Annotated in this window: 53 protein-coding genes (1 of these 53 cut by a window edge); 20 read left to right on the top strand and 33 right to left on the bottom strand. The window is 62.2% G+C overall.

What is annotated here, in order from left to right; translation table 11 throughout:
• Positions 1-179 precede the first annotated feature (179 nt).
• The 12 genes from OIS53_RS01450 to OIS53_RS01505 all read right to left on the bottom strand — a co-directional run bounded on the left by OIS53_RS01450 (position 180) and on the right by OIS53_RS01505 (position 12,354).
• Entirely contained in the window at positions 180-788 is a 609-nt protein-coding gene (locus OIS53_RS01450) for a hypothetical protein (RefSeq protein WP_264680610.1), read from the bottom strand.
• Between the two features lie 78 nt (positions 789-866).
• Positions 867-1,229 carry a hypothetical protein gene (locus tag OIS53_RS01455; protein WP_264680611.1) on the bottom strand — a complete coding sequence of 121 codons (363 nt, stop codon included), beginning with the start codon at positions 1,227-1,229 and terminating at the stop codon, positions 867-869.
• A gap of 56 nt (positions 1,230-1,285) precedes the next feature.
• Positions 1,286-2,617: a PAS domain-containing protein gene (locus OIS53_RS01460; RefSeq protein ID WP_264680612.1), complete on the bottom strand. Its 1,332-nt coding sequence runs from the start codon at positions 2,615-2,617 to the stop codon at positions 1,286-1,288.
• A 137-nt stretch (positions 2,618-2,754) separates the two neighbouring features.
• On the bottom strand, positions 2,755-3,204 hold the full coding sequence (locus OIS53_RS01465; RefSeq protein WP_264680613.1) for a GNAT family N-acetyltransferase: 450 nt from the start codon (positions 3,202-3,204) through the stop codon (positions 2,755-2,757).
• Positions 3,205-3,331: 127 nt separating this feature from the next.
• Positions 3,332-3,988: a DinB family protein gene (locus OIS53_RS01470; protein WP_264680614.1), complete on the bottom strand. Its 657-nt coding sequence runs from the start codon at positions 3,986-3,988 to the stop codon at positions 3,332-3,334.
• Positions 3,989-4,295: 307 nt separating this feature from the next.
• On the bottom strand, positions 4,296-5,495 hold the full coding sequence (locus tag OIS53_RS01475; RefSeq protein WP_264680615.1) for a Gfo/Idh/MocA family protein: 1,200 nt from the start codon (positions 5,493-5,495) through the stop codon (positions 4,296-4,298).
• A gap of 121 nt (positions 5,496-5,616) precedes the next feature.
• On the bottom strand, positions 5,617-7,239 hold the full coding sequence (locus OIS53_RS01480; protein ID WP_264680616.1) for a PQQ-dependent sugar dehydrogenase: 1,623 nt from the start codon (positions 7,237-7,239) through the stop codon (positions 5,617-5,619).
• 331 nt (positions 7,240-7,570) lie between these two features.
• Positions 7,571-8,356 carry a LytR/AlgR family response regulator transcription factor gene (locus OIS53_RS01485; protein ID WP_264680617.1) on the bottom strand — a complete coding sequence of 262 codons (786 nt, stop codon included), beginning with the start codon at positions 8,354-8,356 and terminating at the stop codon, positions 7,571-7,573.
• Between the two features lie 262 nt (positions 8,357-8,618).
• Positions 8,619-9,677: a sensor histidine kinase gene (locus OIS53_RS01490; protein ID WP_264680618.1), complete on the bottom strand. Its 1,059-nt coding sequence runs from the start codon at positions 9,675-9,677 to the stop codon at positions 8,619-8,621.
• Positions 9,678-9,691: 14 nt separating this feature from the next.
• A complete protein-coding gene (locus OIS53_RS01495; RefSeq protein ID WP_264680619.1) occupies positions 9,692-10,645 on the bottom strand; it encodes an alpha/beta fold hydrolase in 954 nt (317 codons plus the stop codon).
• A 228-nt stretch (positions 10,646-10,873) separates the two neighbouring features.
• Positions 10,874-11,734 (bottom strand): hypothetical protein, encoded by an 861-nt coding sequence (locus tag OIS53_RS01500; protein WP_264680620.1) that lies wholly within the window; start codon positions 11,732-11,734, stop codon positions 10,874-10,876.
• A gap of 185 nt (positions 11,735-11,919) precedes the next feature.
• Positions 11,920-12,354, bottom strand: coding sequence for an ABA4-like family protein (locus tag OIS53_RS01505; protein ID WP_264680621.1), 435 nt, complete (start codon positions 12,352-12,354; stop codon positions 11,920-11,922).
• A gap of 172 nt (positions 12,355-12,526) precedes the next feature.
• On the opposite strand from OIS53_RS01505, the gene OIS53_RS01510 reads away from it, so the two are divergent.
• Positions 12,527-13,273 (top strand): hypothetical protein, encoded by a 747-nt coding sequence (locus OIS53_RS01510; RefSeq protein ID WP_264680622.1) that lies wholly within the window; start codon positions 12,527-12,529, stop codon positions 13,271-13,273.
• A gap of 270 nt (positions 13,274-13,543) precedes the next feature.
• Here OIS53_RS01510 and OIS53_RS01515 read toward each other — a convergent pair whose 3' ends face one another.
• Positions 13,544-13,981: a hypothetical protein gene (locus tag OIS53_RS01515; protein WP_264680623.1), complete on the bottom strand. Its 438-nt coding sequence runs from the start codon at positions 13,979-13,981 to the stop codon at positions 13,544-13,546.
• 118 nt (positions 13,982-14,099) lie between these two features.
• Complete coding sequence (locus OIS53_RS01520; protein ID WP_264680624.1) at positions 14,100-16,298, bottom strand: dipeptidyl peptidase 3; 2,199 nt, start codon at positions 16,296-16,298, stop codon at positions 14,100-14,102.
• Between the two features lie 255 nt (positions 16,299-16,553).
• Between OIS53_RS01520 and OIS53_RS01525 the strand changes: the two genes are divergently transcribed.
• Positions 16,554-17,090, top strand: a complete 537-nt coding sequence (locus OIS53_RS01525; protein WP_319805490.1) for an REP-associated tyrosine transposase — start codon at positions 16,554-16,556, stop codon at positions 17,088-17,090.
• A gap of 140 nt (positions 17,091-17,230) precedes the next feature.
• Here OIS53_RS01525 and OIS53_RS01530 read toward each other — a convergent pair whose 3' ends face one another.
• From OIS53_RS01530 to OIS53_RS01575, 10 genes are all read right to left on the bottom strand, one after another.
• Positions 17,231-18,349 carry an AMP-binding protein gene (locus tag OIS53_RS01530; RefSeq protein WP_264680625.1) on the bottom strand — a complete coding sequence of 373 codons (1,119 nt, stop codon included), beginning with the start codon at positions 18,347-18,349 and terminating at the stop codon, positions 17,231-17,233.
• Between the two features lie 296 nt (positions 18,350-18,645).
• Positions 18,646-20,073, bottom strand: a complete 1,428-nt coding sequence (locus OIS53_RS01535) for an outer membrane protein assembly factor (protein ID WP_264680626.1) — start codon at positions 20,071-20,073, stop codon at positions 18,646-18,648.
• Positions 20,074-20,451: 378 nt separating this feature from the next.
• Positions 20,452-21,798 (bottom strand): alpha-amylase family glycosyl hydrolase, encoded by a 1,347-nt coding sequence (locus OIS53_RS01540; protein WP_264680627.1) that lies wholly within the window; start codon positions 21,796-21,798, stop codon positions 20,452-20,454.
• Positions 21,799-21,948: 150 nt separating this feature from the next.
• Positions 21,949-22,302 (bottom strand): DUF6370 family protein, encoded by a 354-nt coding sequence (locus OIS53_RS01545; RefSeq protein ID WP_264680628.1) that lies wholly within the window; start codon positions 22,300-22,302, stop codon positions 21,949-21,951.
• Between the two features lie 101 nt (positions 22,303-22,403).
• Positions 22,404-22,874 (bottom strand): DUF3368 domain-containing protein, encoded by a 471-nt coding sequence (locus tag OIS53_RS01550; RefSeq protein WP_264680629.1) that lies wholly within the window; start codon positions 22,872-22,874, stop codon positions 22,404-22,406.
• Complete coding sequence (locus OIS53_RS01555) at positions 22,810-23,082, bottom strand: UPF0175 family protein (protein ID WP_264680630.1); 273 nt, start codon at positions 23,080-23,082, stop codon at positions 22,810-22,812. Before OIS53_RS01555 ends, OIS53_RS01550 begins: the two co-directional genes overlap by 65 nt.
• Positions 23,083-23,132: 50 nt before the next feature.
• Complete coding sequence (gene menB, locus OIS53_RS01560; protein ID WP_264680631.1) at positions 23,133-23,957, bottom strand: 1,4-dihydroxy-2-naphthoyl-CoA synthase; 825 nt, start codon at positions 23,955-23,957, stop codon at positions 23,133-23,135.
• Between the two features lie 120 nt (positions 23,958-24,077).
• Positions 24,078-26,066: a 2-succinyl-5-enolpyruvyl-6-hydroxy-3-cyclohexene-1-carboxylic-acid synthase gene (menD, locus tag OIS53_RS01565; protein WP_264680632.1), complete on the bottom strand. Its 1,989-nt coding sequence runs from the start codon at positions 26,064-26,066 to the stop codon at positions 24,078-24,080.
• Between the two features lie 174 nt (positions 26,067-26,240).
• Positions 26,241-27,509: a chorismate-binding protein gene (locus OIS53_RS01570; protein ID WP_264680633.1), complete on the bottom strand. Its 1,269-nt coding sequence runs from the start codon at positions 27,507-27,509 to the stop codon at positions 26,241-26,243.
• Positions 27,506-27,940 (bottom strand): hotdog fold thioesterase, encoded by a 435-nt coding sequence (locus OIS53_RS01575; RefSeq protein ID WP_264680634.1) that lies wholly within the window; start codon positions 27,938-27,940, stop codon positions 27,506-27,508. The genes OIS53_RS01570 and OIS53_RS01575 overlap by 4 nt, the downstream gene beginning before the upstream one ends.
• 187 nt (positions 27,941-28,127) lie before the next feature.
• Between OIS53_RS01575 and OIS53_RS01580 the strand changes: the two genes are divergently transcribed.
• From OIS53_RS01580 to OIS53_RS01610, 7 genes are all read left to right on the top strand, one after another.
• A complete protein-coding gene (locus tag OIS53_RS01580; protein ID WP_264680635.1) occupies positions 28,128-28,751 on the top strand; it encodes a histidine phosphatase family protein in 624 nt (207 codons plus the stop codon).
• 246 nt (positions 28,752-28,997) lie between these two features.
• Positions 28,998-30,758 carry a pyruvate dehydrogenase complex dihydrolipoamide acetyltransferase gene (locus tag OIS53_RS01585; protein WP_264680636.1) on the top strand — a complete coding sequence of 587 codons (1,761 nt, stop codon included), beginning with the start codon at positions 28,998-29,000 and terminating at the stop codon, positions 30,756-30,758.
• Between the two features lie 429 nt (positions 30,759-31,187).
• Positions 31,188-33,734 carry a TonB-dependent receptor gene (locus OIS53_RS01590; protein ID WP_264680637.1) on the top strand — a complete coding sequence of 849 codons (2,547 nt, stop codon included), beginning with the start codon at positions 31,188-31,190 and terminating at the stop codon, positions 33,732-33,734.
• A gap of 202 nt (positions 33,735-33,936) precedes the next feature.
• Positions 33,937-34,473, top strand: coding sequence for an ATP-dependent protease subunit HslV (gene hslV, locus OIS53_RS01595; RefSeq protein WP_264680638.1), 537 nt, complete (start codon positions 33,937-33,939; stop codon positions 34,471-34,473).
• Between the two features lie 143 nt (positions 34,474-34,616).
• Positions 34,617-35,588 (top strand): deoxyhypusine synthase family protein, encoded by a 972-nt coding sequence (locus OIS53_RS01600; protein ID WP_264680639.1) that lies wholly within the window; start codon positions 34,617-34,619, stop codon positions 35,586-35,588.
• Positions 35,589-35,710: 122 nt separating this feature from the next.
• The gene (locus OIS53_RS01605; RefSeq protein WP_264680640.1) at positions 35,711-35,953 is read left to right on the top strand and encodes a UPF0175 family protein; all 243 of its coding nucleotides are present in this window, start codon (positions 35,711-35,713) and stop codon (positions 35,951-35,953) included.
• Positions 35,931-36,401 (top strand): DUF3368 domain-containing protein, encoded by a 471-nt coding sequence (locus tag OIS53_RS01610; protein WP_264680641.1) that lies wholly within the window; start codon positions 35,931-35,933, stop codon positions 36,399-36,401. Before OIS53_RS01605 ends, OIS53_RS01610 begins: the two co-directional genes overlap by 23 nt.
• A gap of 189 nt (positions 36,402-36,590) precedes the next feature.
• Here the strand turns inward: OIS53_RS01610 and OIS53_RS01615 are convergent, their stop codons facing one another.
• Positions 36,591-37,454 (bottom strand): DUF3667 domain-containing protein, encoded by an 864-nt coding sequence (locus OIS53_RS01615; protein WP_264680642.1) that lies wholly within the window; start codon positions 37,452-37,454, stop codon positions 36,591-36,593.
• Between the two features lie 111 nt (positions 37,455-37,565).
• Positions 37,566-38,312 (bottom strand): SDR family NAD(P)-dependent oxidoreductase, encoded by a 747-nt coding sequence (locus OIS53_RS01620; RefSeq protein ID WP_264680643.1) that lies wholly within the window; start codon positions 38,310-38,312, stop codon positions 37,566-37,568.
• 126 nt (positions 38,313-38,438) lie between these two features.
• On the opposite strand from OIS53_RS01620, the gene OIS53_RS01625 reads away from it, so the two are divergent.
• From OIS53_RS01625 to OIS53_RS01635, 3 genes are all read left to right on the top strand, one after another.
• Positions 38,439-39,185 carry an OBAP family protein gene (locus OIS53_RS01625; protein WP_264680644.1) on the top strand — a complete coding sequence of 249 codons (747 nt, stop codon included), beginning with the start codon at positions 38,439-38,441 and terminating at the stop codon, positions 39,183-39,185.
• 112 nt (positions 39,186-39,297) lie between these two features.
• On the top strand, positions 39,298-39,723 hold the full coding sequence (locus tag OIS53_RS01630; protein ID WP_264680645.1) for a helix-turn-helix transcriptional regulator: 426 nt from the start codon (positions 39,298-39,300) through the stop codon (positions 39,721-39,723).
• Between the two features lie 75 nt (positions 39,724-39,798).
• On the top strand, positions 39,799-40,560 hold the full coding sequence (locus OIS53_RS01635) for an SDR family NAD(P)-dependent oxidoreductase (RefSeq protein WP_264680646.1): 762 nt from the start codon (positions 39,799-39,801) through the stop codon (positions 40,558-40,560).
• 186 nt (positions 40,561-40,746) lie between these two features.
• Here the strand turns inward: OIS53_RS01635 and OIS53_RS01640 are convergent, their stop codons facing one another.
• From OIS53_RS01640 to OIS53_RS01655, 4 genes are all read right to left on the bottom strand, one after another.
• Positions 40,747-41,196 (bottom strand): hypothetical protein, encoded by a 450-nt coding sequence (locus OIS53_RS01640; protein ID WP_264680647.1) that lies wholly within the window; start codon positions 41,194-41,196, stop codon positions 40,747-40,749.
• A 138-nt stretch (positions 41,197-41,334) separates the two neighbouring features.
• Positions 41,335-41,799, bottom strand: a complete 465-nt coding sequence (locus OIS53_RS01645) for a hypothetical protein (protein WP_264680648.1) — start codon at positions 41,797-41,799, stop codon at positions 41,335-41,337.
• Between the two features lie 271 nt (positions 41,800-42,070).
• Entirely contained in the window at positions 42,071-42,676 is a 606-nt protein-coding gene (locus OIS53_RS01650; RefSeq protein WP_264680649.1) for a 2'-5' RNA ligase family protein, read from the bottom strand.
• Positions 42,677-42,720: 44 nt separating this feature from the next.
• A complete protein-coding gene (locus tag OIS53_RS01655; RefSeq protein ID WP_264680650.1) occupies positions 42,721-43,140 on the bottom strand; it encodes a hypothetical protein in 420 nt (139 codons plus the stop codon).
• Between the two features lie 200 nt (positions 43,141-43,340).
• Between OIS53_RS01655 and OIS53_RS01660 the strand changes: the two genes are divergently transcribed.
• The 3 genes from OIS53_RS01660 (at position 43,341) to OIS53_RS01670 (ending at position 47,813) form a co-directional block, all read left to right on the top strand.
• Positions 43,341-44,966 carry an amidase gene (locus OIS53_RS01660; protein WP_264680651.1) on the top strand — a complete coding sequence of 542 codons (1,626 nt, stop codon included), beginning with the start codon at positions 43,341-43,343 and terminating at the stop codon, positions 44,964-44,966.
• Between the two features lie 54 nt (positions 44,967-45,020).
• Positions 45,021-45,620: a Uma2 family endonuclease gene (locus OIS53_RS01665; RefSeq protein ID WP_264680652.1), complete on the top strand. Its 600-nt coding sequence runs from the start codon at positions 45,021-45,023 to the stop codon at positions 45,618-45,620.
• Positions 45,621-45,899: 279 nt separating this feature from the next.
• The gene (locus OIS53_RS01670) at positions 45,900-47,813 is read left to right on the top strand and encodes an ABC-F family ATP-binding cassette domain-containing protein (protein WP_264680653.1); all 1,914 of its coding nucleotides are present in this window, start codon (positions 45,900-45,902) and stop codon (positions 47,811-47,813) included.
• Positions 47,814-47,962: 149 nt separating this feature from the next.
• Here OIS53_RS01670 and OIS53_RS01675 read toward each other — a convergent pair whose 3' ends face one another.
• On the bottom strand, positions 47,963-48,562 hold the full coding sequence (locus OIS53_RS01675; RefSeq protein ID WP_264680654.1) for a hypothetical protein: 600 nt from the start codon (positions 48,560-48,562) through the stop codon (positions 47,963-47,965).
• A gap of 440 nt (positions 48,563-49,002) precedes the next feature.
• Between OIS53_RS01675 and OIS53_RS01680 the strand changes: the two genes are divergently transcribed.
• From OIS53_RS01680 to OIS53_RS01695, 4 genes are all read left to right on the top strand, one after another.
• The gene (locus tag OIS53_RS01680; RefSeq protein ID WP_264680655.1) at positions 49,003-50,358 is read left to right on the top strand and encodes a type IX secretion system plug protein; all 1,356 of its coding nucleotides are present in this window, start codon (positions 49,003-49,005) and stop codon (positions 50,356-50,358) included.
• A 75-nt stretch (positions 50,359-50,433) separates the two neighbouring features.
• Positions 50,434-50,820 (top strand): hypothetical protein, encoded by a 387-nt coding sequence (locus OIS53_RS01685; protein ID WP_264680656.1) that lies wholly within the window; start codon positions 50,434-50,436, stop codon positions 50,818-50,820.
• Between the two features lie 294 nt (positions 50,821-51,114).
• Positions 51,115-52,545 carry a M48 family metalloprotease gene (locus OIS53_RS01690; RefSeq protein ID WP_264680657.1) on the top strand — a complete coding sequence of 477 codons (1,431 nt, stop codon included), beginning with the start codon at positions 51,115-51,117 and terminating at the stop codon, positions 52,543-52,545.
• Between the two features lie 27 nt (positions 52,546-52,572).
• A complete protein-coding gene (locus OIS53_RS01695; protein ID WP_264680658.1) occupies positions 52,573-53,046 on the top strand; it encodes a Uma2 family endonuclease in 474 nt (157 codons plus the stop codon).
• Positions 53,047-53,151: 105 nt separating this feature from the next.
• On the opposite strand, the gene ychF is transcribed toward OIS53_RS01695, so the two are convergent.
• On the bottom strand, positions 53,152-54,252 hold the full coding sequence (gene ychF / locus OIS53_RS01700; RefSeq protein WP_264680659.1) for a redox-regulated ATPase YchF: 1,101 nt from the start codon (positions 54,250-54,252) through the stop codon (positions 53,152-53,154).
• Positions 54,253-54,506: 254 nt separating this feature from the next.
• Positions 54,507-54,860: a PUR family DNA/RNA-binding protein gene (locus OIS53_RS01705; RefSeq protein WP_264680660.1), complete on the bottom strand. Its 354-nt coding sequence runs from the start codon at positions 54,858-54,860 to the stop codon at positions 54,507-54,509.
• Positions 54,861-55,315: 455 nt separating this feature from the next.
• On the opposite strand from OIS53_RS01705, the gene OIS53_RS01710 reads away from it, so the two are divergent.
• Positions 55,316-55,928, top strand: partial view of a DUF58 domain-containing protein gene (locus OIS53_RS01710; protein WP_264680661.1) — the 5' portion only. 311 nt of this gene lie beyond the right edge of the window; only the first 613 of its 924 coding nucleotides appear in the window; the start codon lies at positions 55,316-55,318; its stop codon lies beyond the right edge, outside the window.

Raw genomic sequence — 55,928 nt, forward strand, 5'->3', positions numbered from 1 at the left:
AACACTAACCCTCTGAATCCGTGAAAGAGGCTCTACGGAAGCCCATTACCTACCCATGCGTGCGCCAAACGCGGAGCTCACAACTGGTGGCGCCTCCGGGTGTAAACCAACGGTACTGTTGGTTTACACCCGGAGGCGCTGGTCAAGCCGGGAAATAACAGAAAGAACCCTATGCGAACCTACGGCCGCTCCACGTCCACGATTTCGTCTTTCTCCAGCATAATCCGCAGGTCGTAGCGGGTTAGCTCCACGGGCTCGGGGGCGAAGTTTTCGGGCTTGTTCAGCTCGTCGACCTTGGTCAGCTTGTCGATTTCGTAGGTATTGGCCAGCAGCTTCACGCTGTTGCCGGTTACCTCCTGCACTTTCAGTAGGGAGTAGTGGCCGTTTTCGGTGCGAATGTGGTACAGGTCGCCCTTGTGGGGCGTCGAGATAAACGACTGATTGTCGCGCTGGTCGTTGCTGCTGGCAATCAGGCCCCAGCCGATGGCCGCGGCCAGCAGCAAGAGCCCCACAAAGTGCCACCACGGCGCCCGGGTCCGCTGCTTCACTTCTTGGAAGCTCTGCTTTAGCTCCGGCGTCATTTCCTTGCTCGGCAGCACCTGCCGGCAGTGCCCGCACTCCGAGGCTCCGGTTTTGCCCAGCGGAAACAGCGGCACCCAGTACACGTGGGCATAGCGTCCAAACACGCTTACGCGCAGGGCATCGGGGGTGGCGCAGGTAGGGCAGCTGCCCGCAACAGGTTCGGTGAGCAGGTGGGAAGTGCGGTAGCCGTAGATGATCATAGACAAGCAAGAGCCGGATAAAGCCTGGGCCGGCTGCTGCTCAATACTCGCAAAAAGTCAGCAAATATCCAGCGCCCCGGATGCCTAGGCGGCGCGGCCTACCTTCTTCTCCAGGGCCTGTAGGCTGGCCTCAATCCGGTCGGCAAAGCTGTCAATCTGCGACAGGCCGGTGCGGGCCTCTTCGATGCGGCCGCGCTGGTACTGCTGCACCAGGGAGGCCCCGGTGGTCAGCATCTGCTGCACCAGCTGCTCCAGCTGCGGCACCTCGGGGTGGGCCCCGTACTTCGGTTTCACAATGGCTTGCAGCCACTGGCCCAGCGGATTGTCGCGCACGGAAAACAAGGTTGGGTCGGCTTCGCGCACGCCGTACAGTACGGAGCGCAGCCGCGACTTAAACAGCACTTGTTTGATCCTGGCTTGCTGAAAATCCAGCGGGGTTAATTCCATAGCAGGCGGCCGAGGCCAGCGTCAAAAGCGAAACATAAACCAACAACCACAGCTAGCTACGGCAGGGTGGGCGCGGCGCCCGGCGCCGAGGAGTGGCCCAGCGCGGCCAAGGCCCGGCGAGCTTCTACAAGCTCAGTTACATCGTAGGAAAAGTGCGAAATGCCCACAATCTGCCCATTCTCACGCACCGGCAAGTACGTAACGTTGAAGAACCGCTCCGTGCCCTGGCCCGTCACGGGGTCAACAATCGTGAAGCCCACCTCGCGCCCCACAAATGGCTCGCCAGTTTGGTACACATGGTCGAGGAGGGCAATGAAGCCTTGGCTTTCGGCTTCCGGAATTACCTCGGCAGCCGTGCGGCCCAGCAGCTCCCGGCCCGCAAACACCTGCTCGTACAGCGGGTTCACAAACTCGTGGCGGTGCTCGGGGCCGCGGCCGATGGAAATGACGGCCGGGGCCTGCATAAACAGGTTGTACAGGATTTCGCGCTGGCGCCGGGCTTCCTGGCTGGCCTCGTAGGCTTGGTCGGAAAGGGCAGCCTGCTGCTCGTTGGCTTCCAGCAGCTCCTGCACCATGGTTTTCTGGTCGTGGATGTCGGTGCCGCAGCCCACCCACATGGTCACCTGGCCGGCGGCGTCGAGGCGGGGCGTGTTGCGGGCCAGCACCCAGCGGTACTGCCCGTCGTGGCGGCGCAGGCGAAACTCCAGCTGGTACTCCTGGCCGCTGGCCACGCCCTGCTGCCAGGCCTGGAGCAGGTGGGCTTCGTCGTCGGGGTGCACCAGGCCGGGCGAGGACTGCCACTCGATGCCCTCCGCCGCCGACCGGCCCGTGAAATCTTCCCAGCGGCGGTTGTAGAAGTCGGGAGTGCCGTCGGCGCGGTTGGTCCACACCATGACGGGCAGCGTTTCCAGGATGAAGGTGTTACGCTGCTGCGCTTCGGCCAGCTCCTGGGCGATGCGGGCGGCTTCCCGTTCGGCCAGCACCTGGGCCGTTACGTTTTGGGTGCGCTGCAAGATAAACTCCAGCTGCCCGGTAGGGCTGAGCACGGGGTAGTGCGTGGCCTGCCAGTACAGCTCCTCCAGGCCGCCGCCCTGGTCGGCGGGGCGCTCCAGGTCGTAGCGAATCAGGGGCATGGTGTGGGCCTCCCGGTGGCGGCGCACATGCTCATGCGACTCCCGAATGACGGCGGCCGAGGCTTCGTCGGTGGCGGGGTAGGCTTCAAAAAACGGCTTACCTACGGCTTCCTCCCGGCTTTTCAACGACACGGCCACGTGGCTGTCGGTGTTGTCGACGATGGTGGCCGCCTCGTCCGGGGCAATCAGCAGGAAGTTCTCGGGCAACGACCGGAACAGTCGTTGATAGTCAACGGGAAAAGCAGAATCAGGCATACAAAAAGCAGCAAGAAAGCCGCCGGCTGGTTGGCTCGGCTCCGCGCGGGCCTCAAAAACTGCACCAGACCCTGATACTACCAAAGAGCAAGCGACAAAAAGTCGGGTCCGGTCGGCCCTTATTGGCCCGGCAAAGCTCAGGGCCGCACCATGTGAATGTGCGGAATGCCGTCTTCGAGGTAGCCGGGGCCCTGCTGCCGGAAGCCGAAGCTTTCGTAGAAATCCTGGAGGTAGAGCTGGGCCCCAATCTGGATGGGCTGGGCGCCAAACAGGGCCGTGCACTGGTCCAGGGCCTGGCGCAGCAGCTCCCGCCCCAGGCCGTAGCGCCGCAGCCGGGGGCTCACCACCACCCGCCCAATGCTGGCCTCGGGGTAGCTGATGCCGGGCCCGAACAGCCGGGCATAGGCTGCCAGCTCCCCGGCCGGCGTGTGGCCCAGCAGGTGGGTGGCCGCCTGGTCCTGCCCGTCAATATCCTGAAAGGCGCAGGTCTGCTCCACCACAAATACTTCGGAGCGCAGCTGCAACAGGGCGTACAGCTCGGCCAGGCTGAGGTCGGCGAAAGGCTTAGTGGTCCAGGTCAGGGTCATGCAAAAGAAGGCAAACAGCAACAGCCGCAAAGATGGTAGGCGGACCGCAGAAACCGGTGGAAACCGGTGGAAACCGGTGGAAACCAGTGGAAACCAGTTGTGGTAGGTGGGCTTGGTGCAACGGGCGCTATTCTTCGGCGGGCTTAGCACCCGGCAGGCGGCTTTTCAGCCACTTAATCTGCCCATTGTGGTTGGATTCGTGTTCCACCACGTGAAACCACTTGCAGTAGTTGTTGGTGGGCTGATTGCCGAAGAAGGCCGGGTCCACGGCGGCCAGCCAGGCGTCGTCGCGCCGGCGTAGCTCGGTGAGGGTTTTCTCCCGCACTTCCTGCAAGGTGGCGAGGTAGTAGGGCAGGTCCTGGCCTTTGATGGCGTGGCGCCCGGCTGGGCCCAGGCCCATGACCGCACCCCAGCGTTTTTGCTCCTGGGCATTGTAGCCGTTGCGGCCATCGAAGGTGGTAGCCTGGTAGAATGCTTCGGTGGCGGCCAGGTGAAGCAACATGGCCCCGATGATATTGGCCTGGGGGTCGAACAGGTGGTCGAGCTGGGACTGGCCGAGGCTTTGCACGGAACTGAGCACTACCCCGCGCATCCAGTGCATCATCGAAACCAGTGTCCCGATTTGCGGGGAGTAGCCCGGCAGCGGCCCGACGAGGTTTGAGTTGTCGGCGGGAGCCGAAGGAGTGCCAGTAGAGCAGGCCAGAGCCGGAAACAACACCACACCGGTAGCAGCACCAGCAGCACTCTGCACAAAGCGCCGCCGCGACACAGACGTTGTTTTCATACAAAGAGAAAGTTAGGTGTGGTTTCTAGCCTTCGTTTGCCTCACCCCCAACCCCCTCTCCGGGGGAGAGGGGGCTCTAGTTTTAGCTTGTAGCTTGCTCAGGCTGCGGACACCGGCACGGGAGCCAGTTCCCTTCCTTAGCAGGGAGGGGGAGTTGATGATGAAAGAACGTCAACTAGAATCTAGAGCCCCTCTCCTTTTCGGAGAGGGGTGGGGGTGAGGCGATTAGAGCTAGTTCCGCTCCTTGCCAGGGAGGAAACTAACTTACTAACCCTAACTCCTGCAGTTGCGGCAGGTACGGGCTGGGCTAGCGGCTTCCAGCTTTGTCCAGCACGGCCACCACGTCTTTGGTGGAAACCTTCTGGCCGGTTTCGGCAGCGCGGTAGATGGCTTGCAGAATTTGCACGTCGCGCAGGCCCATTTCGCCAGGCACGCGGGTGGGCTTGTTGTTAAGGACGCAGTCGGCGAAGTCGTCCATCTGGCGGGCTTGCTGAGGCACGTTTTGCAGGTTCATGGGGCCCTGGCTGGTGCGGCCCCGGAGGCCGCCGTAGCCGAAGGCGGGCTGCAGCTCCATCCAGCCGTTGGCGGCTTCGGCGCGCAGGCGGCTGTTCAGGTTCTCGGCGTAGCTGGTGCGGCAGTCGGCCACGGCACCATCGGCAAACTGCATCTGCCAGCTTACCCCGGCTTCCACTTCCTTGAACAGCACGGGGTCGGTTTTCGGGGCGAACTTGGCGGTAACCGACGTCGGCAGCTCGCCTTTGGTGTAGATGACGCCCTGCACGCAATAGATGCCCATGTCCATGAGCGGCCCGCCGCCGGCCAGCTCCTTGTCTACCCGCCAGGGCGTGTCGTTGTTGAAGCGGAAGCCGTTGTCGGCCAGCAGCTTGCGCACCGGCCCCAGCACCTGCTGCTGGCCCAGGCGCATCATTTCCTGATGGTGGGGCTCGAAGTGCAGGCGGTAGCCGATGCTCAGCTTCTTGCCGGCTTTTTGCATGGCCGCAATCATGCGGCGGCAGTCGTCGGCAGTGGGCGCCATGGGCTTCTCGCAGATGACGTGCTTGCCGGCCCGCGCCGCCCGCTCCACGTACTCGGCGTGCATGCCCACCGGCAGCACCACGTACACAATGTCGATGTCCGGGTTGTCGGCAATTCGGTCGAAGGTCTTATAGTCGTAGCTATTTTTTTCGGGCAGGTTGTACTGCTGCTGCCACTGCGTTGCCTTGGCCGGCGTGCCCGTCACGATGCCGGCCAGGCGGCAGAGCTGGGTTTGCTGCAAGGCCGGCGCCAGCTGCCCGGCGCTGTACTTGCCCAGGCCCACCAGGGCCACGCCCAGCTTGCGGCCGGTTTGCCAGGCGTCCAGGCTGGCCGGCCCGTAGCCCGCTTCCGTCAGCCACGCCAGCTGCTGAGCCAGGGCCGAGCTGCCTAGCAGCGTGGCTCCCAGCCCCAGCGAAAGGGTACGTACAAACTCCCGGCGGGAGGGAGGGGCTATGTTCCGAAAAGAATGCATACGCCAGACAGTTTACGGTTGCTACTACTACCTGTACTCTGCTGAGGGCCTGCTGGTTGTCTTCAGCGGCAGATGTAGAAAACAAGTAAGCAATACCGCCACCAGCGCAGCCTGCATCCGCTTATTGCTGCCGCAAGCCGGCCAGCAGGGCCGGGGCCTGCTGCCGCACCCTGGCTTTCTCCGGGGCGGTAAGGGTGGGCTTGAGCAGCAGATCGAACACGGGCTGCTGCTCCGCGGGCAGGCCGGCCCGCCGGATGCGCTGGTCTTTGGCCGACAGACCTCTGACCAGCGCCGTAACCTGCTGCAAGGCGTGGTCGGGGCTGAGGGGAGCCGGGGCCCTGGGCGGCGCAGCGGCCGTGCCCCCGCTTAGGTAGCGGAACTCGATGATGCAGCCTTTGCAGGCGGCTCCTTTGGGCCCTGTTTCTGCCGTGGGCCCCGAGGTGATAGACGAGCTGTCGGTGGCCAGGTAGAGCCGGGTGCCATCGGGGCTGAGGGCCAGGTCGCGGTAGCGCACCGGCGCCCGGAAGTAGGTAAGTGTGTCGGAGGCCACGGCCGCGCCGTCGGGCGCCAGCTTCAACCGAATCAGCTTGCCTTTCTTCAGCGTGGGCACCAGCAACGAATGCTGCCAGCCGGGAATGGCCGCGGCCGAGTACACGTCGAGGGAGCTGGGCGCCTCCGAGTTCCAGGTAGGCTCGTCGGGGCTCTGGGCGCGGGTGCGGGTGAGGACGGTGGTCAGAAGCTCGTTGCTGAGCGGGTAGAGTGTGGCAATGGGGTTGCGGTAGGCAGGGCCCAGGGCCGCTGCGTTGGCCTGCTCGCTGCCGATGGTGGGGTAGGTGGTGTGCCAGGGGCCCGGCAGCGTGGAGTGGGCCGAGGCTGCGGCGGCCAGGCCGTTGTAGTTGCCATCGGCCAGGCCAATTACCAGCGGGTGGCCGTAGTTGCGGCCTCGCTCGATCAGGTTGATTTCCTCGTCGGAGAAGGGGCCGTGCTCCGAGGCGTACAGCCGCCCGGTGCCGCCCACCATGGCGTAGGCCAGGCCCTGGGGGTTGCGGTGGCCCAAGCTCCAGACGGCACTCTGCCGCGGCCCGCTGCCGAACGGATTGTCGTTGGGTATCCACGGGTCGTAGGGGCCGGCGTCGGTGTCGGGCTCGGCGTTGAAGCGCAGCACCTTGCCCTCGTAGCGGCCGGGGTCCTGAGCGTGGTTGGGCCGGCCGCCGTTTTCAAACTGCCCCGCGCCCAGGTCGCCCACGGTGTAGAACAGGTAGGTGCGGCCGGCCACCGGGGCCAGCAGCAGGCGGCCGGCGTTGTGGTCGTTGCTGGCCGGAATACTGTCGCAGAGCATTACGGGCCGAACGAGGGTGTGAGCCGCGGCATCGTACTCGTAGCGCACCAGCCGGGCCGTGAAGAAGTGGCCGCCGTAGTTAGGGGCGCCGCCGTTGCCCGGCCGCCCGGCCCCGGCGTGCCGGTCGATGTAGGCCAGGTACACGTAGGGCTTGCCGCTGAGCAGCCGAGGGTGTAGGGCCAGGCCCATCAGCCCGCCCTGGGGCCAGGGCTTGCCGCCGTCCACCGCATCCGGAATACGGTCGTAGCGCGGAAACTGGCGGGCTCGGCTCAGGTCGAGCAGCACCCGGCGGGCGCCGGTGGCGGGGTCGAGGCGGCTGACACGGTAGCCGCGGGCTTCGGTCACCCACAGCATGTTGTCGGGGCCGTAGGTGACTTCCCACGGGTCGCTGAGCCCTTGGGCCACCACGCGTCGCGTAAATCGTTCTCCCAGCGGCCCGGTCACCGTTTGAGCCGCTCCGTTTTGCGCTACTGCCAAGCCCACGCTCCAGCACAGCACGAGCCTCCACCACCTTGTCATCATTGCATTGTCGTTAAGCGGTTCCCCTTACTCTCCGACAAGGTTTTATGTTATAGCTGAGTCCGGTCATGGAACGCGAAGTTTTACTTCGCGACACTTCGCGACCTGTCAGGACTATGTTATCAGGAAAAGCACAACGGTGCGGACGGGTCGCGAAGTAAAACTTCGCGTTACAGTGCAGGCCAGCGTTCAACGGCTGGGCGCGTGCAACGCGCCCCTACAGTTCTTCCAGCCACTGCTTGAGGGCGGTGGCTTTTTCGCGGCTCACCAGCACCTCATCGGTGGGGGCGGGATGCAGGTCGAGCTTGAGCTTGCCGTTGAAGTGGGGGTGCAGGCGCTGCACGGCCGGCAGCTGGGCCAGAAACTGGCGGTTGAGGCGAAAGAACTGGCGCGGGTCCAGTAGCTGCTCCAGCTGCTCCAAGGTGTAGTCGATGACGAAGCGGCGGCCGTCCTGGGTGGCGAGAGTGGTGGTTTCGTGGCGGCTCTGAAACCAGGCCACTTGGGTAGCAGGCAGCGGCAGCAGCTGCTCACCCTGGCGCACCAGAAAGCGGGTTTTGTACTGGCGGGCCGGCCGGGGCAGGCTATCGAGCAGGCGCTCCAGCCGCTGGGCCGAATCGGGGGCTGCGGCAGGCGCGGCAGGGGTGAGTGTGCGCCACTCGCGCAGCTTGGTAAGGGCTGCCGTTAGCTCGGCCAGCTTCACGGGCTTGAGCAGGTAATCTACGCTGTTGGCCTTGAAGGCCCGGATGGCGTAGGCGTCGTAAGCAGTGGTGAAGATGACCGGGCTGCGCACTACCGTCTGCTCAAACACCTCCAGGCTGAGGCCATCGGCCAGCTGAATGTCACTCAGAATCAGGTCCGGGGCGGGGTTTTGCTCCAGCCACTGCAAGGCACCGGCCACGCTGTCCAGCACGGCGGCCACCTGGGCATCGGGGGCAGCCTGCCGCAGCACGCGCTGCAGCCGCTCCGCCGCCGGGTATTCGTCTTCAAGCAGCAGGACGAGCATGGTTGTTAGGGGCTTAGGGTCTTAGATGACGTTCAGGCAGAAAACGGCTGTCATCCTAAGCCGCAGCCGGAGGAACTTATGCACTTAGAACGACAAGCAGCAGAACGACTGGACGAAGAACGACTACGCGGCGCAAACATGCCATTCTACTGTAATCAAAGACCTGCATCTATTACTTGATGCGCCACAGGCTTGGCTCAGGATGACGACAAGATACACCAGAACGTCATCTAAGACCCTAAGTCCCCAAGTCCCTAAGCTCCTACATCAGCAACGGCAGCTGCACCCGGAAGCGGCCGTGGTCGGTGCAGACTGCCACGGGGCGGGGGGCGCGCAGCAGCTCGTAGCGGTGGCGCACGTTGGCTAGGCCGGTGCCAGTGCCGGGGGCCAGCCCGGCGGGGCGGGGACGCAGCGTGTTTTCGACGGTGAAGTAGCCGGCGGTGGGGTCGGCGGACAGGTGCAGCTCCAGCGGAAACTCGCGCGAGGCTACGTTGTGCTTGAGGGCATTTTCGACGAGCAACTGCACGCTCAAGGGGGCCACGCGGGCAGCCAGGGCGGCCGGCGGCACGGCCCGCGTCACGCGCAGCTTGTCGCCGAAGCGAGCCTGGTGCAAGGCCAGGTAGGTATCTACGAAGGCTAGCTCCTCGCGCAGGGGCACGGTGGGCGCGGTGCGGGCCAGCAGCACGTAGCGGTACACGTCGGAGAGCTGCTCCACAAACTGCTGAGCCGGCTCGTTGTCGGGTTCGATGAGGGCCGAGAGTGTATTGAGGGAGTTGAACAGAAAGTGCGGGTCGAGCTGGTTTTGCAGGGCTTCGAGCTGGCTCTGCACCCCGGCTCTTTGCAGCTGCTCGGTGCGGCGCACGTTGTCTTCCCACTGCCGAAAGAAATGCCAGCTTTCGTAGATGAGCTGAATAACCACCGTGGGCACCATGTTCAGGCCAAACTCCCCGAGCAGGGCCGCCGGAGTAAGCCAGGCTCCCGAGCCATGCAACAGGGCCAGGCCCGTGCACAGGCCCACCGTCACGAGGGCCGTAATGGCCGTGTTGATGATGGCCAGCAGCCACAGGCGGCGCCGGGTTTGCTCCACCAGCGGCAGGCGGCGGAACAGCGCAAACCACAGGGCGCGGCCAGTCAGCCAAAACACGGTGGTAAACACCAGCGACACGCCCCAGGTGCCCAGAAACTCGGCTACGGAGGTAACGCGCAGCAGCCCCCGCGGCAAGAGCACCAGCACGGCCAGCGTGGGGATGCCCAGCAGCAGAAACCGCCGGTCATTAAGCACCGGCAGGGCGCGGGCGGGGGGCGGCAGAGGTGGCGGCACGTCGTAGGGTAGCGTTAGCGGGGAAGCTGCTGCACGAAGCTAACCACCGCCTGCCGAAACCGCACGGGCTGCTCCAAAAACGAGTTGTGCTTGCCGGGTAGTACCACTACCTGCTGCTTCGGAAACCGGAAGGTGCGCGGGCCGGCTCCGGTGATGTGGTCGTCCTGGCCCACGATGACCAGCACGGGCAGGGTAATGGTGGCCGTCGTGGGCACATAGTCGCGGCCGTAGTCGGGCAACTGGCCGCTGAACACCTGGGTGGCAAAGTCGCGGTTGGGGGTGGCGGGGCCGCCCTGGGTCAGGCGGCCGGCGCGGGCGGCCAGCGTGTCGGAGGAAAACTGGAGCTGGTAGGCCAGCTTTTGCTGCTGAAGCGCGCCCATCACCATGCCCACGCGCTGCATGGCCGGCAAAGTGGGGGCAGGCCGAGCGGCGGGTGGCAGCAGCGAGGCGCCGTACTGCGCGGTGCTATCCAGGGACGCTACCGGATTAAGGACGGCATTCAGCAGCACCAGCCCCTGCACCCGCTGCGGATGGGCCGCAGCGTAGGCCGTGGCTATGGTAGCCCCAAAAGAATGGGCCATCACCACCCAGCGCTCCAGGCCCAGGTGCTGGCGCAGCTCCTCCAAATCCTGCACCATGCGCGCCATGGAGTAGTTGGGGCGGCGGGGACTACTGGAACGACAGCTGCCGCGCTGGTCGAAGTAAATCAGGCGCAGCGGGTCTTCGAGGCGGTGGCCGCCGAGCTTCTCAAACGAGTAGCTGCCTGCTCCTGGCCCGCCGTGCACAAACACGCAGGGCGTGCCCCGCCCCGCCACCCGCACGTGCAGCCGCACCGAGTCGGAGGTGAGCAGAGTAAAGGAGCCGTTGGTGAGCGGGGCCGGCCGGTTTTGGGCGGCGAGGGGGGCCGAAAGCAGCAGACACAGCGCGGCAAACCAGAAACACAGGCGAGAGAAGCGGAAGGCAGTCATGGCAAGGGAAACGTGTGGTGGAAGACTAGACGAAGCCGCAGTGGCGAATCAAACATCCCCAAAATCCGCCGGCGAAAACAGCCCAAACGAGGTCAAGCAGCCAGGTAGCGGGGTGAAGCGGTAAAGGCGAACCGTGAAGCTGCTGTAATCAGCTGCAAGCTGTAAGCCTCAAGCTGCAAGCTGTAAGCCTGAAGCTTGCAGCTTGAGGCTTACAGCTTGCAGCTGATGCTAACGCAGCGCCAGCAGTGGCTGGCCCGCCAGGGCCTGGGCAAACAGCGCCGCCACGAGTCCGGCGTAGGCTAGGGCACCCAGCCAGGTGAGCAGGGCGGCCCGGCGCGGGAGGTGGCGGCTTAGCCACCAGCCCAGCAGAGGCACCACCTGCAAGGCATGCAGGCCCAGAAAGTGGGCAATGCGCAGGTCGCCGGCGCGGGTGCTCCAGCCCAGGCCCGGCAGGCCGGGGCCGCCGTCGGGGGCGCCCACGGTGTGCTGATTCAGCCGAATCATCATGCCGCCCAGCACCGAGCCCACCAGAAACAACAGCAGCCCCAGCCGTACGCCCCACACGTAGCCGCTGGGGCCCGGCGGCCGGTGCCGCCACACCAGGTACACGGCCCACCCGGTCAGGGCGGTGTTCAGTACAATCATCACGCCCATCAGCCCAAACAAGGCCCCATCCAGCGGCGTGGCGGCGTTGAAGTGGGAGGTGGTGCCGCGAACAGCCTGGGTGAAGATGCAGCCGATTTCGACTACCATGCTCAGGGCCACGCCCCGGCTGATGAGGCGCACCGCCCGCCCCACCGAAGCCGGCAAGCCCGCCAGCAGCCAGCCCAGCGTCCACACATACGCCACCACCGACAAGCTGAACTTCAGAGGTTTAATCCATACGGGCAAGCCCGTGACGGTGCGCTGGTCGAAGGGCAGTAGCACCAGCGCCAGGCCCAGCAGGCCCACGTGCAGCCAGCCGGTAAGGCTGAGCACCGGGTTGGCGCGGTGCAGCCGCCGCAGCCATTCGCTGGCGGCACTCCCAGCACCGGCCGCCGCAGCCGAAGGAGAGGAAGCAGGCAGGTTGGTCAGCAGAGAAGTAGACATGGCAAGAAGCAGTAAGCAGGTGTAAGGTAAGATACCGGACAGATGACTTCGAGAAAGTGCGGCAGCAGCTGAGGCTGAGCTTGTAGCAGGCTAAAACCCGTCCTGCTTCATCTGGCGTCCGCGGAGCCGAACCGCCTCGCGTGCTGACGTCGTGCGCTGAATCACCCGCGCATTCACTCATCCACTCATTCACTCATTCCATAAAACCGCCGCACCAGCGCGTAGAGCAGCAGGCCCAGGGGCCCAAACAGAAACGTAAGCACCAGGCAGGGCACCAGCAGCAAGTGGGGCAGGCCGCGGCGGCGGGCGTCGTGGCTTTCCCAAATGCCCACGGCCATATCAAAGCACAGGTAGTGCACCCAGCCCGTGAGCAGGCCCCAGGGGCTTTTGAACAGCAACGCCACCTCGGCCAGGGTACTGAAGCCGCCCTCCGTAGCCCGCGGGCCCAGGTAGTGCGCCCCCAGCAGCGCGGCGTAAGCGGCGGCCAGCACCAGGGGCAAGGCCCCACTAAGCACCACGCGGCGCGTAATAACCCAGCGCGGCGCCACCACCAGCAGGGCCCAGCCCAGCAGGGCTACCGTGTTGGCCAGGGAAAATAAGGAATCGGGCGTGAGGGTCATAATGAAAGCAGATTAAGCAGGCCAAACATCCGCCGAAAAGCCCGAAAGCCCGCGCCCAACCGCGGTGAAGCCGCCGCCTGCCGGGGTGAAGTGCCGCCCCGCTGGGGGTGAAACGTACCTGGGCTACCCCACGCGGCGGCAACCTGCTAGGCGGTAGGGCGTACCTTGCGCCGTGACTACCGCGCAACAACTGACTTGCTGGGTTAGCCTGGCCCTGGGTACTCTGGGGCTGGGCCGAAGTATGCCCGCCTGGGCCGCCCCCCGAGCTACGGTCCGCCCAGCCCTGGCCCCCAGCGCCGCCACCGACGATACGACCTTCGTGCGCCAGGCCCACCGACGGCCGGTGTTTCAGTTTGATCAGCGTTTTTCGCTGCTGCAAGGCAAGCTGGTGGGCATCAATGGGCTGAAGGCCGGCGTGGAATGGCGGGGCCGCTGGCGGGCGGGCCTGGGCGTGTACCTGCTTTCGGGCGGGGTGCCCACGCGGGGCGGGGTGCCGGCAGCCCTGCCCGCCGCCACCCGCGACGAGCTGCGCTTCCGCTACGTGTCGGCCTACGGCGAATACGTGCTCATCGGCAACCCGCGCTGGGAGCTGAGCGTGCCCCTACAGCTGGGCGTGGGCAATTTCTACAGCAAGTATTACCTGCCCGACGGCAGCGTGCAGCGCAGCCCCAAAGAGCTGATTTACATGGTGGAGCCTACGGCCATGAGCCACTTCCGGGTGTTCCGGTGGATTGGCCTGGGCGCCGGGGCCGGCTACCGCCAAATGGTATTCGTCAACGACCAGCTCGAAGACCAGCTTAGCGGGGTCATCTTCACTGGCCGCGTCAAGCTCTTTCTCGGCGACCTGTACAAAGTAGTGCGCGGCCGCCAGCGCCTCTTCTCCCAGCGCGGCCTGCGGCGCGAGGACTGGGGGAAATGAGTAAAGGAAGGAATGAGTAAATGAGTGAATGAGGGCGTGTCATTGCGAGGCACAGCCGAAGCAATCCGTACTTGTCAGAGAGCCAAACGTCCGAATACACCGAAGCCCTTGACGCTGTGCTAGTATCAGGGGCTTCGGTGTATTTGGGCAGGTGAAAGGTTTTGGAGCAGGTCAGAGCTTTTCACGCTGACAAGGATGGATTGCTTCGGCTGCGCCTCGCAATGACACGCCCTCATTCACTCATCTACTCATTCCTTCCTTCACTCATTTTTACCTCGGTACGGCTATGGCTTTGGCCGACAGGGGACGGCGCAGTACGTAGCGCCGCACGTATTCGGTGGGTACGCCGCTGTTGTAGTTATTGGGCTCTTCCAGAATCTGCACGATTTCCCAGCCCAACGAGCCCATGTAGTTGAGGGCGCTGATGGTGGTGGCAAACACCTGAATCTTGCCGGCCTCGCGCTTTATCTGCTCCGAGCCGCCCAGCTTCTCGTAGCCGTAGCCGAAGTCCACGTAAATGTCAGTGCCCTTCTCTTTTTCGGGTTTGTCCACGTTCACGTAGGTGGTGCGCATCAGCTCACAAAACTCGTAGCGCACCGGCTGCGGAGCAACCGCCTGAGCGGATTGTGAGCCAGTCTGGGCTTGGGCCAGCGCCGCTGGCAGGCTGAGCGCGGCGGTCAGGAGCAAGCGGGAGGAGAGGTGTTTCATACAGTTGGAATGTGTTATGGTTAGTGAAAAAATAAGCGCAGAGTGGACAGATGAAGTTGATTCCACAGATGAAAGTGGTAGAACTGAGCAATCAGCTTCATTTGCCTACTCTGCGCTGTTAGTTGTAATTCGGCAGCAGGCGGTACTTGCGGCCGTAGTCTAGCATCTGCTGAGCGAAGTTGGTGGGGTATTCCAGCTTCACGTCGGTGATTTTGCCACCGGGCGCCACCACGGGCACCAGGCGGGGCTGAATGAAGCCGGCGTAGGGCGCAATGCCCAGCTTCTGGTAGCGGGCCAGCACTTCCTTATGCAGGGCGGCGTCCACCTTCACGCCGTAGGTTTCGATGAGGGTCTTGGCCGCGGCGTAGTCGCCTTCGCTGGTGATGCGCTGGGTTTCGCGCAAGAGCTGCCCGAATAGCTGGCGCAGCTTGGCGTAGTCGTTCACGCGGAAGTAGGTTTTGCCGTCGCGCGTCAGGCGCTCTATTACTTTGTCCTTCTGCCCTTTCTCCAGGGCCCATTTCGCCACCATTTGGCGGTTGCGCATGTGGGCTTCCTCCACGGTTTCGCCCAGTTGCAGGCGCACCAGCTGGGTCATCAGGCCGTTGCGAATGTAGTTGTCGTACTGGGCCCGGCCCACTTCCAGGCTGGGCATCACGCCCAGCTGCACCAGCTTGTCGTCCAGCAAGTAGTAGAGGGCCACCAGGTCGGCGCGGGCTTCTTCCAGGGCCGAGGCGTAGCTTTTCAGGGTTTCCTTGGGCGTGCCCACGCCGGGGTTAATCTGCCCCGAGGCGTGCCCGATGACCTCGTGCATGTCGGTGTGGAGCTTGCCGGCCAGGCCGGCGTACTGGCGGGCCCGCTGCTTCTCGGCTTCGTCCAGGGCAAACTCTTCCAGCAGCCCGCCCGCGTCGGCGGCAGCGTAGGCGTCCACGATGTTGCCCAGGTTCACCGACTTCGAGCCGTGCTCTTTGCGAATCCAGGTGGCGTTGGGCAGGTTGATGCCGATGGGCGTGGCCGGGGCCGCGTCGCCGCTCTCGCCCACCACCGTAATTACCTTGGCCGTGATGCCCACCACGTTTTGCTTGCGGTGCTCGGGCTTGATGGGGGAGTTGTCCTCAAACCACTGGGCCTCGTCGCCGATGGCCCGAATGCGCTTGGTGGCCTCCAGGTCCTTGAACGACACCACCGACTCGTAGGCCGCGCGGTAGCCCAGCGGGTCGCCGTACACCTCGATAAAGCCGTTCACCACGTCGGTCCTCGACTGCGTGTCGTGCACCCAGGCCACGTTGTACTCGTCCCAGGTTTTCAGGTCGCCGGTCTGGTAGTACTGAATCAGCTTTTCCAGGGCCAGCTTCTGCTCGGGCGTGTCGGCCACGGCGGCGGCTTTCTCCAGCCAGAACACCACCTGGCTCAGGGCCTTGCCGTATAGGCCGTCGGTTTTCCACACCCGCTCCACAATGCGGCTCTGCTTGTCCTTGACCAGCTTGGAGTTGAGGCCGTAGGAAATGGGCTGGGCGTCTTTCTTGTTGATTTTCTTGCGGTAGAAGGCCTCCACCTCGGCCTGGGTCAGGTTCTCGTAATAGTTGTTGGCCGAGGTGCGCACCAGGTCCTTGCCGGCCTCCAGGTTCACGCGCTTGGGCGCCACGTTGGGGTCGAACAGGATGGAGGTCATGGTGTTGAGAAACCGGGTTACCGACTCGCCCGGCTCCAGGGGCAGGCGCTTGGAGTCGGTGGCAAACACCAGCTCCCGGAAAAACTCCTTGGTGCACTCGGGCACAAACTTGCGGGTGCTGTAGTGGTGATGAATGCCGTTGGAGAACCACACGCGCTTGGCATAGGTGGCAAACTTGCCCGCCTGGTCGATTTCCCTCTGGTTGGTGCTGGCCGTTAGGCGCTGCTGGTTGGCCGGCCACAGGGCCTCCAGGGTGCGGCGCACGCGCAGGTTGTGCTTGTAGTTTTGGTCGTAGATGATGTCGCGCCCGCTCAGGCCGGCTTCGTAGAGGTAGTACAGCAGCTCCTTTTGGCGCGGCTCCAGCGCCTCGAAGCCCGGCACCCGGTAGCGCAGCACGCGCAGGTCGGCAAACTGCTCGGCCACCACCCGAAACGTATCGGGCGGCGCCACGGGGGCCGGAGCCGGAGTTTCAGCCGGCGCGGCCGGCCTTGCGGATGGCGCGGTACTCTCCCGCAGGCTGGCAGTAGCTTCGGTGGTAGCTTGGGTAACGGCGGTAGTCGGGGTGGTGGAGGTGCTGCGCGCTGCCGAGCACGCGCTACCCAGTTGGGCAGCCAGCAGCGCCGCTATAGAAAGACGCGAACGGTTCATGAATTGTACAATGTGAAAGGAAGGTGTACAAATCAACTAATATTTCCGGTGAGATGTGGGAAAATTTTAAGAGCCTCCGGCAGCCCCTGGTGGCAGACTTAGCCAGCAGAGCTGGCGCGTCTGCCCGCCGGCAAATGGGGCAAGTCTCCCGACTTGCGGCCGCGTAGCGGCCAGCCGGCACCGCGCCGCCAGGATGTATTGACAATACCCTATATGTAGAATAGCTTTCAGCTTCAGCAACTACATCTACATGTCATATCCAGTCCGCGACCAACAAGGACTGTATTTTCTCACGTTCACCGTGGTAGAATAGGTCGATATCTTCACTCGCCCTATGTAAAGGATATTGTTATCGACAGCCTGCGGTTTTGCCAGGAGAAGAAGGGTTTAGAGCTGTTTGCCTTTTGTCTAATGACCAACCATTTGCATCTCATCTGCCGAGCCGCAGAAGGCAAAGACTTGTCTGACCTGGTGCGTGACTTCAAGAAATTCACATCCCGGCAACTGTTCCAAGCGCTGCATACCAACCAGCAGGAGAGCCGCCGCGCTTGGCTAGAGTGGATTTTCTGCAAGCAGGGCGAGTTTAATTCCAACAACCACACGGTGCAAATCTGGCAGCAGCGCAGCCACGGGGTAGAACTACGCAACGAAACCATGCTACGGCAGCGGCTGCACTACACGCACCAGAATCCGGTTCAGGCGGGCATCTGCTATAAGGCAGAGGATTATCTGTACAGTAGCGCCAGCCAGTACGCGGGGCTGGAAGCACTGCTGCCGGTTACGCTGCTGTGAGGGTATTGTCAATGCATCCTGGCGGCGCGGCACCGGCTGGCCGCTACGCGGCCGCAAGTCGGGAGACTTGCCCCATTCCTCGGCGGGCAGACGCGCCAGCTACGCTGGCTAAGTCTGCCGCCAGTTCATCTGCCGCCCGTTCACTCCACGCTCCGCACGGTGCGCAGGCGGTCCAGTTTGCCGGAGGCGGTGGTCTGGAACTCGGGGACGTAGATAATCTGGCGGGGGCGCTCGTACTTGCTCAGGCGCTTGCGCAGCAGGCTCAGGAGCTGCTGTTCCTGCTCGGGCGGGAGCGGGGCACCTTCGAGGTAGGCCGTTACCTGCTCGCCCAGGCGCTCATCGGGGCGGGCGGCCACGAAGGCGCGGCGGTGGGGTAGGCCCAGCTCGGCCTGGGCTACTTCCAGCAGCAGCTCTACCTTCTCAGCCTGCACCTTCACGCCCCCAGAATTAATCACAAAGTCGGCGCGGCCCAGCCACTCGAAGGTGTGCTCATCCAGCAGGCGCACCCGGTCGTTGGTGACGATGAGCTGGTCGTTGGTCACGTCGGCGCGGATGGTGAGGCAGCCGCGGGCGTCCTGGCCGAGGTGGATGCCGGGCAGGGCGCGGTAGTGGGGCGTGGCCTGGGGGCCGTTGAGGCGGCGCAGGGCCACGTGGGAGGCCGTTTCGGTCATGCCGTAGGTGAGATACACGGGCACGGTCAGAGCTTGCAGCTGCTTTTCCAGGGCCTTGTCCACGGAGGCGCCGCCTACCAGAATGCCCTTCATCTGGTTGAGACGCGGGGCATGGCCGGCGGCCAGCACCGTGCGCAGCTGCAAGGGCACAAAGGAGGTGAAGTCGAACCGGGCGTCGGCGGGCACTAGGGCCAGCGGGTCGGCCTGGGGCTCCACGATGGTTAGGTGCATGTTTCGTTCCAGGCCGCGCACCAGCATCATCAGCCCGCCCACAAACTCGCAGTTCAGGCACACCAGCAGCCGCTCCCCAGGGCCCAGGTCGAAATAGTCGCCGGTGCGGCGGGCCGAGGCTTCGAGCTGCCGCCGCTGCATACTCACGCGCTGGGGCTGGCCGGTGGAACCGGAAGTCTGGAGGCCAACCTCCAGGGCCCCGTTCAGCCACTGCCGCACAAAGTCGAGCACGCGGGCCTCGTAGCCGTTCAGGTCGGTGGGAGAGTTGGCCGGGTACTGCCGGATGTCGTCGTAGCGGAATTCGCGGCCGTTGAGCAGCAGAGAGTCGGGAAGCAAAGTGGAAGCGGTGTCGGGCATAGGGCAAACGAAATGAGGAACGCAAATATGCCTCTCTACGGCTCAGCGCAAGCCAAAGCTGGCTTGGTAAATAAGCTGATTCCGTTGCTTAGGCTAGGTGGTGTGAACAGGTTGTACAACTCGTACAATCGAACAAAAAGAACAGTCATGCTGAGCTTGCCGAAGCATCTCTCCCGCTGGCTAACTTCCAACGCTTGTTCAACGAAGCGGGAGAGATGCTTCGGTAAGCTCAGCATGACCGTTCTACTACCAACCGTTCTACTACCAACCGTTTTACTGTAATTGCTCCACACCGTCTAGAACACCTGCCCGATGCCGAAGTAGAACAGCCGGTCCTCGGCCGACAGGCCGTAGTCGGCAAAGACGATGGTGGACAGGTTCCAGGCGATGCGCGCCCCGGCCCCGTAGGACAGCTTCACCCGGTCGAAGCTCAGGTCTTGCCACCGGTCGCGCACCGTGCCGGCGTCCAGGAACGGCGCCACGCCCAGCCCGAAGCTTTGCTTGCCCACCTGCACGTCGGCCAGCCTAACGCGCAGCTCGGCGTTGGCAAAGGCCAGGGAGCGGGCCAGGAAACGGTTGGCCCGGTAGCCGCGCAGCGACTGTCGGCCGCCCAGGGCGTTGATGCTGCCGTCGGGGCTCCACTGGTCCTGAAACTCGAAGAACGGCGCCTCAGCCCCGAAAATGTTGCCCACGCCCACGCGCCCGGCCAGTACTGTGCGCCGGCCCACGGGCAGGCGGCGGTAGTAGCGGCCCTGCACAAACAGCTTGTCGAAGCGGAACTCGGAGCCGATAATCGGGTTGGAAAATTCGTTGGCGACTTCCACATACACCCCGCGCGTGGGGTCGGGCTCGAAGTCGCGGGTGTCGTAGATGAGGGCCGTTTGCAGCAGGGAAACCCAACCGCCCTCCAGCCCGAAAATCCGACCCTGCCGGTAGTCGCGGGCCAGCAATGAGGCGCCGTTGGGAGCCTGGGTTTCTTCGCCGGAAACCGGATTCACAGCGTCGGCCTCGAAGCCCTCGAAGGTTTTATAGGCCAAGTGCTGGATTTCGTAGCCGCCCATCACCCGCCATTTGCCCCGCTGGCCCAGGGCGTAATCGGCCTTGAGGTTGAGCATGAACTCGGTTTCGCGGAAGCGGTTGCTCAGCGCATCGGTTACCAGCGCGGCCTCGCCGGCCTGGCCGGGGCGCAGGGTTTTGCGGGCCCGGTTGTAGTCGCGGTAGGTGGCAAACGTGGCAGCTGGGTTCGAGGGCAGCCGCAGGCGGCCCAGCGTGGCTTCTGAGGAGCCGAAGTACAGGTTAGCCGGGTTTTGCTGGGCTTTGAAATCAACCCGAAACCGCCACCGCGACCCGCGGTAGTAAGGCACGTCCAGCGACAAGGTAAACTCGCGGGCGTTGGACGTGAAGTAGGCGGCGTTGGCTTTCAGCCTGGCCAGGTAGGGCGTGTAGGGAAACAACGGGTTGGTGCGGCGCCCGTTCCAGTAGATATTGGTTTTCGCGCCCACCCCAAACCCCGTTACCGGGTCCGACGACAAATCGGGCAAGCCCGTCACAAACGTGCCTTCCCGCTTCTTGGCCAGGTCGGCATCCGACATGCGCTTCACCCGCACGAAGGCCAGCGAGTCGAGCTGCTGCTGGCCGTGGGCGTGGCCGGACCAGCCCAGCAGCAGCGCCAGCAGGCAGATGGAAAACGAAAAGCGCGACGGAAGCAGAGTAGCAGCAGACATATAGATTCGGGGAGAAGCAAGCCGCCAACCAAACGACGCGGGGCTACCCGACGTTCCGGCCCGGCCGCCGGAAGATACGGCGTCTCCTCAGTGGCGGGCGTCAGCTCCCAGGCGCGGCAGGCTTGTCGGCGCAGGTTAGGAGGTCAACCAGCCGCGCGACAGGCTCAATCGGACGCGTAATGGCTTCGTTTGTCCGCGTTAATAGGTTCAATCGGCCACGTTATAGGCTTAATTGTTCACGCAGCAGGGTGAATCAAGTACGCGACATACTTAGTTGAGTGCGCGACAGGTTCAACCCGCCGCGCAATATATTCAACGGCTTGCGTTACCGGATCAAGCAAGCTTTAAGCGGGTGCCGCTTTCGCACAGAGCCGGGGTTTATTTGCCGTACTCATACACCACGTAGCCCCAGGGCTCCACCTGCCAGGGCTTGCTGGTGAGCGGCTCGGCGGTGCCCATGAACACGTTGTAGGGCTTGCCCAGCAGGGTTTTGTCTTTCACCGTTATGGTTTGCGGCTGGGCCGAGAGGTTGAGAATCACCAGCACCCGGCGGCCGGCCTTCTCGCGCACGTAGGCGTACACGGCCCGGTCGTCGCCGACGCTGAGCTTGCGGAACGCCGCATCGGAGGCCAGGGCGGGGGTGCGCTGGCGCAGGGCGTGCAGGGTTTTGTAGAAAGTGGCCCGCTGGAGCTTCTGGAAGCTCATCGGGTCCCGGTCGAAGAACTTGAGGGCCCGCAGCACCGGCTCTTCCTGCCCGCTGTACACCAGCGGCAGGGCATCGGCCATGGTTTGGCTGAACACGGCAAACGGGGCGTGCACCGGGCCGGGGAAGGTGCCGAAGTCGGACTGGTTCCAGCTGTTTTCGTCGTGGTTGCTCGTGAAGTAAAGCTGCTGGGTGCCTTTGGGGTAGAGGCGCAGCTGCTCCTGGTACACGCTGTCGAGGGAGGTGGCGGGGCGCTGGCCCTTGGCTACCTGCACCATCTTCTTGAACATGTGCCAGGGATATACCGAGTCGAAGCCGCTGCGGGGCAGGTAGGCGCTGTCGCCCTCGGCCAGCATGTACACGTTTTTCACCTGCTTGAGCTGCGGGATGCACTTCTGCCAGAACGTGGCCGGCACGTTCCAGGCCACGTCGCAGCGGAAGCCGTCGATGTCGGTTTTCGTAACCCAGTAGCGCATGGCCGCAATCATGCTGTCCTGCATGGCTTGGTTGCGGAAGTCGAGCTGGCGCACGTCGGCCCAGTCGAAGGCCACGGCCGGCTTGCCCTCCTTGTCTTTTACGAAGAACTCGGGGTGCTGGGTAAGCCAGCGGTGGTCGGCGCCGGTGTGGTTGGGCACCCAGTCGATGAGCACCTTCATGCCGCGCTTATGAATTTCCTTTACCAGCCGCTGCCAGTCGGCCAGGGTGCCAAACTCCGGGTTCACGGCCGTGTAGTCGGCCACGGCGTAGTAGCTGCCCAGGCTGCCTTTGCGGTCCGTCTTGCTAATGGGGTTGAGGGGCATAAACCACAGGGTTTGCACGCCCATGGCCTTGAGGCGGTCCAGGTGCTTGGCAAAGGCGTTGAGCGTGCCTTCGGGCGTGTACTGGCGCACGTTCACCTCGTAAATGTTGCCCTGCAAGCTCCAGGCGGGATGTTGAGGCGGAGTAGTAGGGGCAGACGACTTCTGCCCATGCGTAGCGGCACCGCTCAGGGCCAGCAACAAACCAAGGAAAATCTTTTTCATACCATCCAATAATTGGGTGAGACAAGATACGGCCAGAAATTCAGCACTAGGCTGTCAGGAAATAGGCTGTGGATACTTTTCGTTCAGCGGCCCCCAAACGAACAGCGCCACCGGTTACGGGTGGCGCTGCTGTACTGTTCTTGGGCGCGGCTATTTTGCCTTGCCAGGTTCCGGAACGAGCTGGAAATACGTGGCCCTAAACCGGTTGTCCACAACGTCGCCTTGCACCCTGGCCTGGCGCACGGCATTGCAGAAGCCGTCCTGAGCGTGGGCGTCGCCGTGGGAGTCGATGCCGGTGCCGTCCACGAAATAGGCTTGGCCGTTGACGCGGACGGCCAGGTCACAGCCCTTGCCCGGCAGCCCAAACTTGCACTGCCCGCAGGAAGCCTCCACGAGCTGCGCGGGTTTGCTGGCATCGGGGGCGGCTACGGGAGCGGCGGTTTGGGCCTGGGCCGTTGAGAGGGCCAGGCTGGTCAGGAAGGCGAGGAGCAGGAGACGTTTCATGAAGCGAGCGAATGAGATTGAAAGTGTAGTAGATGACCAAAGAGCCCTACGTATCAGGTACTTCAATAGGAAACAATCAGACTTAGGATGCTACGCAATGTTTATTCACCAGCTGCTTGACAAATGTTTTCCGCCACTGCATCAGACACCCACATGCCAGCGGCGCGCAACTCAGCCAGCACCGGACGAACATGCGCCAACAAGCCGCGTGATTTAGCTAAGATCAACAAGCCCAGCGTGCCGGTATGAGAAAGCTGAAGCTGTTGAGCCACTTGCCGAGCTGGGGCATCGTCCAAGAGAAGTAGACTGTCAGGCGTCTCTAGCGCCAGCACCAACGCACTGTATTCCCCAGGGTGAATAGACCGAAGTATGATTCCCTCCGGCAAGCTGCCCGCCGGGCTGTGTACTTCCAGCCATTCAGGAAGCGGCCGCCCATACTCGGCCGCGACAATCGGCGTAATAAAACAGCGGCTAAATAGATTCCGCAGTAGCTCCAGCCAACCAATTTTAGTGAGTAGAATCAGACCGTTCGTGTCCGAAATAATGACGGAGGGTAGCGAGGTCGTGGTCAAGGTCGGCAGGAGTATAAGTGTCAAAAAGCGAGAAGCCGTACCGTCCCATCGTCTCAATAAACTCCCGCCGGCTGATGCCCACCAGTTGCGCGGCCTGGCCCGTGGAGAGCAGGCCTTTCGTGTACAAAGCCCCGGCCAGCTCCATTTTCAGGTCGTGCTCGGCCTCAGGGCTCAGGGAGTCAGGCAGTTCGATGGTGAGCGTTTTCATACCTTGAAAATAGCGAAAGGCCGGGGCTTTGTTCCGGGCGTGTGGCAGGCTTACGGAAACTTCGGGTACTTCGAGAAGTCCGGTTTCCGCTTTTCGAGGAAGGCGTTTTTGCCTTCTTTGGCTTCCTCGCTCAGGTAGTAGAGCAGGGTGGCGTTGCCGGCCAGCTCCTGAATACCGGCCTGGCCGTCCAGCTCGGCGTTGAAGCTGGCTTTGAGCATGCGCAGGGCCAGCGGGCTTTTCTCCAGCATCTTGTGGCACCACTGCACGGTAGTTTCCTCCAGCTGGTCCAGAGGCACTACTTTGTTGACGAGGCCCATGTCGAGGGCTTCCTGGGCGTCGTACTGGTCGCAGAGAAACCAGATTTCGCGGGCCTTCTTCTGCCCCACGATGCGCGCCAGGTAGGAAGCTCCGAAGCCGCCATCAAAGGAACCCACCTTGGGGCCGGTTTGGCCGAAGCGGGCGTTGTCGGCGGCAATAGTCAGGTCGCAGACCACGTGCAGCACGTGTCCGCCCCCAATGGCCCAGCCCGCCACCATGGCTACCACGGGCTTGGGGATGGAGCGGATGAGCTTCTGCAAATCCAGCACGTTGAGGCGGGGCACGGTGTCTTCGCCCACGTAGCCGCCGTGGCCCCGCACGCTCTGGTCGCCGCCCGAGCAGAAGGCCTTGCCGCCCTCGCCCGTGAGGATAACCACGCCGATGTCGGTCCGGTCGCGGCAGATGTGCATGGCCTCAATCATTTCCTGCACCGTGAGCGGGGTGAAGGCGTTGTGCACCTGCGGGCGGTTGATGGAGATTTTGGCGATGCCGCCAGCCTGCGTGAAGAGGATTTCGCGGAACTCCTTAATCGGGGTCCAGGTAAGTTGTTCGGCCATAAGTGGATGGTTTTATAACACTGCGAAACACTGCGCAAACACTGCGGAACACTGCGAGAAAAGACGTTTGTAATTTCTCGCAGTGTTCCGCAGTATTTGCGCAGTGTTTCGCAGTGTCGTTCAAGAGGAAAAAGAGGTGCGGACTAGGCTGCGGTAGTGTTCGAAGAAGTCGGCGTTGGTCTTGCTGTCGGTGGTGATTTCGAGCAAGGCGGCGCCGGATTCGGGCGCAAAGAAAACCGGTAGCGCCGACTCTAGTTCAGCAAAGGAAGAAACGGCTAGGTAACGCAACCCAAAATCCCGCGCCGTGTTCTCAGCCCGTAGCACTTGGCGCGTCTCAAAAAACTCCTCCAGCTCCGGCTGCTGGCGGGGGCCGTCGATGAGGCGGAAGATGCCGCCGGCGTGGTTGTTCAGGAGTACTACGCGCAGGTTCGGCACCGGGTAGTTGTGCCAGAGGGCGTTTCGGTCGTAGAAAAAGGCCACGTCGCCGGTGACGAGCACCACGGGCCGGTCGGGGTGGGCCAGGGCGGCGCCCACGGCCGTGGAGGTGCAGCCGTCGATGCCGCTGGTGCCGCGGTTGGCAAACACCTCCACCTGCCGGCCGGCGGGCAGCCCCAGGATGTTGGCGTAGCGCACGGCCATGCTGTTGGCCAGGTGCAGGGCGGCCCGGTCGGGTACCTGGCGCAGGCAGCGGTGCAAGGCCGCAAACTCGTTGAAGGGTTGATTGGGCTGGTGCAGAAACTCTTGCAGGAAGCCGGCGGCCCAGTTTTCAGCGGCCAGCCAGGGCCGGAGGTAGGCTGCTTTGGTCGCAGCTTCGGCGTCGGTGAGGTGCGGGTTGGTGCCCGGCCACAGCAGGCGCGGGGGAACCTCACCCCCTAGCCCCCTCTCCAAAAGAGAGGGGGAGCTAGTTGCTAGCTCTAGTTTTCTAGTTGCCTCACCCCCCCGGCCCCCCTCTCCCACGGAGAGGGGGGAGCCTGCCGATTTTTTAGCACTAGTTTCTACAGCTAGTTCCCCCTCTCCCCCCGGAGAGGGGGCTAGGGGGTGAGGCAAACTAGGGCCAGGGGGGGAGGTCAGCCCCGTAAAGAAGTCCGCCGGCTCCGTGCGCACCACTTTAGTCAGCGACTGAAACGTGTCGGCGACGGGGCCGGCGGGCTGGATGTGCCAGTGCTGGGCGGGGCGGGCCTGGCGCAGGTAGAGCTTGAGGGATTTGGAAATGAGCGACTGGCCGAAGGTGATGAGCAGCTCGGGCTTCAGCGCTTCTTTCAGGCCGGGCTCGGGCACGGCCATGAACACGTCGTGGCGGCCCAGGGGGCGCAGGCGCTGGTCGTAGCTGGCGGCGGCGGGCAGGTGGAGGTTGGCTATCAGGTCGCCCACCACGGGCACCTGCCAGGCGGCGGCAAACTGGCGCAAGGCCAGCAGCAGCTCGGCATCGTGGGGGTGCTGGCCGCCCACCACCAGCACGCGGCGGGTGCTGCGCAGGGCCTCACGCAGCTCCTGCACCTGAGCTGTCGGCAGCTGGGGCCGCCCCGGCAGCTCCCGAATGATTTTCACGGCTGCATCGTAGCGGATTTCCTCGCCGGCTTTGGGGTAGAATGGCTCCCGCAGCGGCACATTCACCTGCACCGGCCCGGCCGGAAACTGCTCGGCCAGCCCAATAGCCTCCGATACCACCCGCGCCGCGTGCCAGGCAGCATCGGCGTGGCTCGTATCAGCTGGAAACGTGAACGTGCCTTTGGCGTGGGCCCCGTACAGGTCGGTTTGGCGGATGGTCTGGCCGTCGAGCTGGTCGATCCACTCCGGCGGCCGGTCGGCGGTAAACACCACCAGCGGAATCTGCTGAAAATAGGCCTCCGCCACGGCCGGGGCGTAGTTCAGGCCTGCCGTGCCCGAGGTGCACACCAGCGCCACCGCCCGGCGCTGGGCCTGAGCCAGCCCCAATCCAATGAAGGCCGCCGCCCGCTCATCGGGCACCGTCCGCACTCGGATGCGCGGGTGCCGGGCAAAGGCAATGGTCAGCGGCGCGCACCGGCTCCCCGGCGACAACACCACGTCGGTAGTGCCCAGCTGAGCGCAGATTTCAGGGATGTTGTGAATGGATTGGAGCAAGGACATCAAGCGAAATAAAGGTTTGTCATTCCGAGCGGAGCGAGGAATTTGGGTACAACAACCAAGCCTGGCTTTTGGCTTCTCCTAAACCGCTGGAGGGATACAAGAAAGCAGGAATCAGACGTGTAATAGCGGATTGGCGGGCCAGCCAGATTCCTCGCTCCGCTCGGAATGACAAGCTCACGCGTGCAAAATAGCCCCGGCCGTGCGCAGCTTCAGCTCGGTTTCCTGCCACTCGCGGGCGGGGTCGGAGTCGATGGTGAGGCCAGTGCCGGCGTAAAGAATGGCTTCCTGGGGGCGGAGCTGGAGGCAGCGCAGATTGACGTAGAGGCGGGCCGCGCCGGGCGCGGGCAGGTTCACGGGACCCAGAAAGCCGCTGTAGTAGGCCCGGTCATAGCCCTCATGCTGCTCGATGAACTCCAGGGCCGCTTGCCGGGGCATGCCGCCCACGGCGGAGGTGGGATGCAACAGGCGCAGCATGTCGGTGCCCAGGGTAGGAAAGGGCACCCGGCGCAGGTCCACGGCAAAGTCGGTGCGCAGGTGCAGCAGCTCCCCGGCTGCCACGGTGCGCGGGCCCGTTTCCTGGTATTCGCGCAGGCGCAGCTGCTTGAAGCAGTTCACAATGTAGCGGGCCACCAGGGCCTGCTCCTCGATTTCCTTTTGGCGCCAAATGGCCTCGCTGGGCGCGTGGCCCGGCGCGGCGGGCTGGGTGCCGGCCAGGGCCATGGTGCTAAACTGCCCGCCCTCGGTTACCTGCACCAAAATTTCGGGCGTGGCGCCCAGCCAGGTGCCGGCGCCCGGCGCACTCACCAACGAGCAGAACGCCAGCGGGTAGCGGCGCGTCAGCTCCCAAAACGCCGCCAGGGCATCAAACCCGGCGGGCAAGGGCTGGCGGGCCGCCCGGCTGCTTACTACTTTGAGCACCTGCCCGCCGGCAATGGCCGCCACCCCGCGCCGCACCAGGGCCGAGTACTCGGCCTGCGTGGCCGTGGGCGGGGCCGGCTGCGGACTCACGTGCCAGGACGGGGTTGGTGGTTGGTTGTTGGCTGGTAGGATGTTGGTGGTAGATGACGTGGCTGGGTCTTGCAGCGCCTCCAGCAACTTCGGCAGCAGGGCTGCGGCTTCTGGGGCTTCTTCCTGAATGCGCACTTGGCCGGGCTGGGCGGCGTCAAACACCACGTCGGCCGGCAGAAACAGCGCGGGGTTGTGGTCGGAGTCGCGGAAGGGAAAGAAGGCGAAACCGGCCGGCGCGGTAGGCTCCAGCGCGGGCGGCAGGCCCGCCAGCGCCCCTTCAGCCGACAAGCTCAGGCACAGCTGCACCGCTGCTTCGGCCTGGGGCAGGCGCCACAGAGCCACCGGCAGCCCGTGCGCCAGCGCAAACGCCACTAGGCGCCGCAGGATGTCGTCAACTGAAAGAGCTGGGGGCAGCTGCTCTACGCGGTAGCTCATGCGGCCGGCGCCGGCTTGGGCAAGTCGATAACCGCCATGGTGATGCGGCTGATGCAGACCAGCGCCCCGGTTTGCTCGTGGGTGATGCGAATTTCCCAGACCTGGGTGCTGCGGCCCACATGCAGGGCCGTGGCCCGGCCGATTACGTATCCGTCGCGCACTCCTTTAAGGTGGTTGGCGTTGATTTCCAGGCCTACGCAGGCCTGGCGGGCAGGGTCGGGGAGGCGGGTGGCGGCGGCAATGGAGCCTAGGGTTTCGGCCAGGGCCACCGAGGCGCCGCCGTGCAGCAGGCCCATGGGCTGGTGGGTGCGCCCATCCACCGGCATGCGGCCCTCCAGGTACTCGTCGGTGAGGGCCGTCAGCTCAATGCCGAGGGCATCGGCCAGGGTGGGGCGGGTGCTTACCCAGTGCTTGATTTGTTCCAGCGTCATGGAATCACAGATTAAAACAGATTTATCTGATTTCACGGAGTAGATTTAGCGGGTTTTCAATGGCCAAGTGGCGCGTGGCCGGACCAAAACCGCCGTCATTTAGAGCTCAGTGGGCAAATGTAGCGGCATACGTATCCGTGGAATCCAGCAAATCCGTTTAAATCTGGGATTCAAAACTAGGGGGAAAGTGAGCGTCAAAAAAATCTACCTCATTCGCCACGGCCAAACCGACTACAACCTGCGCGGCATCGTGCAGGGCAGCGGCGTTGATGCTCCCCTGAATGAGGCCGGGCGGCGGCAGGCGGCCCGGTTTTTCGCCGCCTACCAGCACGTGCCCTTCGATAAGGTGTACACCTCCCTGCTCCAGCGCACCCACCAATCGGTAGAAGGCTTTTTGCACCGGGGCCTGCCCCACGAACAGCACGCCGGCCTCAACGAAATCAGCTGGGGCCGGCGCGAAGGCACCCGCATCACCCCCGAGGAAGACGAGGAGTACCACAGTGTATTGCAGCAGTGGCGGGCCGGCCACACCTCCGCCCGCCTTGAGGGCGGCGAAAGTCCCGACGAGGTAGCCGCCCGCCAGCGCCCATTCATCGACCTGCTCCGCTCGCGCCCCGAAGAAAAAACCGTGCTTATCTGTATGCACGGCCGGGCCATGCGGGTGCTGCTCTGCCAGCTGCTGGGCTACCCGCTCCGCCTCATGGACTCCTTCGAGCACCACAACCTCTGCCTCTACAAGCTGCACTACACCGGCTCCATGTTTTCCGTAAAAAGCTTCCTGGACATGCGCCACCTCCACGAGGCAGCGTGAGGCAGGGTCTTAGGGACGAAGGGTCTTAGGGGCTTAGGTAATGTGCTGTTAGATGGAGCGGAGTGAAGACCTTTCTTGCACAATCATCAACTGTTGCAACAACGATTGATGTAGCAACGGCCTGATAGTTTAGAATGACAGCACATTACCTAAGCCCCTAAGACCCTTCGTCCCTAAGACCCTAATCAGTTTGCGCCCGCCAAAAATCCGGTCTATTTTTGACCCCTCATTCAACTGAAGACGCAGATGGCCGAAATCATAAAAATGCCCAAAATGAGCGACACCATGACCGAAGGCGTCATTGCTTCGTGGCTCAAAAAAGTAGGCGATAAAGTGAAATCCGGGGACATCCTGGCCGAAGTCGAGACCGACAAAGCCACGATGGAGCTGGAAAACTACGAGGACGGCACTCTGCTCTACATCGGCCCCAAACAAGGCGAAGGAGTACCCGTGGACGGCCTGCTGGCCATTGTCGGCAAGGAAGGCGAGGACATTTCCGGCCTGCTGGGCGGGAGCCCCGCCGCGTCGGCGCCAGCTGCGGCTCCCGCTGCCCAAGCAACCCCGGCGCCGGCTGCTCCAGCCGCTTCGGCTCCTGCCCCGGCGCCCGCGCCTGCTCCAGCATCAGCTGCTCCAGCTGCGGCTCCGGCTGCTGGCAACGGTAAGAAGGCCACCGTTATCCGGATGCCCAAGATGAGCGACACCATGACCGAAGGCACCATTGCCGCCTGGCTGAAAAAGGTAGGCGACAAGGTGAAATCGGGCGACGTGCTGGCCGAGGTGGAAACCGATAAGGCCACGATGGAGCTGGAAAACTACGAGGACGGCACCCTACTGTACGTGGGCCCCAAACAGGGCGAGGCCGTGGCCGTGGACGGCATTCTGGCCATCATTGGCGAAGAAGGCGCTGACGTGCAAGCCCTGCTGGGCGGACAGAGCGGTGGCAGCACCCCGGCTGCCCCAGCCGCGCCGGCTGCTGAAGCTGCACCTGCTCCAGTCGAAACCCCAGCCAGCAACGAACAACCGAAGGAGGGCGCCAGTCAACCAAGCACGAATACCGAAACCGGCGGCCGCATTTTCGCTTCGCCCCTGGCCAAGAGCATTGCCCGCGAAAAAGGCATTGACCTGAGCACCATCAAAGGCTCCGGTGAAAACGGCCGCATCGTGTCGCGCGACCTGGAAAATGTGTCGGCTACGGCGGCTCCCGCTGCGGCGCCGCAACCGGCCGTTGCGCCCCAGCCCGCCGCTCAGCCGCAACCCGCGCAGCCCCAGGCCGCGGCTCCCGCGCTAGCTGCTACCAGCCTGCAACCAGCCACCCAACAACCGGAAGGCACTTATACCGACACGCCTGTGTCGCAGATGCGCAAGGTTATTGCCCGCCGCCTCGCCGAAAGCAAGTTCTCGGCCCCGCACTTCTACCTGACCATGGAAATTCACATGGACAAGGCCATGGAAGCCCGCGGCAAGCTCAACGAACTCTCCCCGGTGAAGCTCAGCTTCAACGACCTGGTTATCAAAGCTGCGGCTGTGGCCCTGCGCCAGCACCCGGCCATCAACTCCTCCTGGCTGGGCGACAAAATCCGCCAGAACAAGCAAATCAACATCGGGGTGGCCGTGGCCGTGGAGGATGGCCTGCTGGTGCCGGTGGTGCGCAACGCCGACGGCAAAGGCCTCTCGCAGATTGCTACGGAGGTGAAAAGCCTGGCCGAAAAAGCCAAAACCAAGAAGCTCCAGCCCCAGGAGTGGGAGGGCAACACCTTCACCATCTCCAACCTGGGCATGTTTGGCATCGAGGAATTCACCGCCATCATCAACCCCCCGGATGCCTGCATCCTGGCCGTGGGCGGCATCAAGCAAACCGCCGTGGTGCGCGACGGACAGCTGGCCATCGGCAACGTGATGAAAGTAACCCTAAGCTGTGACCACCGCGTAGTGGACGGCGCCACCGGCGCCGCCTTCCTCCAAACCCTGAAAAGCCTGCTGGAAGACCCTATGCGCATGTTGATTTGATCAGAGGTGAGAGGTTAGATATGAGAGGTGAGACAGGAGAAGTGAGATGAGCAGCCCCGGAGGGGCAGCATAGTGGTAGAAATCAGCGGTAAATAATTATTTGAAGCCCCAGCGGGGCGACACCTAACGTCTGCGGACGATGGGTGCCGCCCCGCTGGGGCTTTACTGTTCTTGCTTGTTCGGTTTGCTACCGATATGCCGCCCCGCCGGGGCTCCTCGTCTCCCACTTCCCCTGTCTCACCTCCCACTTCTCATATCTCACTTCTAACCTCTCACTTCTCACTTCTTGCCTCTAGCTTCTCACCAAAACCAGCCTCAATAGAAAAAAGAAGGGCTCAATGGTGATGCTCTGCTGTAAAAAGTTATACTTACACATGGCCTAAGCCAATTCCAGGTTAGCCGCTATTCGTCCAATTTTCCTTTTGAGCTATGAACAAACTGGTACTGATTGCTCCCTTGTGTCTGATGAGCGCCGCTGCCCTGGGGCAAGGCCAGGCCCTTTCCGGCCAGGTGCTGGATGCTGCGGGTAAGCCCTTAATCGGGGCTACGGTGGTGGAAAAAGGCACCAACAACGGCACCGCCACCGGCAACGATGGCCGCTTCACGCTGCGGGCCCGCACGGCCGCGCCCCGACTGCAAATCAGCTCCATTGGCTACGCCACGCAGGAAGTGGCGGGCAGTGAGGGCGTGAGCGTGCAGCTGGCCGATGCCAGCACGGGCCTGGGCGAGGTGCAGGTGGTAGGCTCCCGCAGCCAGAACCGCTCCGTCACCGACTCGCCTTCGCCGGTGGACATCATCGACCTGCGCGAGGTAACCACCAAAACCGGCCAGCTCGACGTAAACCAGCTGCTGCAATTCGTGGCGCCCTCGTTCAACTCCAACCGCCAAACCGGCTCCGACGGCGCCGACCACGTGGACCCCGCCACCTTGCGCGGCCTCGGTCCCGACCAAACCTTGGTGCTGGTGAATGGCAAGCGCCAGCACCAGTCGGCCCTGGTGAACCTGTTCGGCACCCGCGGCCGCGGCAATACCGGCACCGACCTGAACGTAATACCGGCCGCGGCCATTGAGCGGATTGAGATTCTGCGCGACGGGGCCGCGGCCCAGTACGGCTCCGATGCCATTGCCGGCGTCATCAACATCGTGCTGAAAAGCAACGTGAAGGAGCTGACCGCCAACGTGAACTACGGCGCCTACGACGCCAAGTACCGCTTCGACGGCCAACGTTTTGACGGCGGCAACTTCAACGCCAACCTTAACTACGGCCTGGGGCTGGGCGAGCGGGGCAGCTTCCTGAACGCCACCGTCGACTACAACCAGCGGGAGCACACCCAGCGGGCCAACGTGCCCAACACCGACGGCCTGGCCCGCCGCGAGTACGGCGACCCGGAAATCCGCAACGTGTCGGGCTACCTGAACTCCCGGTTTGCCCTCGGCGAGAAGTCGTACGCCTACGTGTTCGGGGGCGTCAACAAGCGGACCGGCGAGGCCTTTGCCTGGACCCGCTTCGCCGACGACGACCGGAACGTGCCCGCCATCTACCCCAACGGCTTCGACCCCATCATTACCAGCGACATCTGGGATGCCTCGGCGGTGGCCGGCGTGCGCGCAGGCCTGGGCGGGTGGGAACTGGACGTGAGCAACAACTTCGGCTCCAACCGCTTCGAGTACGGGGTGAAGAACACGCTCAACGCCTCGCTGGGGGCCAGCTCGCCCACGTCGTTTTACGCCGGTGGGTTCCAGCTCCGGCAAAACGTGGTGAACCTGGGCCTGACGCGCAACTACAAAACCGTGCTGCAAGGCCTGAACCTGGCCGCCGGGGCCGAGTGGCGCCGGGAGTGGTACTCGTTGTTTGCGGGCGAGGAAGCGTCTTACCGCAACTACGACCCCACCGTGACGGGCGGCTCCCAGGGCTTCCCCGGCTTTCAGCCCTCCGACGTTATCGAGGCCGAGCGCGACAACGTGGCCGCCTACCTCGACGCCGAGCTGAACGTAACCCAGCGCTGGATGCTGGCCGCGGCCCTGCGCTACGAGCACTACTCCGACTTTGGCAGCACCCTCAACTACAAAGCAGCCACCCGCTACAACCTCACCGAGTTTCTGACCCTGCGCGGCACCTTTAACACCGGCTTCCGAGCGCCCTCACTGGCTCAAATCAACTTCAACTCCACCTTCACCAACTTCGTGAACGGCACGCCGGTGGAAGTGCTGCTGGCCCGCAACAACAGCGCCGTTACGCAGAAGCTGGGCATCCCGAGCCTGGAGCAGGAAACCTCGACCAGCGCCAACGTGGGCCTCACCAGTCGCATCGGCTCCTCTCTGAGCGTTACGCTGGATGGCTATTACATCAAGGTCCGGGACCGGGTGGTGCTGACCAGCCAGTTTTCCGCCGACGACCCCGTAATCGGGCCCGACTTGCAGGCCCTGAACGTGGACCAGGCCCAGTTCTTCGCCAACGCCGCCGACACCCGTTCCCTGGGCCTGGATGTGGTGCTCAGCCACACCGCTACCCTGGGCACCGGCCGCCTCAACTCCACGCTGGCCGCCAACTTCAACAACCTACGCATTGACCGGGTGCGCACTTCGGGCCGCTTGGCAGGGCGGGAAGAGGAGTTCTTCGGGGCGCGGGAGCAGGCGTTTGTGAAGGCATCGGCCCCGCCGTCCAAAATCAACCTGACGTTTGACTACCAGCTGGGCCGCTTCGGGGCGTTGCTGCGCTTGGTGCGCTTCGATGAAATAACGCTGATTGACTGGGACGGCGCCCCCATGAAGTACGACAGCCGCATCACCACCGACCTGACCCTGAACTACGCTCTAACCAACCAGTTGCAGCTGGTGGTGGGCAGCGCCAACCTGTTCAACCGCTACCCCACGCTCTTCGACCCCCAGCGCACCGAAACCGGCGGGGCCTGGGACCCGGTGCAAATGGGCTCCAACGGCCGGTTTTACTTTGCTAAATTGCAGGCCCGTTTTTGAAATGAGTAAAGGACTGAATGAGTAGATGAGTGAATGCCATGCAGGCTTGCTTGACCATCATTCACTTATCTACTCATTCAGTCCTTTACTCATTTTCAGTAGTAGGTCATGAGTAATAGGATAGTGGACGAGCAGCACAACGGTATAAGCCAACGGTTTGCCATCTTACTACCAACTACCTACTGCCTACTACCTACCTAATATGAAAATCCGCTCCACTACCGTGCTCGGCGTGCGCCACAACGGCGAAGTAGCCCTGGGCGCCGATGGCCAAGCTACCATGGACAAGCACGTGGCCAAAAGCAACGTGCGCAAGGTGCGCAAGCTCCAGGATGGCAAAATTGTAACCGGCTTTGCCGGCTCCACCGCCGATGCCTTCCTGCTGCTCGATAAGTTTGAGGAGAAGCTGAGCGGCTACGGCGGGCAGCTGCGCCGCGCGGCCATCGAGCTGGCCAAGGAGTGGCGCAAAGACCAGTACCTGCGCAAGCTCGAAGCCATGATGGTGGTCTGCGACCGGGACGAGCTGCTCATCATTGCCGGCTCCGGCGACGTGCTGGAGCCCGACTCCGACGTGGCCGCCATCGGCTCGGGCGCCATGTATGCCCAGTCGGCCGCGCTGGCCCTGAAGAAGCACGCACCCCACCTCTCGGCCCGCCAGATGGTGGAAGAAGCCCTGCACATTGCCGCCGACATCTGCATCTACACCAATCACAACCTGATGATTGAGCAGCCGGTATAGGTGCTCAGCCGCAAGCTGTACGCCACAAGCTGCAAGCTTTTCGGCGGCTGATGCCTTGTTCGTCATCCTTTACAGCGTTTTCCTTTTCCTGATTTTGCCCAAAAGCTTGCGGCTTGCAGCTTACGGCTTGAAGCTTACCCAACATGAACGTTACCAACTTCCTCAAGCACCACTACCGCCACTTCAACGCTGCTGCCCTGATTGACGCCGCCGAGGGCTACAACAAGCACCTGGCCGAGGGGGGCAAGATGATGATTACCCTGGCCGGGGCCATGAGCACCGCCGAAATGGGCATTCAGCTGGCCGAGCTGATCCGGCAAGACAAGGTGCAGATTATCTCCTGCACGGGTGCCAACCTGGAAGAAGACATTTTCAACCTCGTGGCCCACGACTTCTACGAGCGAGTGCCCCACTACCGCGACCTGAGCGCTGCCGACGAGCAGGCCCTGCTGGAGCGCCACCTCAACCGCGTCACCGATACCTGCATTCCCGAGGAAGAAGCCATGCGCCGCCTGGAGCACTCGGTGCTGAAGTTCTGGGAGCAGGCCGATAAGGCCGGGGAGCGGTACTTCCCCCACGAGTTTTTCTACCAGATTCTGCGCTCGGGCGAGCTGGAGCAGTACTACCAGATTGACCCCAAAGACTCCTGGATGCTGGCCGCCGCCGAGAAAAACCTGCCCATCGTGTGCCCCGGCTGGGAAGATTCCACCCTGGGCAACATCTACGCCGGCCACGTCATTTCGGGCGACATCAAGAACGTGCACACCGTGCGCACCGGCATCGAGTACATGATGTACCTAGCCGAGTGGTACACCCAAAACGCCACCGAGGAAAGCACCGTGGGCTTCTTCCAGATCGGGGGTGGCATTGCCGGCGACTTTCCCATCTGCGTGGTGCCCATGCTGCACCAGGACTTGCAGCGCACGGGCGTGCCGCTGTGGGGTTACTTCTGCCAGATTTCGGACTCCACCACCTCCTACGGCTCCTACTCCGGCGCCGTGCCCAACGAGAAAATCACCTGGGGCAAGCTGGGCCAGCACACGCCCAAGTTCATCATCGAGTCGGACGCTACCATCGTGGCCCCGCTGATTTTTGCCATGGTGCTGGGGCAGTAAGTGGCTGCTTGGCCGAATAGAAACGCCCGCCGCTGATGTTCAGTGGCGGGCTTTTTCGTTTTGATGGCAGTTGTCAGCAGATGGATAGTGAGCTATTGAGACAGTCGCTTTATTTTTCACATATGAAAAACGTGACCGTAACCCTACCCGAATCGGTAGAAGCCGAAGAATGGGAGCTGAAAATGATGCTGGCAGCTATGCTCTATCAGCAAGGCAAGGCCACGGGCGGCGAAGCGGCCGAAATAGCCGGTATGAGCAAGCGCACCTTTCTGAAAATGCTGGGCAAGTTTGGCGTATCCGTCTTTAGCGACTCCGTAGACGATCTGCTAACCGACGTTCAGAATGCCGGCGGTCGTAATAGCTGATACCAGCTGCCTGATTTACCTGACGTCGCTGGCGCAGCTAGAGCTACTGCCGCAGCTGTATTCTAAGGTCTGGATTACGCCAACGGTGGCGGCCGAATACGGGCTGCCGCTGCCGGCTTGGATGCGCATGCAGGCTCCGCGAGAAGAAATTCGGACGATCATCTTTGGGGCGAGCATGGACATAGGGGAAGCCAGCGCCATTGCCTTAGCCCTCGAAACTCCCGATTGTGTAGTGGTGCTGGACGACCGACGGGGCCGCCGGGCAGCCAACCGCCTGCATCTGCTGACTACCGGCACGCTGGGCTTGCTGGTGGCTGCCAAGCAGCGCGGATTACTCCCTGCCGTACGCCCATTGGTTGCGCAACTATTGGCCAGCGGTATGCATTTGTCGCCCGAAGTGGAAGCCAGCATATGCCGCCCAGGTAGACCGCCTGGTATTTTCTGCTAAATAAGCTTCTCCACTTCGGTAGCTACGCGGCCACTCCGCCCGCGCCGCGTGCCCGCAGCACCACCGGCGCGGCCTACCCGCGGCAGAGCTGAGCGGCTGCACAAGGAGTAAGCAAGAAAAACCCGAACCGGCCCGCCGCAGAAGCTTCTGCGGCGGGCCGGTTCGGGTTTGGATAAACTCAGAATTAGGTTAGCGGCCAGCTGATGGCGCAGTACGTTCCATTTTCAACTTGGCCTGCTGCTGCAGGGCTGCTTTGAAGGTAGACCAGTTGAGGGCGTAGGTGAGTGCCACCACCATGAAGATGCAGGTCAGGTAGCCCAGCGTATAGGTCATAAAGCCGCGCCAGAGACGGCCCGCCAGGCTAAGGCCGGTGTGCGTAAGCAAGCTGCCATAGGCCCACGTGGTGTAGGCAAACACCGGCAGCATAAACACCATGCTAACCGTACCGATTTGGGGCGTACCGCTGTAGATGTACATCACCGGCAGGTACAGCAAGGCGAAAAAGTTGCAGATGGCTATAATAAACGCCGCAATAATCAGGCATTCGGCGTAGTTGTAGCCACCCCGCCGCAGAAACCAGCGCGCAAACAGTGCCCACACCGGCACCATAGCCACGTAGCACCAGCTCAGGTACTTCATGAAGAAGGTGGTAAAGATTTGCTGCATCTGCCACACGGCGTCAGGCACGGTAGGGTCCTTCGGGGGCAGAAAACTAATGTGCAGCACTGCCGAAAGCAGCGCGTACAGGCCGGTCACTATAAACAGCAATGACAAGGGCCGGAAGTGGTCGACGCGCTGGCCGGCCAGGTAGGCCCGAATGGTGGGGCCGGGGCGCCGCACCATGGTTTTCAGCGTGTACAGAATGCCCTTATCGACGTGCCAGATAGAATGCAGCACGTCGTGGGGCATGTCCTTCAGCGTGAGGCGGTGCGTGTGATGCGCGTCCTGCCCGCAGCGGCCGCAGTACCGGTCGGGCACGGCGTGGCCGCAGTTCAGGCACTCTGCCGCATGGGCCGAGGCAGCAGGAGAGGTAGGAGCAACGGACGTTTCCATAGGCGCGAGAGGTGGCTGGTAAGCAGCAAGTGAGCTGGCTGTGAGAAAGATACTAAAGCCAGGGTATAGACGATAAAAACTAGAGCTCTAGCTCTAGTTTTGTGGGCCAGTCTACCACCCGATTTCCTGCTTGTCCTCGAAAAAGCGGCCGGTGGGGCCGTCATCGGGCAGGGTGGCGGCCCAGATGATGCCTGCCACTGAGTCGGCCACGGGGCGGGCGCCCATGTCCGCCATGCCGGGGGCCGTGGCCACAAAGCCGGGGTTGACGGCGTTGACCAGGATGCCTTCGGGCTTCAGCTCCCGCGCCAGCTGCACGGTCAGGCCGTTGAGGGCCAGCTTCGACAGGCCGTAGGAGGTCATCAGCGCCGGGTGCACGGGCAGGCCGAAAATGGGGTGGCTGAACGAGCCCGCCCCGCTCGATATGTTGACGATGCGCGGATGGCGGCCCCGTTGTGGCAGCGGGTGCAGGGCTTTAATCAGGCGCCACGTCCCGAACAGGTTTGTTTCAAATGCCGCCTGGGCCGCCACCAGGTCGGTGTGCAGGGGCGTGATGCCGTAGTCGAACCCACTGCCCGCGTTGTTGATGAGCACGTCGAGCCGGCCGAACCGCTGCTGGATGAAATCGGCTAGCTGCTGCACGCTGGCGTCGTTGGTGATGTCGGCGGCCTGGGCGGTGGCCTGGCGCGAGCCGGTGGCGAGCTTGCCGGCCAGCTCCTCGGCCTTGGCCAGGTCGCGGGCCGTAATGATGACCTCGAAGCCCTGGGCCAGCAGGGCCTGGGCCAGGCCAAAGCCAATGCCTTCTTCGCGGCTGACGCCGGTGATGAGAACAAGCGGCTGGGGTTGGGAAGACGTGCGCATGGTGGAGGAAGAAAACAGGTGAGCACTACAAGCCAAGATACGGCCCGGCTGCCCCCGGTCAACCCAATCTCCACCATAACGCCGCCGCCGGCCGCGCGTAAGCACAGGCTCATCTAGCCCAAGCCTATGCGTCGTTTCCTGATTGCGCTGCCCGCGCTGCTCGTGCTTGCCGCCTGCGGCGACCAGAACACCACGTCGCCGGTGACGGCGCCCGGCGCCGAGAAATCCACCAAAACCAAGGTGCTGGAAGCCGGCGCCGACGTGCTCCAGGGCAAGGCCCCGCTGCGCCAGCTGGATATGTACCTCAACGGGTTTCACTTCTACGGCGGCAACATGAAGGGCCAGATGGAGGCCCACCACTTCTGCCAGAAGCTGAATGAAGACGTGACCCAGTGCGTGATTTACGACGGCAACGGGGCCGGAGCCAAGATTATGGGCATCGAGTACATCGTGTCGCGGCGCTTGTTTGAGCAGCTGCCCGAAGCCGAGAAAAAGCTCTGGCACAGCCACGCCTACGAGGTGAAGTCGGGTACGCTGGTGGCGCCGGGCCTGCCCGACGTGGCCGAGCACGAGCTGATGGAGCAGATTGTGAGCACCTACGGCAAAACCTTGCACACCTGGCACACCGACCGCGACAAGGAATTGCCCTTCGGCGCGCCCCAATTGATGATGGGCTTCACTAAAGACGGCCAGGCCGACACTGCCATGGTAGCCCAGCGCGACCAGCGCCTGAACGTGTCGAGCCGGGAAAAGCGCCGCCAGCGCGCCGACATCCAAGCCCCGCCCGTGCTACCCGGCGCCGACGCCTGGGAGAAAGGCGAAGTGCGGCAGTTTGACGTAGTAGACCACGCCACCCCCGGCCACGCGCACTGAGTCTGCTGGTAGCGCGGGCTTCAGCTCGCCGCTCTTTCGGGTGGCTGTGGTATCTTATCGGGGAGCGGCGGGCCGAAGCCCGTGCTACCATCGTTTTACCGCGTATTGCACCATGCCTACTCCCATTCCCAAGAAAATCCTGGCTCGCCAGCACGAAATCACCGCCGACTTCCGGCGCGAGGTAGACCAGCACCTGGCCGACATCGTGGCGGGCAGGGCCACGGAGATGTGGGAAATCCGGGATTTGGCGGCCCGGCTTTGCATTCATCCCACCCACCTGAGCAACACCGTCAAGCTCACCACCGGCCACTCGCCCTGCACTTATTTCGAAGCACGCATCATGGATATAGCCCGGCAGCAGCTCCAGGACCCCCACCGCTCCGTAGCCGACATTGCCCAGGGCCTCACCTTCGACCCTTCCAACTTCACCAAGTTTTTCAAGCGGTTTGAGGGCTGCACGCCCTTGCAGTACCGCGAGCGGGTGCGGGCCGAGCAGCGGGCGGCCCCGGCCGAAAAAACGGAAACAGTCACCATTTAATCTGAACTTCTCACCATGCCGGCGGCCCGGTGGCCCGCCATCTTTGGGGTGTTCATCACACACTGACTATTTCCCATGAGCACCACCACAATAGCCCTCGTAACGGGCGGCAGCCGCGGCCTGGGCCGCAACAGCGCCCTGCACCTGGCCCAGGCCGGCCACGACATCGTGCTGACGTACCGCACCCGCGCCGAAGAGGCCCAGCAGGCCGTGGCCGACATTCAGGCCCTGGGCCGCCAAGCTGTGGCCCTGCCGCTGGATACGGGTGTCAGCAGCTCGTTTCCGGCGTTTGCCGAGGCCCTGCGCGCCCAGCTTCGCCAGCACTGGCAGCGCGACACCTTCAACTTCCTCATCAACAACGCCGGCCACGACGCGCCCGCGCCCTTTGCCGAAACCACCGAGGAGCAGTTCGACGGCCTGCTCAACGTGCACTTCAAAGGCGTATACTTCCTGACCCAGCAACTGCTGCCCCTGCTGGCCGATGGCGGCGCCATCGTGAACTTCTCGACCGGCCTGGCCCGGTTTACCACGCCTGGCTACTCGGCGTATGCCTCGATGAAAGGCGCCATTGAAACGCTGACGAAGTACCTGGCCAAGGAGCTAGGCAGCCGCGGCATCCGGGCCAATATCGTAGCGCCGGGCATCGTCAAAACCGACTTCACCAAGGCCGCCCGCGAGGCGCACCCGCAGCTGGAGCAGTACATGAGCGGCAACACCGCGTTGGGCCGCATCGGGGAGCCCGACGACATTGGCCCCGTCGTCTCCTTCCTGTGCTCCGATGCCGCCCGCTGGGTGAATGCCCAGCGCCTGGAGGCCTCGGGCGGGTACTCCCTGTAACACACGCTGTAGCTTGTGCTGATCGGCGACAAGCACCACCAGCGTGTTCGGCCACGTACTCCCTGTAGCACACGCTTTAGCTTGTGCCCGGAAAAGATTCGCCTGGGCGACTTTCGGCATTGATTTGTCACCGAGGTGCCCGCTGCCCTTTCTGAACAGGGCAGCGGGCACACGCGGGTGGAACGGTTAGGGGCGCACGGCGGCCACCGTGGTGTCGGCTATGGAAAGCTGGATGGGCGAGGTAGTTAGGTCGAGGACGCCGGTGGTATGGCGCCCTTTCACCGTGATGTGCAGGTCGTAGCGTTGCGCGGGCAGCTCTTGCAGCGACGTAAGGCTGAAGGCCGGGCCCAGGGCGGTAAGGCAGATTTCGGGCGCTTTAGCACCCGTGTAGTCTAGCCGCAGCGTGTTGCCTTGGCGCTGCAACGTAGTCAGCAGCTCGTAGTTGGCGCAGGAATACTCCTCTGAATCGGTGCTACGTAGCTCCCGGGGAGAAGTAGTGCCGGGTGCAGGCGACTTAACGGACAGAAAAACGCGGTAATTCGATGACGGCTTGGGTTCGTTGTCCGAACTTTCTTTGCAGCTGGTGGCTCCTGCCAGCAGGAGGCCCAGCAGGGCCGGGGTGATTTTATTTTTCATAAATCAAGGTTAAGTAGGAGTTGCTTTACTTGGTAGAGTCATCAGTTGATGCATAGGTTGCAAGGCACGACAGTAAAAAAGCCCGTTTCTCCACGGAGAAACGGGCTTTGCTGGTGGCTGGTGAACTACGGAACTAGCTCACACCCGGAACAGCGGGCGGGCCGGGTTCCAGATGCCCCACGGAATCATCAGGAGCACCAGTACCAGGGCTATAGCGAACCAGATGAAGGCCTTCTTGTGCTTGAGCACGGGGTCGGTGGCTCGCTTGGAAAGGCTGCGGCCCACCTGGGCGGCCACCACAGCCAGCACCATGGTGATGATGTGCTCAACACCCCAAAAGCGCAGCTGCGGGTCTTTCATGGCGGCACCCATACCGTTTTCCATAGCTTTCAGACCCAAGGGGCTCAGGCCGAAATACAGCAGCAAGCCCAGCAGCAGCTGCAAGTGCATCGACCCCACGAAGGCGGCGCCCATGCCGTTGTCGGCGCCGGCCCAGGGGCGGCGGCCCTGCCAGCCACCAAAGGCGCGGAACAAGGCAATCAGGCCAAAGACGACAACAAGCCAGCGGGTCCAGGAGTGCAGCAGCAGGACGGTTGGGTACATAAAGTGAAAAAGTGGGGGAGTGGTTGAAACGCGGTAAAGGTACGCACGGACGTCATTGGGCAAGCAGAAAACACGCTGCTGCCAGCTCGTCATGCTGATAGACGGTCATGCTGAGCTTGCTGAAGCATCTCTACCGCTTCGTTGCTGCTCTAGTTGATTAGCCCGCGGTAGAGATGCTTCGACTTCGCCTCCGGCTCCGCTCAGCATGACAATAGCACCACTACGTCAGCGCGTCAAATTTCCTACCCGCTCAGAACAAAGTGAGGCTCTGCTAGGACTGCGACGACTCGAACAGGGTGGGGGCGGGCTCGTGCTTGTGGCCTTCGAAGAAAAAGCACTTCTCTTGCACAAACAGTTCGCCCTCCTGGCGCAGAATGGCGATGTTGTTGATGGTGAGCTTGAGGTTGAACGTCTGCGTATTCAGGTATTGCAGCACGGGCCCCAGCAGCTCGGGCGTGGTGTCGTGCAGGGCCAGCGAAATATGGGGCAGCCAGCAGTCGGGCCCGCTGAACTTGTCGGTGCGTAGGCACAGGGGCTTGGTGGCCTGCGTAATGCGGTAGTGAAGCTGGTTGAGAGCGTCGGAGCGCAGCACCGGAATGTAAATAACCGGATTAGGACCCGGAAACAGCCCCAGCCCGGTGGTATGCGCCACGAAGGGCTTGGTGGTGTGGGCCACTTCACGCAGCACTTTTTTCAGGGAAGACAGCTTGCGCACCCCTGCCAGCTGGTAGGTGATGTGCGGGTCGGGAGTGGCCTGCACGTCATCGAGGCCAAATTCTACTTCCAGGCTTTTGATAATGCGGTTGATTCGTTCCGCATTCTGGGGGTTGAGCAGGGAGGTTATGGCTAGCATCGGCAAGGAAACGGGTAGCGCCATGAGCAAGGTAGACGGCAGGTGCTATGTACGTTGCGCGCCCAACATTAGGCTATCGGGGGCGGCGTGAATGCCGGCAGCAGAGGCAGAATGTGGAGCGTGAAGAGCTGATGCATGGCCTCCTGCAGCCGGTCGATGGTGGTGTTCCAGTAGCCGGCACAGGGGCCGCCGCTGCTGTGCTCCTGCCCGGCGTAGCGCAAGGTAAACCGCGGCCAGTCGCCGTCGAGCAGCACGTAGCTGCCCTCCACGGTTTCGGGCAGAGCAAAGAAGTCGATTTCCTGCGTGACCAATCGAAACAAGGTTTCGGTGTCGCGGGGCGGCAACTCCAGGCTTAAGTCTACGGCGCCGTGCAGCCAGGAATAGTACTGCAACGTGCACACTTTCCCGGACCGCTGCACCTGCACTATCTCCGGGCCTGGAGTTGGCAGAACGTAGTTTTCGTACCGGAAAAGAAAGTCGGAGAGCATAGTAGCCGTAGTAGGAGTAGTAAGTACAATCAACTCGGAATAGTTTAAAATGCCCGAAAGTTACCATTGCCTATAAGCAGGATACCGCGTAAGCAAGATGCAGCAGCCGGAGGAAATACTGGCTGGCGTTGGTGGGACGGGGCCGCAAAGGCGCTTATCTTAAAGCCCTCAACCCGACACGCTGCTCCTTTCTTTCTTCTATGAACCGCCGACTTTTCCTGCGTACCGGCTCCCTGGCCGGCCTGGCCGTGTCTACGCTCAGCCTCAGTGCCTGCTCCCGCGACACCGCCGCCACCCCGCCCCATACTGCCGACGAGGCGGCTGCCCCGCCCTTCGAGCTGCACGAAGCCACCATTGCCAGCCTACAAGAGAAGATGAGCAGCGGCCAGCTCACGGCTCGCCGCATCACCGAGCTGTACCTCAAGCGCATTGAGGATGTTGACCGGAATGGTCCCAAGCTCAACTCAGTCATCGAAGTCAACCCCGACGCCCTCACGCTGGCCGACCAGCTGGACCAGGAGCGCAAAGCTGGCAAGGTGCGCGGGCCGTTGCACGGTATTCCGGTGCTGGTGAAGGACAATATCGACACGGCCGACAAGCAGCAGACCACGGCCGGCTCCCTGGCCCTGGCCGGGCACCGGGCCCGGCAGGATGCGTTTATCGTGAAAAAGCTACGCGAAGCCGGGGCCGTGGTGCTGGGCAAAACCAACCTGAGCGAGTGGGCCAACTTCCGGTCCACGCGCAGCACCAGCGGCTGGAGCAGCCGCGGCAGCCAAACCAAAAACCCCTACATCCTGGACCGCACGCCCAGCGGCTCCAGCTCCGGCTCGGGCGTGGCCGTGGCCGCCAACCTGTGCGCCGTGGCCATCGGCACCGAAACCGACGGCTCGGTGGTGTCGCCGGCTTCCTGCAACGGCATTGTGGGCATCAAGCCCACCGTGGGGCTGCTGAGCCGCGCGGGCATCATCCCCATTTCCAGCACCCAGGACACGGCCGGCCCCATGGCCCGCACCGTCCGCGACGCAGCCGTGCTACTGGGCGCTCTGGCTGGGGTAGATACCGCCGACGCCGTAACCCAGGAAAGCCAGGGCAAAGCCCAACCCGATTACACGAAATTTCTGGACCCCAATGGCTTGCGCGGCAAGCGCCTCGGCGTGGAAAAAGGCCACCTCACTGGCTCCTCCGATGCCGTGCCGCTGCTCCGGCAGGCCGTGGAGCTGCTGCGGGCCCAGGGCGCCACGGTGGTAGAGGTGGAAGTAGAGAAGCTGACCGACCCGCTGGGCGAAGCCGAGTACGACGTGCTGCTCTACGAGTTCAAGGACGGCGTGAACAAGTACCTGGCTACGGCCGGCGCGCCGGTGAAAACCCTGGCCGACGTCATTGCCTTCAACTCCCGGAACAAGGCCAAGGTCATGCCGTTCTTCCAGCAGGAAATCCTGGAAGCCTCGCAGAAGCTGGAAGGCCTGGACAGCCCCAAGTACCAGGCCGCCCGCCGCAAGTCCCACGACGGAGCCCGCGCCGCCCTGGATAAGGTGCTGCGCACGGGCCGCCTCGATGGCCTCGTGGCCGTAACCAGCGGCCCTGCCACCGGCATCGACCTCATCAACGGCGACTCCTGGAAAGGGCCGGGCTTTTCGTCGCCGGCTGCCATGGCCGGCTACCCGCACATCACCGTGCCCATGGGCCAGGCCCACGGCCTGCCGGTGGGCTTGTCGTTTGTGGGCGGCGCCTACCAGGAAGGGCCCCTGCTGACCCTGGCCTACGCCTACGAGCAAGCCGCCAAGAAGCGGGCGGCCCCGGAGTTTCGCGGGCCGTTTGTGGGGTAGGGGCGCGTTGCTGTGCCCGCTAATTGTACCTCAGCTACGTATACCAGCAACCTTATGGCCGCTGTCACACACCTATCCCAACTCGACCTCACCCGCCGCTACACCTACGCCGACTACCTGACCTGGCAGTTTACAGACTGGGTAGAGCTTATTCGGGGCAGGGTGCGCCTGATGAGCCCCGCGCCACGCCGGCAGCATCAGGACATTTCCCGCAACATTGAATTACCCATCATGCAATTCCTGCGCGGGAAAAGCTGCCGAATGTATCACGCCCCGTTCGACGTGCGCTTAACCCGCAGCACTGCCAACGGCGACGCCAGCATCGAAACCGTAGTGCAGCCCGATATCTGTGTTGTCTGCGACCCGCAGAAGCTGGACGACCGCGGCTGCCTGGGCGCCCCCGACTGGATTATTGAAATCCTGAGCCCCGGCAACTTCGCCCGCGACACTAAGGAAAAATTTGACCTCTACGAAGAAGCTGGTGTGCGGGAATATTGGGTCGTAGCCCCAGGGCAAAAGAACGTTATCGTGTACCTACTCGGCGACGCCGGCCGTTACGAGCTGCGCGGGGAGTTCTACCAGCCCGGCCCCGTTCCGGTGGCCACGCTGCCGGAGCTTCGGATAGAGTGGGTGGAGGTGTTTGAGGGGGTGTAAATCAGAGCTAACTTGCACACCTTCTTCATTCCAGTGAGAAGTTAGGGTGTACCAGCACCCGCTTCTTGAAACCCCGGTCTGCGCCAACAGCCGGGGTTTCGCCGTTCATAGGCAACCGTGTTGGAGGGGTGTTCACCGTACGTTGCAGCGAAGGTAGGTTGGCTAAGGCTGAGTTGCAATGAACTGTTTCAGCGTCAACAGCACCCGCCTGTTTTAATCCGAAATCGGCCGCGCCCTCGCTTTCAAACCCCTACCTTTGCACCTTCATAGCAAAGTAGGATGATTTCCATTACTGACCTCGACTTTCACTTCGGCTCCCGCACCCTCTACGACAAGGCCAACCTCCACATCAAGCCCAAAGACAAGATCGGGCTGATTGGGCTGAACGGCAAGGGCAAATCGACGCTGCTGCGCCTGCTGGTGGGCGAGTACAAGCCCGACGGTGGCTCTATCTCCATGAGCAAGGACGTGACCCTGGGCTTCCTGAACCAGGACCTGCTCAGCTACGACTCGCACGAGCCTATCCTGGTAGTAGCCATGCAGGCCTTTGCCGAAGCCCTGGACATTCAGAAGAAGATAGACGCGGTGCTGCTGGAGTTTGAGCAGAACTACACCGACGAGCTGGTGGAAAAGCTGGCCGACTTGCAGGAGCGGTTTGAGGCCCTGGGCGGCTACACCATGCAGGCCCGCGCCGAGGAAATCCTGGAAGGCCTGGGCTTCACCACCGAAGAGCTGCAGAAGCCATTGAAGCAGTTTTCGGGGGGCTGGCGCATGCGCGTCATGCTGGCCAAGATTCTGTTGCAGCAACCCTCGCTGCTGCTCCTGGACGAGCCCACCAACCACCTGGACTTGCCCTCTATCCGCTGGATTGAAAACTACCTGGCCGGCTACGAAGGCGCCGTAGTCATCGTCTCGCACGACCGGGAGTTTCTGGACCGCACCACCAACACCACCGTGGAAGTGACGGGCGGCAAGCTGGTGCCCTACGCCGGCAACTACTCGTTTTACCTTGAAGAAAAAGAGGAGCGCAACGCTATTCAGAAGGGCGCCTTCGAGAATCAGCAGGCCCAGATTCGGCAGGCTGAGCGGTTTATTGAGCGGTTCAAGGCCAAGGCCTCGAAAGCCAAGCAGGCCCAGAGCCGGGTGAAGATGCTCGACAAGCTGGAGCGCATCGAGGACGTGGCCCAGGACGATGCCCGCGTGAACATCAAGTTCAATTTCACCGTGACGCCCGGCCGCCACATCCTGCGCATGGAGCACGTGGGCAAGAAGTACGGCGACAAGCTCATCTTCCGCGACACCCACGTGCACATCGAGCGAGGCGACAAAATCGCCCTCATCGGCGCCAACGGCAAGGGCAAGTCCACGCTGATGCGCTTGGTGGCCGGTACCGAGGCGCCCACCACCGGCAACCACCAGCTGGGCCACAACGTGATTATGGCCTTCTACGCCCAGCACCAGCTGGAAAGCCTGAACGTGGAAAACGAGATTCTGCAGGAAATGAACGAGGCCGGCTCCAAGCGCAACGAAATGGAGCTGCGCACGGTGCTGGGCTCCTTCCTGTTCACGGGCGACGAGGTGTACAAGAAAATCAAGGTGCTAAGCGGGGGTGAGAAAAGCCGCGTGGCCCTGGCCAAAACCCTGATTTCGGAAGCCAACTTCCTGCTGCTGGACGAACCGACCAACCACCTGGACATGCAGTCGGTGAACATCCTCATTCAGGCCCTGGAGCAGTACGAAGGCACCTACATCGTCATCAGCCACGACCGGTACTTCGTGGAAAACGTGGCTAACAAAATCTGGTACATCGAGGACTACCAGCTGAAAACCTACCCCGGCACCTACCACGAGTGGGAGCAATGGATGGACGAGCGGGACAAAGCCGCCAAGAAAGCCGCGCTAAACGCCCCAGCCACGGCTAAGCCCGCATCCAACCAAGGGTCAGCTAAACCGGAGCCCGCCAAGCAACCCAGCAGCAACGGCAGCACCTCCAAGCAGAAGCGGGAGCTGGAAGAAGTAGAACAGAAAATCGACGAGCGGGAAAAAGAGCTGGCTCTTTACGAAAAGCAACTGGCCGACCCGCAGATTTATCAGAATGCCGCCCAACTTAAAGACGCCACCTTGAAATTTGAGCAGGTGAAAAAAGAGCTGGCTCAACTGAATAGCCGTTGGGAAACGCTGGCGGAGATGTAGTCAGCAGGCTCAGTAAAACAGCAAGCCCCGCCCGAAGCTACGTGCTTCGGACGGGGCTTTTTGATTGGATTATAGTTTCGGGATTGGCTACAATAAGATAGCCGGGAGAATCGGAGAACCTTAATGAGCTAAGGTACTTTACGAGCTGGTCAGTAGGTTTGAATCCTGGTTAGCTTCAAGGAACCTTGAAATCTGCCAGATAGGTACCGATCATACATAATTAATCCTTCATCAGCATTCCAGTACGATTTATCACCATTTTCGTGTCGCATAACATAGGTTTTAAATGTTCCTTTAGGCACTACTATGGTTGTATCAATAGTGATGATATTATTCTTCGTGACGATGCTTCTGCCGCATCCATATTCTACAAGTTCCTGATTTAGGCGGGGTGCATTAGGGGCATATAGAAAATCAAATGTTTTTGACGAATTAATTATACCCCATCCGCAATTCTCGACTGCCCGACCATATAATCCTCCTTTCTTTACAACAATATCATGGTCGAGTATTCTAAAATATAATATATTATTAGTAGAGGTTGAGGTATTTAAAATATCCTCCTGAAATCTTTCGTGGATAATAATACGACGAGAATCCCTTATAGTATCGGTAGGCGTATAATAATCATAATATAATCTATTGCCAGCCTTTGCCCAACCAAATTTAATTTTTTTGTTTTCATCCTTGGTGCAGGAGCAAAGGCAAGCCAAGATGATAATGGTAGCGGTGTAAGCTAAATTTTGCATTTTGATTGGATTTAGGTACCACGTATTTAATATTTGTGTAGCATTCAGCAGGGGGCACCTGCAACTGAGCCTGGAGTTCAGCTTGGAGTAATGGTGGCCTACCTGGCCTCTTGAAACTGCTTCAATAGCCTACAACTATAGTCAATACTACCCATATATGAAACATCCACAGGCAGTATTTGAGCGCAGTTCGTCTTGCCGCTCACTACACACCGTAATGTCAATTAATAAAAAGGTAGCGCCATAGATAAAAGCCGGCAAGAAGGATGTAGCGAAGTGAGTGACCAGCGAAAGAAGCCAGCTGGGTAGGCAAAAGTATAAGAGTTCAGCTAGTCTGGCGCTTAGCACATCGTTGCCAGCTATTGTGCCGCCTCGACTACCTTGTTTATTGAAGCGTTTATTGAAGCATGAAATAAAAGCTTCGCGCTACATTCGTGCCTATGCGCCTTTCCTTACTTCCTCCGCTTCTGCTCCTTGCCGCCACGGCCTGCGTGCCGCTGGGTACGCCCATCACCGACCCCAACGCCGCCCGCCGGCCCGCCACGCCGGGGCAGCAGGCCGCTACCGAATACTACGCCGACAAAACCCTGCGCTACCAGGACTACACCTACGACCCCAATGTGCGGACGGTGCAGTGCTACGTGGCCACGGGCCAGCCCAACGAGGTGTTCAACCCGCCGGTGGTACCCATCACCCAGGAAGCGCCCGTCATGCTGGAGTTCGACGTGCTGGGCGGGCAGGGCGGGCGCCTCACGGCCAAGCTGGTGCACTGCGACGTGAACTGGCAGCCCTCGGTGCTGACGGACCTGCAATTTCTGGACGAAATCAACGAGCAGCTTATCACCGACTACCGGGCCTCCGTCAACACCCGGGTGCCGTACTTTCACTACCGGCTGCGGCTGCCGCGGGTGAAGCTGTCGGGCAACTACCTGTGGGTGGTGCAGGGGCCGGGCGGCACGCCCTTGCTGAGCCGCCGGGTACTGGTGTATGAGCAGGGTGGGGTAGAGGTGTTTCTGAAGCAGGGCATTCCGGTGGCCGGGCAGGAACGCTACACCCTGCAGCAGCTCGACTTCGGGATTCGCTACGCGGGCATGCAACTGGTCAACCCGGCCCAGGAGGTGAAGGTGGTGCTGCGCCAGAACTTCCGCTGGGACAATGCCAAGGTTAACCTGCGCCCCACCTTCGTGCGCGACGCTGAGCGCCGCCTCGACTACCAGTACTTCAACTTCGAGAATGCCTTTCCGGCCCTGAGCGAGTTTCGGTTTGTGGACCTGCGCACGTTCCGGAGCCTGGGCGTGGGTGTGGCCCGCCTCAACCCCGAGGCCACTCCCCGCCAGGCCGAGCTGCAGCCCGAAGCCACCCGCCTAGGTCAGGCCTACACCCAGTACGATGACATTAACGGCCAGCGCGTGATTGAAAGCCGCGACTTCGTGGGCAACGGCAACACCACCGCCGACTACCTCAGCGTGACCTTCCATCTGCGGGCCTCCGAGGCGGCGCCGGGGCCCGTGTACGTGCTGGGCGCGCTGAGCGACTGGCAGCTCAAGGATGAGTTTCGGCTGACCTACGATGCGGCCACGCAGGAGTATACCGGCCAGGCCCTGCTCAAGCAAGGCTACTACAACTACTACTACGCCACCCAAACGCCCCAGGGCCCCAACAGCGTGGTGTGGGAAGGCAGCTATCAGGAAACCGAAAACCAGTATGACCTGCTGGTATACTACCGCCCGCCCGGTTCCCGCGCCGACCTGCTCATCGGTTACCAGCGTCTCGACGTAAACCAGCGCCGGCCCTAAGCCAGCGCCGCCGGTCCAAGCCTTCTAGGGCGGAAGCCGTCCAGTCAGTTCGTGCCGCTGCGTGTACCCTCTGTCATGACTGTCCTCACCCAGGCCCAAACTCACGCCCTGCTGCTGCGGGGCCACCTACTGGCTCCGGAGGATTGGTACTGCCTGTACTACTTCCGGCCCGATAATGTGTTTGCCCTACTGGCGCCGCGGCATTTATTGCTGGTCGATGAACCCGATGCCCGCTGGGATGAACTGACCGACCGGCTCCTGACTTGCCTGGAGGCGGCCGATCCGGCGGGTGTCGTGCAAATTCCGAAGCTGCCCACCCCGCAGCGGCGGCGCCTGTGGGAGCAGTTTGTAGTGGCGCAGCCCGTGGCACTGCGGCAGCAGCTGGCCGCAGCCGTTCCGCCCGAGCGGCTGCACGCGGTACTGGCAGACTGGCGGCCCGAGCAGCTGGACCGCCTCGTGTGAGACCTGGACGAAGCCGTGCAGCAGGCCTGGGCACAAGCGCAGGAGGCGTATTGCCTGCCCTGGCTGGAGGGGTTCTGTCATGAGCACCGTATTCCGCTGACTGGTGCCCGCTTAGGGTCGGTTGAGCTACGGTAGCCAGTCCGCGCAGGGCGGCTTGGCACTCAGGGACGAAGCTGCCTGGCCGGGGCCACACGCGGGCGTAACCTTTCCACGGAGGAGCTACGTTGCAGGCATATTTCCGTTTGGCAGGACCCTTGCAAGGCACGCCTGTGTAGACCTCGTTTTTCTTTGCTCATGAAACTTTCCACCCTATTGCAGCGCCGCCTGCGCCTGGGCGCCCTTGGGCTGCTGCTGCCGCTGGCCGGCTCCACGGCCTTTCGGGCGCCCCAGCAAACCAAGCAGCCTGACCCGCAGATACTGGCTCAGTTCGGCCTGCTGGAAAACCCCACCCTGCAAAACTTCATCGACCAGAAGGGCCAGCAGATGGCCGCCGTGTCCAGCCGTGCCGACTACGGCTACAACTTCACCATCCTCGACTCGCCCGTTATCAACGCTTTTGCCGCCCCCGATGGCAACGTGTACTTCACGCGCGGCATTATGGCCCACTTCAACAACGAGGCCCAGTTTGCCGGCGTGCTGGGCCACGAAATTGGCCACATCACGGCCAAACACGGCCAGAAGCAGCAAACTCGCTCCACTGTAGCCACCGGCGCCCTCATTCTGGGCTCCATTCTTTCGAAGCGCGTAGCGCAGATTGCCCAGCCCTTGTCGCAGGGCGTGGGGCTGGTGTTTTTGAAGTACGGCCGCGACGACGAGCGGGAGTCCGATAAGCTGGGCGTAGAGTACTCCACCAAAATCGGCTACGATGCCTCCCAGATGGCTGATTTCTTCCTGACCCTGCAACGGGAGCAGCAGCTCAGCGGCGCCGGTGCCGTGCCCGACTTCCTGTCGTCGCACCCCAACTCCGCCGACCGGTACCAGACCGTGAAGCAGCTGGCCGCCCAGGCCCGCCAGAACGCCGGGGGCCGCCAGCTGTCCGTAGGCCGCGACCAGTATTTGCGCATGCTCGAGGGCCTCACCTACGGCGACGACCCGCGCCAGGGCTTCGTGGAAGGTGGCGTGTTCTACCATCCCGAGCTGAAGTTCCGCTTCCCCGTGCCCCAGGGCTGGAAGTCGCAGAACTCGCCTCAGCAGTTTCAGATGCAGGAACCCAACGGCAAGGCCCTGCTGGTGCTCACCCTCGCCCAGGGCTCTTCCCTTGACCAAGCCGCCCAAAGCCTGGCCCAGCAGCTCAAGCTCCAGAACGCCCAGGCCAGCCGCACCACGGTCAACGGCTTCCCGGCCGTAGTCGTGCAAGGCAACCAGATCGGCCAGGACCAGTCGGGGCAGCAGGGCGTCACGGCCAGCACCCTATCGTACCTGATTCAGGACGGCCAGACCATTTACGCCCTCATCGGGCTGTCGGCGCCGCAGGCGTTTAGCACCTACGGCGAAACATTTCAGCGCGTGGCCCAGGGCTTCCAGCGCCTCACCGATGCCAGCAAGCTCAACCGCCAGCCCGAGAAGGTCCGCATCCGCACCGCCAAAGCCGGCCAGACCCTGGCCCAGGCCCTGGCTGCCAACGGCATTCCCGCCAAGCGCCACGAGGAGCTGGCCATCCTGAATGGCATGAAAACCACCGATAAACTAGCTTCCGGGCAACTGTATAAGGTGGTGGGTAAATAAGGTAACTTTGGAAAAAGCCCGTGCTGTATGGAAACGCAAGCCGTTGAGATTATCGAAACCGAAGTTCCGCTGGAAAAAGCTATGTCGTTAAACCATTCCCGGCTCATCAGCCGGATTACCTGGCTGCTTTCGGCGGCCTACGAAGGTCAATACGACATATTACCTGAGCTGGAATTTGAGTTGAGTGCGGGCCGATTAAAGCCCGATGTGGCAGTTTTGCCGCGGCTGAGCTACGACTGGGAAAGCGACATCGTGCGGTATCCTGAGCCGCCTATCACAGCCGTCGAAATACTTTCTCCCACTCAGTCGCTCGATGGTCTGATTACCAAGATTCGCCAGGGATATTTTGCCAGCGGCGTAAAATCAGCGTGGCTGGTGTTGCCGGCCATTCGCACCATTAATCTGTACTTACCAGGGAAGCCCGTTGTTCTAGTCAACGCTGGCACTCTAGCAGACCCAGCCAGCAACATAGAAATAAAGATTGAGGACGTGTTTCGCTAATAAAACCGCCCCGACCAAATCCGGCCGGGGCGGTTTTTTACAGAGTTTCTGCGGAAATGCTGGGTATAGAATAGCAGTCTTGCTGAGCCGACAAAGAATCCGAACCTACACGTTAAACCGGAAGTGCATGATGTCGCCGTCCTGCACCACGTATTCTTTGCCTTCGACGGCCATTTTGCCGGCTTCCTTGATTTTAGCTTCCGAGCGGAACTGCACGTAGTCATCGAGCTTGATAACCTCGGCCCGGATGAAGCCTTTCTCGAAGTCGGAGTGGATGACGCCGGCGGCTTGCGGGGCTTTGTCGCCGCGGTGCACGGTCCAGGCGCGCACTTCCTTGGGGCCGGCCGTGAAGTAGGTAATCAAGTTGAGCAGCTCGTAAGAAGCCCGAATCAGCTTGTTCAGCCCCGACTCTTCCAGGCCGTACTCGGCCAGGAACATGGTTTTTTCTTCGGGGTCTTCCATTTCGGCAATCTGCGACTCAATAGCGGCCGATACCACCACTATCTGCGCGTTTTCGCTTTTCACGTGCTCCCGCAGGGCATCTACGTAGGCATTGCCGCCCTGCGGAATGCTGGCCTCGTCCACGTTGGCCACGTAGATGACGGGTTTGATAGTAAGCAGCTGCAAGTCGGCTACGGCCTCTTTCTCCTCGTCGGTAGCGTCGAGGGAGCGGGCGTTGTGGCCGGCTTCGAGGTGGGCCTTGAAGCGGCTCAGGGCGGCTACTTCCTTTTTGGCCTGGGCGTCGCCGCTCTTGGCCGAGCGTTCCGACTTGGCCAGCTTCTTGTCGATGCTCTCCAGGTCCTTGAGCTGTAGCTCAGTGTCGATTACGTCCTTGTCGAACACCGGGTCCACGCCGCCGGCCACGTGCACGATGTTGGGGTCGTCGAAACAGCGTACCACGTGAATCACGGCGTCAACCTCGCGGATGTTGGCCAGGAACTTGTTGCCCAGGCCCTCACCCTTGGAAGCGCCCTTCACCAGCCCAGCAATGTCCACGAACTCGATGATGGTGGGCACCACGCGCTCCGGCTTCACAATTTCCTCCAGTACGGTCAGGCGCGGGTCGGGCACGGTAATCACGCCCACGTTGGGCTCGATGGTGCAGAACGGGTAGTTGGCCGACTCGGCCTTGGCGTTGGAAAGAGCATTGAACAGCGTGGACTTACCCACGTTTGGCAGGCCGACGATACCGCAGCGGAGACCCATAAGAGTGAAGGCGTAAATGAATGAATGAGTGAATGGGGCCAGGCCGCGCAATTCGGGCGCAAAGGTACGGGGCTTTTCCGGGGAAAGCACGAGGGCTGTCATTCCGAAGCAGAAGGAATCTGGGTTCCTGACCGAAGGCTGACTCAGATTCCTCCTGCGTCGGAATGACAACGGCGCGCCGCGGCCGAAGCCGGGCGCGCCGCGCGCAAAAACTGAAAAATGAGGTACTACTGTTTCGCTAGGCCAGAAGGGGGTTAATAGGTGTCGTCGGCGGGGCGGCTGGGGGAGTAGCCGCCTTCGCGGCCTTCGTCGTAGGCAGGGCGGGGGCGGTCCAGCTCGGCTACTTCTTCGGGAGTCAGCAGCTCTTCCCGCACAAAATCCACGGCATCCTGCAGAGCGTCCACAAACTTCAGGAAGTCTTCTTTGTAAAGGAAAATCTTGTGCTTCTCGTACGAGAACGTATCGTCGTCGCGCATGCGGCGCTTGCTCTCCGTGATGGTCAGGTAGTAGTCCTGACCGCGGGTGGCCTTCACGTCGAAGAAGTACGTGCGCTTGCCAGCCTTAATACGTTGGGAGTAGATTTCTTCTTGGTCGTGACGGTCTTCCACGGGCCTTCTGTAAAGTTTTGTTATTCCAAGATGGGTTAAGTTGAGTGCAAAGTACGTGCTTATCGCTAGATAGAAAAATTGGGAGGGAAGCTTTTAGCTTCTACCTGTAATACAGCGCGTAGCTTTGCCTGCACCGCTACCCGCAAATACAGGACCAAATTTATGTCAGAATATATAACAGAACTTTGAAAATAGTAACGTAGTCCCAACCCCGCTTCTGCCACCAACGCCGCCACAAGTACGGCAGTAGCGCCTCCCGCACCAGAGGTGCGCGCTGCTCCTGGTTGAAGCCAGCTGTTGTACCTTGGCCTGGCGGAGCCCGCCGGGGCCGGCCCGGCGCCGGAACGGCTTGGGGCTGCGGCCGTGTTGCTGGCCCGACGCTCCACCCGTCGGGCCCTGTTCAGACTATCTACTGGCTGAGCGCCGGCTCGAAAACGCTTTTTACACTCCTCTCTATGTCTCGTTTGCTTGATCTGGCCGCCATTCGCTCCTTCGAAAACCTGGAGTTTCTGGCCCGCCAGCTGGTCGAAGGCTTTATCACCGGCCTGCACCAGTCGCCCTACCACGGGTTTTCGGTAGAGTTTTCGGAGCACCGCCTCTACAACCCCGGCGAAAGCACCCGCCACCTCGACTGGAAGGTGCTGGCCCGCACCGACAAGCTGTTTGTGAAGCGCTACGAGGAGGAAACCAACCTGCGCTGCCACTTGCTGCTCGACGTAAGCCCCAGCATGTACTACCCCGCCCCCACGCACGACAAGCTGCGCTTCTCGGTGCTGTGCGCGGCGGCCCTGGCCACGCTGCTGCAAAAGCAGCGCGACGCCGTGGGCCTGGTCACGTTTGCCGAGCAGGTGGAGCTGCAAACGCCGGTGCGCTCCACCAGCACCCACCGCCACACCCTGCTGCTCACGCTCCAGCAGCTGCTGGAGCGCCCGGCCCCGGCCCGCCGCGCCACCACCACCGACGTGGCCGGCGTCATTCACACCATTGCCCAGCAAATCCCGAAACGCTCGTTAGTGGTGCTGTTTTCCGACATGCTGGGCCGGGCCCCCGAGGAGCAGGCTTCCACGC

Origin of the sequence: Hymenobacter sp. YIM 151500-1, from assembly GCF_025979885.1 — a bacterium.
In the GTDB taxonomy this organism is placed as follows: Bacteria; Bacteroidota; Bacteroidia; order Cytophagales; family Hymenobacteraceae; genus Hymenobacter.

Bases quoted from the DNA above. Each gene is read 5' to 3' on its own strand.
- OIS53_RS01680 (WP_264680655.1), top strand. From the start codon at position 49,003: ATGCGCCTTTCCTTACTTCCTCCGCTTCTGCTCCTTGCCGCCACGGCC.
- OIS53_RS01465 (WP_264680613.1), bottom strand. From the start codon at position 3,204: ATGACCCTGACCTGGACCACTAAGCCTTTCGCCGACCTCAGCCTGGCC.
- OIS53_RS01590 (WP_264680637.1), top strand. From the start codon at position 31,188: ATGAACAAACTGGTACTGATTGCTCCCTTGTGTCTGATGAGCGCCGCT.
- OIS53_RS01655 (WP_264680650.1), bottom strand. From the start codon at position 43,140: ATGCTCTCCGACTTTCTTTTCCGGTACGAAAACTACGTTCTGCCAACT.
- OIS53_RS01600 (WP_264680639.1), top strand. From the start codon at position 34,617: ATGAACGTTACCAACTTCCTCAAGCACCACTACCGCCACTTCAACGCT.
- OIS53_RS01615 (WP_264680642.1), bottom strand. From the start codon at position 37,454: ATGGAAACGTCCGTTGCTCCTACCTCTCCTGCTGCCTCGGCCCATGCG.
- menD (WP_264680632.1), bottom strand. From the start codon at position 26,066: ATGTCCTTGCTCCAATCCATTCACAACATCCCTGAAATCTGCGCTCAG.
- OIS53_RS01495 (WP_264680619.1), bottom strand. From the start codon at position 10,645: ATGACTGCCTTCCGCTTCTCTCGCCTGTGTTTCTGGTTTGCCGCGCTG.
- OIS53_RS01460 (WP_264680612.1), bottom strand. From the start codon at position 2,617: ATGCCTGATTCTGCTTTTCCCGTTGACTATCAACGACTGTTCCGGTCG.
- OIS53_RS01575 (WP_264680634.1), bottom strand. From the start codon at position 27,940: ATGACGCTGGAACAAATCAAGCACTGGGTAAGCACCCGCCCCACCCTG.
- OIS53_RS01660 (WP_264680651.1), top strand. From the start codon at position 43,341: ATGAACCGCCGACTTTTCCTGCGTACCGGCTCCCTGGCCGGCCTGGCC.
- ychF (WP_264680659.1), bottom strand. From the start codon at position 54,252: ATGGGTCTCCGCTGCGGTATCGTCGGCCTGCCAAACGTGGGTAAGTCC.
- OIS53_RS01635 (WP_264680646.1), top strand. From the start codon at position 39,799: ATGAGCACCACCACAATAGCCCTCGTAACGGGCGGCAGCCGCGGCCTG.
- OIS53_RS01640 (WP_264680647.1), bottom strand. From the start codon at position 41,196: ATGAAAAATAAAATCACCCCGGCCCTGCTGGGCCTCCTGCTGGCAGGA.
- menB (WP_264680631.1), bottom strand. From the start codon at position 23,957: ATGGCCGAACAACTTACCTGGACCCCGATTAAGGAGTTCCGCGAAATC.
- OIS53_RS01675 (WP_264680654.1), bottom strand. From the start codon at position 48,562: ATGCAAAATTTAGCTTACACCGCTACCATTATCATCTTGGCTTGCCTT.
- OIS53_RS01570 (WP_264680633.1), bottom strand. From the start codon at position 27,509: ATGAGCTACCGCGTAGAGCAGCTGCCCCCAGCTCTTTCAGTTGACGAC.
- OIS53_RS01685 (WP_264680656.1), top strand. From the start codon at position 50,434: ATGACTGTCCTCACCCAGGCCCAAACTCACGCCCTGCTGCTGCGGGGC.
- OIS53_RS01670 (WP_264680653.1), top strand. From the start codon at position 45,900: ATGATTTCCATTACTGACCTCGACTTTCACTTCGGCTCCCGCACCCTC.
- OIS53_RS01475 (WP_264680615.1), bottom strand. From the start codon at position 5,495: ATGCATTCTTTTCGGAACATAGCCCCTCCCTCCCGCCGGGAGTTTGTA.
- OIS53_RS01485 (WP_264680617.1), bottom strand. From the start codon at position 8,356: ATGCTCGTCCTGCTGCTTGAAGACGAATACCCGGCGGCGGAGCGGCTG.
- OIS53_RS01455 (WP_264680611.1), bottom strand. From the start codon at position 1,229: ATGGAATTAACCCCGCTGGATTTTCAGCAAGCCAGGATCAAACAAGTG.
- OIS53_RS01625 (WP_264680644.1), top strand. From the start codon at position 38,439: ATGCGTCGTTTCCTGATTGCGCTGCCCGCGCTGCTCGTGCTTGCCGCC.
- OIS53_RS01620 (WP_264680643.1), bottom strand. From the start codon at position 38,312: ATGCGCACGTCTTCCCAACCCCAGCCGCTTGTTCTCATCACCGGCGTC.
- OIS53_RS01695 (WP_264680658.1), top strand. From the start codon at position 52,573: ATGGAAACGCAAGCCGTTGAGATTATCGAAACCGAAGTTCCGCTGGAA.
- OIS53_RS01605 (WP_264680640.1), top strand. From the start codon at position 35,711: ATGAAAAACGTGACCGTAACCCTACCCGAATCGGTAGAAGCCGAAGAA.
- OIS53_RS01610 (WP_264680641.1), top strand. From the start codon at position 35,931: ATGCCGGCGGTCGTAATAGCTGATACCAGCTGCCTGATTTACCTGACG.
- OIS53_RS01630 (WP_264680645.1), top strand. From the start codon at position 39,298: ATGCCTACTCCCATTCCCAAGAAAATCCTGGCTCGCCAGCACGAAATC.
- hslV (WP_264680638.1), top strand. From the start codon at position 33,937: ATGAAAATCCGCTCCACTACCGTGCTCGGCGTGCGCCACAACGGCGAA.
- OIS53_RS01500 (WP_264680620.1), bottom strand. From the start codon at position 11,734: ATGTCTACTTCTCTGCTGACCAACCTGCCTGCTTCCTCTCCTTCGGCT.
- OIS53_RS01535 (WP_264680626.1), bottom strand. From the start codon at position 20,073: ATGTCTGCTGCTACTCTGCTTCCGTCGCGCTTTTCGTTTTCCATCTGC.
- OIS53_RS01470 (WP_264680614.1), bottom strand. From the start codon at position 3,988: ATGAAAACAACGTCTGTGTCGCGGCGGCGCTTTGTGCAGAGTGCTGCT.
- OIS53_RS01540 (WP_264680627.1), bottom strand. From the start codon at position 21,798: ATGAAAAAGATTTTCCTTGGTTTGTTGCTGGCCCTGAGCGGTGCCGCT.
- OIS53_RS01505 (WP_264680621.1), bottom strand. From the start codon at position 12,354: ATGACCCTCACGCCCGATTCCTTATTTTCCCTGGCCAACACGGTAGCC.
- OIS53_RS01545 (WP_264680628.1), bottom strand. From the start codon at position 22,302: ATGAAACGTCTCCTGCTCCTCGCCTTCCTGACCAGCCTGGCCCTCTCA.
- OIS53_RS01665 (WP_264680652.1), top strand. From the start codon at position 45,021: ATGGCCGCTGTCACACACCTATCCCAACTCGACCTCACCCGCCGCTAC.
- OIS53_RS01650 (WP_264680649.1), bottom strand. From the start codon at position 42,676: ATGGCGCTACCCGTTTCCTTGCCGATGCTAGCCATAACCTCCCTGCTC.
- OIS53_RS01530 (WP_264680625.1), bottom strand. From the start codon at position 18,349: ATGCCCGACACCGCTTCCACTTTGCTTCCCGACTCTCTGCTGCTCAAC.
- OIS53_RS01520 (WP_264680624.1), bottom strand. From the start codon at position 16,298: ATGAACCGTTCGCGTCTTTCTATAGCGGCGCTGCTGGCTGCCCAACTG.
- OIS53_RS01690 (WP_264680657.1), top strand. From the start codon at position 51,115: ATGAAACTTTCCACCCTATTGCAGCGCCGCCTGCGCCTGGGCGCCCTT.
- OIS53_RS01585 (WP_264680636.1), top strand. From the start codon at position 28,998: ATGGCCGAAATCATAAAAATGCCCAAAATGAGCGACACCATGACCGAA.
- OIS53_RS01555 (WP_264680630.1), bottom strand. From the start codon at position 23,082: ATGAAAACGCTCACCATCGAACTGCCTGACTCCCTGAGCCCTGAGGCC.
- OIS53_RS01515 (WP_264680623.1), bottom strand. From the start codon at position 13,981: ATGAAACACCTCTCCTCCCGCTTGCTCCTGACCGCCGCGCTCAGCCTG.
- OIS53_RS01645 (WP_264680648.1), bottom strand. From the start codon at position 41,799: ATGTACCCAACCGTCCTGCTGCTGCACTCCTGGACCCGCTGGCTTGTT.